This is a genomic window from Flavonifractor sp. An112 (assembly GCF_002161085.1).
Classification (GTDB): Bacteria; Bacillota; Clostridia; order Oscillospirales; family Oscillospiraceae; genus Flavonifractor; species Flavonifractor avicola.
The window spans coordinates 169450-227120 of the sequence record NZ_NFLU01000003.1 but is presented as its reverse complement, the minus strand read 5'-3'; the positions used below and the strand labels follow the sequence as shown (position 1 = coordinate 227120).

Genomic DNA, 57671 nt, shown 5'->3' with positions numbered 1-57671 from the left:
TGCAGCTCCGGTTTGCGGTGCCGCACCGCCTCGGTGATGATGGGATAGAGCACGATGGCCAGCAGGCCGCCGGAAAAGCCGTTGTTGTAGAGGTTGAAGCCCTCCACCGGAGTGCCTGCCCGCAACACCACCGAGGAGTGGAGAAATCCGGCCACGATGCCGAAGGGCCAGCCAAAATACCCCGAGATGGGGGCCAGGGTGGTACCAAAGAGCAGAGCCAGCTGCACACCGCTGTCGTTGATGTGCCAGTGCATACAAAAGCTGCCCAGCACCACGCCCAGCATAATGGGGATGATATTGCGGGCGTGCTTACCAAAGGCAGAGAAGCCCATGATGGTAAAGATGCCGCCCATAGTGGGACCGTTTAAATCGCCGCCGGTGGCCAGGATGAAGGTCATACCGATCAGTCCGTTAACACCTACGTTGATCAAAGTAGGGGCAGCGCCAAACATACGCAGGTAGTCACTGGGGGCCCGGCCAGTGGTGAGCAGCAGCCGGCGGTAGCCGGCCCAGGCTGCCCAGATAGGACGTCCGCTGAAAAACAAGCCCATAATGATGAGGAGCAGGCACAGGCTGCCCAGGCAGATTCCCAGCTGCAGATTGTAGCCGGTGGCCCAATGGTGCGCCACGTTGGGATCAGCCCCCAGGGAGGTCATTACCGGCACCAGAATGGTAGCCAGCAGGCCGCAGGCGAAGCCCATGTTGTACAGGTTCATACCGTTCTGGATCTTGTATGTATAGGCGGACAGAGGGGGCAGCACAAAGCCGATGATGGCGCCGATGAGAATAGCCCACCAGATGTTGCCCCAGCCGTTGTCCAAGGCCACATAGCTGACCACCGGCGACAGGGAGGTGGCCAGCAGGGACACCGAGGCATATTTGCCGAAGTCCTCCCGGCGGACCTTGGCGTACAGGAAGGTGCCGAAGATAATGGGCCAAATGTTGGCGATATTCTTGCCGAACAGGGCAAAGCCCGCCATCAGGCCGATCTCCACCAGGGTATAGCCGTTAAGGGGGTCCTTACTCAAATGGAGGATGCCCAGGCTGATGAGGGTGACCAGGGCGGCGTTGACAAAGGCTGCCCCAATGCCCGCGATCTTCACATAGTCGGTGATGAGGGCATCTTCCGTCTGTATGATCTTCCACAGGCCGGGCAGAATCTGGGTGGGATCACCCAGGATCAGCCCGATGGCAATCAGATAGGCAGCAAAGCAGATGGCAGCAGGGTAAATCTTGTGGTAGCGCATATGGTGTCCCCTTTCGGATGGCAGCCGTCTTACCGACCGTCAAAATAGGCTCGGGTCTGTTCCGCGTTACGCATGACTTCTTGCTTGAGCTCCTCCAGGCTGTCGAACTTCCGCTCGCCCCGCAGGCGCTTATAAAACTCCATCCGGACACTCTGTCCGTACAGGTTGCCGTTGAAATCCAGGATAAATCCTTCCACAGTCACCCGGTCGCCGTCGTCCACCGTGGGGCGCACCCCCACATTGGTCACCGCCAGGCGGCTGTCGCCGTTTTCAAACCACACTTTGGTAGCATATACCCCATAGGCGGGCACCAGCACACCGGGCTGGAACCGCAGATTCACCGTGGGAAAGCCCAGAGTGGACCCCAGCTTCTTGCCGTGGGCCACGGTATCGGTGAGGGTATGGGGATGGCCCAAAAATTCGTTGGCCCGCTCCATCTCGCCCTGGGCTACCAGGGTACGGATATAGGTGGATGACACCGTGATGTCGTCCCGGCACACCTTGGGAATGATATCGCAGCCAATGCCCAGCTCCTGACACAGTGTCTGGAGCCGCTCCGGATTACCCTCTCCCTTATAGCCGAAGTGGAAATCGTGGCCGGCCACCAGATGGACCGCCCCATGCTCCTTCACCAGATAGTCGGTGACAAACTCCCGCCAGGGCTGGTGCATCATCCGCTCGTCAAAGTGGGCCACGATCACATCCCGGATACCGTAGTACCGCCGCATCAGCTCCGCCCGGTCCAGGGGGGAGCTGAGCAGGGGGACCGCCGGGGTCTTGAGGATCAGGTTCTCCGGATGGGTATCAAAGGTGACCGCCGCCGGGACGGCTCCCAGTTCGGCCGCCTTCTCCCCCACCCGGCGCAGCAGGGCGCCGTGGCCCAAGTGAACGCCGTCAAAAAAGCCCAGGGCGATCACACGTCTTGTCTCTGTCCCGTTCACTGTCTCACACCTCGAAAAAACTTTTGATGGTAGCCATTACACCGCCGGCGCACCGGCCCAACAGCAAAAATTCCCCATCGGGGCCGTACACCCTCCATGTACCGTCAGCCACGGCGCAGGCAAAGGGACTGCCGTTTTTGGCCTTCTTCAGTACCTCTGCTCTGATGGTCACCGCCGGGTATTCCCCAAAACAGCCGTCCACCGGGATCAGCAGGGCCGCCGGGTCGGTGGCAGCCTGGAGTTCCTCCAGAGTTACCGCCTGATCCAGAGTATATCCCGCCGCCTCGGTGCGCCGCAGGGCGGACATACAGCCACCGCAGCCCAGCGCCTGCCCAATATCATGGCACAGGGTCCGGACATAAGTGCCCTTGGAGCAGCGCACCCGCAGATACCAGGCATCCTCCTCCTGAGGGAACCCAGCCGGGGCCTCCTCCAGCACCTCCAGCTCATAGATGGTCACCGGCCTGGGGGGCCGCTCCACCTCTTTGCCTGCACGGGCCAGCTCGTAGAGCTTTTTGCCGTCCCGCTTGATGGCGGAATACATGGGTGGGATCTGAAGAATATCCCCACGGAAGGGTTCCAGGGCCGCTTTCAGGGTCTCCCGATCCACCTGGACCGGCCGCTGTTCCAGCACCTGGCCGGTGGTATCCTGGGTATTTGTCATAACACCCAGTTTTAATCCGGCGATATATTCCTTTTTCCCCTCGGTGGCAAACTCCACCGCCCGGGTCGCCCGCCCCACAAAGACAGGCAGCACACCGGTAGCCATGGGGTCCAGGGTGCCGCCGTGGCCAATCCGCTTTTCGTGGAAGATCCCCCGCAGCTTGGCGCAGATATCCATGCTGGTCCACTCCTGGGGCTTGTCGATGATGATGACTCCGTTAGGCATTGCTTTCCACCTGCCGGATAGCGTCCAGGATGGCGGACTCCGCCTGCTCCAACGTACCGTCCACGGTACAACCCGCGGCGGCGGAGTGTCCGCCGCCGCCCAGCAGGGCGCACACGCGGGTTGCGTTCAGTCCGCCGCTGGTGCGGACGGACAGCTTGCAGGCTCCGTCCTCCAGCTCCCGGACGGTGACGGAGGTCTCCACCCCCTCGATCTGGCCCAGGAAGGCGGCAATGTCCTCCATGTCCTCCTCGGTAGCGCCCGCCTCGTCCATCAGAGACAGAGACACGGGGGCCACGGCCACCTTGCCGTCCTCATAGCGGTGCATCCGCTCCACAATGAGCCGTTCCACCTGAAGCCGGGCCCAGGTCTTGGTACGGAAGTGGCGCTTATTCAGGGGGAATACGTCAATGCCGGTATCCATCAGGGCGGCAGCCACCCGGTGGGTGTCCGCCGTGGTGTTGCCGTACTGGAAACAGCCGGTGTCGGTGGAAACCGCCACATAGAGCGGCACGGCGGTTTCCTCATTCACCTGGCCCAGTTCCTTCAGAATGTCGTAAATGATCTCTCCACAGGCGGCCCGCCCGGCGTCCAGGCAGGTCTCCTTGGCAAAAAACTCCTGAGAGGGATGGTGGTCAATGGCCAGATCGATTCCCCGCTCCAGCCAGGGCTGACCAGATTTGGTAAAAAGGCCCCGGGCGGCGATGTCCACGCTGACCACCGTCTCCGGCTCATACCCCTCGGGGGCCAGCAGGCCCTCCAGGTAAGGGGTGAAGAGATGAGTCTCCCCGGTGCCGGGGCAGATATGGGCGGTCTTGCCCAGACCACGCAGTCCCAGGCACAGGGCAGCGGCACAGCCGATGGTGTCCCCGTCGGGGCGCTTGTGGGTCAGGATCAGGTAGCGGTCGTGGTCCTTCAGCCAGGCCGCAGCTTCGGTATAGGTCATGGAGCTCACTCCTCGCTGTCCAGATCGATGTGGGCGTTGGCCGGATTGGCAGGCTTCACTACCTCCGGATTCCGCAGCATACTCAGAATGTGGGCGCCCTGACCGATGGAGTCATCCTCCACAAATTGCAGCTCAGGGGTATAGCGCAGCTTCAGGGCCGCACCCAGCTCCCGCCGCAGATAGCCCCCGGCGGATTTGAGGCCCTTGACCACCTCGCTCACGTCGCTCTTGTCCAGCACGCTGACATAGATCTTGGAATAGCGCAGGTCGGAGGTGGTATCCACACCGGTGATGGACACCAGCCCGTGGACCCGGGGGTCCTTGACCGTGCGGATGAGGGTGGCCAACTCCCGCTGGATCTCCTCGTTGATACGTCCAATGCGATTACTTGCCATATTTTTCTCCTATTACGCAATACAGACCCGCCCCCTCCTCAAATGAATTGGGGACGGAACGGGTCTGATTTCATTTTTTATAATTATACTTCAATTTGCTCCATCAGGAAGGCTTCAATGACGTCGCCCTCCTTGATGTCCTGGAACTTCTCGAATGTGATGCCGCACTCGTATCCGGCGGCCACTTCCTTCACGCTGTCCTTAAAGCGCTGGAGGGAAGCGATGGAGCCGTCGTAGATCACCACGTTGTCACGCAGCAGGCGCATCTGGGCGCCGCGCTGCATCTTGCCGCCCGTGACGTAGCAGCCGGCCACCATGCCCACGCCGGTGATGCGGAACACATTGCGCACCTCGGCCTGGCCCAGCTCCACTTCCTTGAACTTGGGAGCCAGCATACCCTTCATGGCGGTCTCGATCTCGTTGATGCAGTCGTAGATCACGCGGTACATCCGCATATCCACCTTGTTGCGGGCGGCAGTGTCCTTGGCATTGGAGTCGGGACGGACGTTGAAGCCCACGATGATGGCGTTGGAGGTGGTAGCCAGCATGACGTCGCTCTCGTTGATGGCGCCCACCGCGCAGTGGATGACCCGCACCCGGACCTCGTCGTTGGAGATCTTCTCCAGGGAGGCCTTGACGGCCTCGGCGGAGCCCTGAACGTCGGCCTTGACGATGATGTTCAGGTCCTTCATCTCGCCCTGCTTGATCTGGCTGAACAGATCCTCCAGGCTCACCTTGCCCACCGGGCCGGAGGCGGCCATCTTCTGGTCGTGCTTGCGCTGCTCCACCAGCTCACGGGCCATACGCTCGTCGGCCACGGCGTGGAAGTCGTCACCGGCGCCGGGCACTTCGCTCATGCCGATGATCTCCACAGGCACGGAGGGACCAGCCTCGGTGAGCTTCTCGCCCCGGGCGTTGGTCATGGCACGGACACGGCCCACGGCGGTACCGGCAATGATGATGTCGCCCTGATGGAGGGTACCGTTCTGCACCAGCAGAGTGGCCACAGGACCGCGGCCCTTGTCCAGACGGGCCTCGATGACGGCACCATGGGCGGAGCGGTTGGGGTTGGCCTTCAGCTCCTGCATCTCGGCGGTCAGGTTGACCATCTCCAGCAGGTTGTCGATGCCCTCGCCGGTCTTGGCGGAGATGGGGCAGATAATGGTCTCGCCGCCCCACTCCTCAGGCACCAGCTCGTACTTGGTGAGCTGCTCCTTAATGCGCTCGGGGTTGGCCTCCGGCTTATCCATCTTATTGATGGCCACGATCACGGGGATCTTGGCGGCCTTGGCGTGGTTGATGGACTCCACGGTCTGGGGCATGATGCCATCGTCGGCGGCCACCACCAGAATGGCCACGTCGGTGATCATAGCGCCGCGGGCACGCATGGCGGTAAAGGCCTCGTGGCCGGGGGTGTCCAGGAAGGTAATGGGCTTGCCCTGGACCTCCACCTGATAGGCGCCGATGTGCTGGGTGATGCCGCCGGCCTCGCCCGCCGCCACATGGGCGTTGCGGATATAGTCCAGCAGAGAGGTCTTGCCGTGGTCGACGTGGCCCATAACCACCACCACGGGAGCGCGGGGCAGCAGGTCCTCTTCCTTATCCTCAGCAGTATCGATGAGCTTCTCCTCGATGGTGACGATGATCTCCTTCTCCACCTTGCAGCCCAGCTCCTCGGCAATGATAGCGGCGGTGTCGAAGTCGATGACGTCGGACAGGGAGGCCATGACGCCGTTCTTCATCAGGGTCTTGACCACCTCGGCGCCGGTCTTCTTCATGCGGGAAGCCAGCTCGCCCACACCGATCTCGTCGGGGATCTTGACGGTGAGGGGGGTCTTTTTGGCGATCTCCATCTGGAGCCGGCGCATCTTCTCCTGCTCCTCCTGGCGGCGCTTGTTGCCGCCCTGGAAGCCGCCCTTGCGCTGGTTGCGGCCCTGGAACTTCTGCTTGCCGGCCTGCATCTGCTTGGTCTTGCCGGCAGCCAGGTCCTCCAGACGCTGGTCGTACTTCTCCAGGTTCACGTTGCCGCTCTTGCGGGTGTCCACAACCTTCTTCTCAGGCACACGGGTCGTGGGCCGGCTGGGCTGCTGGACGGGCTGAGTCTTGGGCTGCTCCGCCTGAGCGGCGGGCTTATTGACAGGCGCGGTATGTTCCTTCACAGGCTTTCCACCCTTCTGGTTCTGCTGCTGAGCGGGAGCAGTGCGCTGCTCCTCCTTCCCGGCGGCAGGTGTTTCCTTGGCCGCGGCCTTGGGTTCCCGATACACATCGGCGTAGATGCTCTCAATGCTCTCCACCTGATTGTGCTGGGTGAGATACTCGAAAATCAGAGACAGCTCCCGGTCGCCCAGAGGCTGCATATGGTTTTTCGGAGTCGTCGCGTATTTGGTCAGAATGTCGGTGATGTCCTTGGAGTTCTTGTTGAAATCCTTGGCCACCTCATGCACACGATATTTGTTGTTCAGCAAATAAAGCCACCTCCAACTGGTCGGCTTGCGCCAATAGGAAAACGCGGCGGGACCGCTGCGCTTTCTTATTGGAACAAGCCTGCTTGTTCCAATCTGTCCTCAGCCACTTCTTGTTCATGGCTGCTGCTTCTTGATGGTCAGTTTGCCCTTGGGGGCAAACGGTCTTGCCTGCTTTTTGGCCGCGGGCGGATTCTCGGGCGCTTTGGCTGCCTTGGGGGGCGGAGCCCACGGCTTCTTGTTCTTCTTCTGCAGGTTCTTCTCATGGGCCCGCTGTTCCTTCTGCCGCTGAAGGGCCTTACCCGCCTGGACCTTCAGCTGTTCCGCTGCGGCAGAGCAGCCCTCCGGATCAGCGGCGGCCAGCTTGGCGGCAATGGCGGCGGCCAGCCCCACGTCGGTGAGGGCCAGCATGGTGCAGGCAGAACGGCCCACCGCACCGCCCAGGCCGCCCTTGGTGTAGGGCGTAGGCAGGTGGGGCACCTTGCCGATCTCGGCAAAGTGAGCGGCCCGGCGCAGGCTGTTGTCCGCGCCGTCACAGGCGGTGAGGATCAGCTTGGCCTGGTGGGCCCGGGCGGCGGCGCCCACCGGCTCCTCGCCTACCTCCACACGGCCTGCCTTACGGGCGATGCCCAGCAGATGCAGTACGCTATCCATCCTGATCGCCCTCCCGCATCTGCTGTTCCAGCGCCTCATATACCTCGTCGGGCATGGGGGCGGAGAAAGCCCGCTCCAGCGCTTTGGCCTTCCGGGCCCGCTTCAGGCAGGCCTCGTCGGGACATACATAGGCCCCCCGGCCCGGCTTCTTTCCCTTGAAATCCAGGGAGACTTCCCCCTCGGGGCTCTTCACCACCCGGATCAGCTCTTTCTTGGGCTTCATCTCCCGGCAGCCTACGCACTGGCGCATGGGTATTTTCTTGGGCATCCTTCTGCCCCCCTTCCATTTCATTTGATCACTGAGGGCTTACTCCTCGGCCTCGTCCTCCAGGATCACGTCCTCCTCGTCCTCCACTTCCTCGTCGGCGGGGGCGGAGGCGGGCTTGATGTCGATCTTCCAGCCGGTCAGCTTGGCGGCCAGCCGGGCGTTCTGGCCCTCCTTGCCGATGGCCAGGGAGAGCTGATCGTCGGGCACCACCACGCGGCAGGTCTTGCCCTCCTCGTGGATGTCCACGCTGATGACATCGGCGGGGGACAGAGCGGCGGCGATGTACACGGCGGGGTCCTCAGACCACTTGACAATGTCCACCTTCTCGCCGCGGAGCTCCTCCACGATGTTGTTGACACGCTGGCCCCGGGGACCCACGCAGGCGCCGATGGGGTCCACGTTGGGATCGGCAGACCAGACGGCCAGCTTGGTGCGGGAGCCGGCCTCACGGGCAATGGACTTGACCTCCACAGTGCCGTCGTAAATCTCGGGCACCTCCATCTCAAACAGGCGCTTCACCAGGCCGGGATGGGTGCGGGAGATGAGGACCTGGGGACCCTTGGTGGAACGGCGGACCTCCACCACATACACCCGCAGGCGCATCCCCTCCACATACTCCTCGCCCTTGACCTGCTCGCCGGCAGCCAGGAAGGCCTCGGTGGCCTCGCTGCCGGAGCCAATCCGCAGGCTGGCGGCGCCGGAGCGGGGATCGATACGGGTGACCACGCCGGTGAGGATCTCGTGCTCCTTGGAGGAGAACTCGTCGTACACCATACCCCGCTCGGCCTCGCGCATACCCTGGATGATGACCTGACGGGCGGTCTGAGCGGCAATGCGGCCAAAGTCCCGGGTCTTGATCTCAATGCGGATCACGTCCCCCAGCTGGGCCTGGGGCAGCTTGCTGCGGGCCTGTTCCAGACTCATCTCGGTGCAGGGGTTATCTACCTCCTCCACCACGTCCTTCTTGACGAACATCCGGACAGTGCCGGCCTGCTCATCGGCTTCCACCGTCACATTGTCCCCAACGGTCTCATGGTCCCGCTTGTAGGCGGACACCAGGGCCTGGGTGATCTTCTCCAGCATATAGGACTTGGGGATGCCCTTTTCCTTCTCAATCAGGTTGATGGCGGCAAAAAATTCCTTGCCGTCCAGCTCATTGGTCTTCTGCGCTTTGGCATTCTTCTTCGGCATAGTTCTGTCTCCTTATCCTCAACACGGGCGGTTTCTGTCCGCCCCTACATCTTAAAACCGCACGTACAGCCGGGTCTGGGCCACGTCCTTCTTGACGAAGGTTCTGGGGCCGTCCGCCGTCTCAATGGTCACGTCGCCGTTTTCATAGCCGGACAGGGTACCCACATGGTCCTTCCGGCCGTCCACTGCCCGGTAGAGGCGAACCTCCACCTCAGCCCCCATAAAGGCGGCAAAGTGCTCCGGCTTCTTCAGGGGTCGGTCGGCGCCGGCGGAGGAGACCTCCAGCACATAGCTACCCTCAATGGGATCGGCCTCGTCCAGCGCGTCGGACAGGGGGCGGCTCACCGCCTCACAGTCGTTAATGGAGACGCCGCCTTCCTTATCAATATAAATCCGCAGGAACCACTGTCCCGCTTCCCGCACATATTCCACGTCCCACAGGGAGCAGCCGGCAGCCTCCACCAGGGGGGCCGCCAGAGCGGATACCAGTTCCGTTACCTTGGCCATAATCCACCTCCGGCAAGGGGCTGTAAAAAATTTACATACCCCGTTTTTTCAATAAGAAAGAGCGGAGCCGTGACCCCACTCTCACCATACTTCTACTACTAACGTATGTACTATACCACAAACCGGTGTTTTGTGCAAGGGTCTGCCGTGATTTTTTCCAATCCGGTCTTTTTTATGCATTTGAGTTGACATAAGGAAACCCTCTGGTACAATAGGAATCAGATTTATTGTTCTAAGGAGGTCGGAGCATGGAAGGCAACAAGCAGGCCCTGGAAATTTTGGGCGAGGTAAAGAAAGCGGTGGTGGGCAAAGATAACGTGCTCGCCAAAGTGCTGCTTGCCATTCTGGCCCGGGGCCACATCTTGCTGGAGGACATCCCCGGCGTAGGTAAGACCACCATGGCGCTGGCCTTTTCCAAGGCCCTGAGCCTGCAATATAACCGGGTGCAGTTCACCCCCGACGTGATGCCCTCTGACATCACCGGCTTTTCCATCTACAACAAGTCCACCGGCGCCATGGAGTATCAGCCCGGAGCAGTGCTGTGCAACCTGTTTCTGGCGGATGAACTGAACCGGGCCACCAGCCGTACCCAGTCTGCCCTGCTGGAGGCCATGGAGGAGGGGCAGGTCACCGTGGACGGCGTGTCCCATCCGGTGCCTCAGCCCTTCCTGGTCATCGCCACCCAGAACCCGGCGGGAGCCTCGGGCACTCAGCCCCTCCCCGACTCCCAGATGGACCGGTTCATGATCCGGCTTTCCATGGGCTACCCCGCCCCGGCGGACGAGTTTGCCATGGTGCGCCGCAAGCAGGGAAACAACCCGCTGGATCAGGTGCGCCAGGTGCTGGATCTGAACAGTCTGGCCGCCCTCCGTGCCCAGGCCGACCAGGTATTTGTATCCGACCCGGTGCTGGACTATATCATTCGGCTGGTCAATGCCACCCGCAGCCACCCCATGATCGTCCAGGGCGCCAGTCCCCGTGCCTCTCTGGCCCTTACCGCCATGGCCAAGGCGGCCGCCCTGGTCTTTGGTCGGGACTTTGTCAATCCGGAGGACGTATCCATGGTGTTTGCCGACGTGGTGACACACCGGCTCATTCTCTCCCCCCGGGCGGAGGCCAACGGCAACTTCCAGCCGGCGGCGGAGATTCTCCGGCTGGTCCCGCCGCCCAAGATCGGGTAAGGCTATGGCAGGCCGTCGGATTTTATACGCCGTTTTGGTGGGCGCGGCGGTGCTCTTTCAGATCTTTTTCCGCTTTTACCTGTCCACCTTTGTATTGGTACTCATTCTGGTGCTTCCCATTCTCTCCCTGCTGCTGGCTCTGCCCGGATGGATGGGAAGCATGGCATCGGTAGTGCCCCAAGCCCCCCTGATCACAGTAGGCGGCAGCGCCCGGTTTGGCGTGCTCCTGTACCATTCCTCTTTCCTGCCCCTCATCCGCCCCCGGATCAGGCTGCGCTGGACCAATCAGCTCACCGGAGAGTCGGGGGAAAGCAAGATCACGGTAACCGCCCGGAAGCCGGCGGAACTGACGGTGACCGCCACCCACTGCGGCCGTCTGGTCTGCCAGGTGGAGAAAGCGGTCTGCTGCGACCTGCTGGGGCTCTTTCCTCTGCCGGTGCGGAAGGGCCCGGAGCGAGCTGTGCTCATCCTTCCCGCCCAGCTGGAACTTGAGGGGAAGGAGGAGCTGGCTGCCGGTGAGAACGCCGGTACGGTACTCCGCCCCCGGCCCGGCGGCGGTCCCGGCGAGGACTACGACCTGCGGGAGTACCGGGTGGGGGACCCCCTGCGGTCCGTCCACTGGAAGCTGTCCTCTAAAAAGGACGAACTGGTGGTGCGGGAGACCCTGGAACCCCAGCAGGCCGCCATTGTGGTGACCTATGACCACTTCGGTCCGTCCGAGGAACTGGACCGCACCTTTGCCCAGCTGTGGGCTCTCTCCCGCTGGCTGCTGCAGCAGGACCGGCCCCACCACATCCAGTGGGCTTCCCCGGTCACCGGCGTGGCGGAGGACCGGGCTGTGGACAGTCCCAACGCTCTGCTTGCCTGTCTGGAGCTGGTCTTCTCCACCCCTGCGCCTCTGGAGGGCCGCTCCATTCTGGACGGCGCCCTCCGGCTGCCCGGCGGCGGTAAGGTACGCCATCTCCATGTAACGCCGGACGGTGTGGAAGGAGGGGGACGATGAAACAGCATTCCAAACGGCAGCCCCGGCCCCGGCCGGGCTGGCTGGAGCTGCTGACCGGCGGCTTCCTGCTCTTCCTGCTGTTGTCCAGCACCCTCTGGTCCTTCTCCTCTGCGGTGGGACAGTCTCTTGAGCTCACCCTTTTCCTTACAGGCTGTGTGCTTCTGTCAGTCTTGCTCACCGTTCTGTGCGCACTCCCTACCCGCTGGATGCTGGTGAGTATGGCTGCGGTACTCTGCATTGACGGTCTGGTGGTATGGCAGATGTTCACCGCCATGCGGCTGGGAGAGATCACCTTCCGCTGTTCTGTGGTGAATACGGTATGCACCAGTCTGGAGCTGGACGGCTTTATTGAGCCCATCCTCCAGCTGGCCCCCTCCGTCTGGATCAGAGCCGCAACCATTCTGGCCCTGGCCGTGGCCGCTGTTCTGGTGGTTCTGCTGGCCCTGGCGGTGATACGGTTCCCTTCTTTTTCCGCCACCTTCCTGCTCACCGCTCCCTTTGTGCTGGCTCCTCTGTGCATTTCTGTCACACCGGCCTGGCTGCCTCTGATGGTGCTCATTCTGGCCTGGTGCGTGATGGGCCTGGGGTCCCTGGCCCGGCGGTGGGACCGGGCAGGAGCCGCACGGCTCACCCTGGTCTCCTTTCCGGCGGTGGCCCTGCTGCTGCTCCTCCTCAACGCCGCCATGCCCCAATCCACCTATCAGCGGCCCCAGTGGGCAGATGGTGCTCTGGACTCCATCAACAACTGGGCAACTCATCTGAACATCACCCTTTTTAACGGCAAAGGACCCTTCGGCTTTGGCAGCGGCGGCTCCTTTACCAATGCCGACGGCAAGGTGTCCCTGGACGACGCCGGGCCTCTGGACTTCTCCGGCCGGACGGTGCTGGAGGTGGATACCGACCTGCGGGGCCGGATCTATCTGCGGGGCTTTTCCAGCGCAGTGTACGGCAGCGACGGCTGGGGGCCTCTGAAGGAATCGGACTATCAGGACCTGGGTCCCTTCTATTATCCCATCGATGAGGTATCCGGCCAATTCCCCCTTTCCGACCTGTCCAACGCCCTGGACGGCTATCAGCCTATGAACTTCCCCGCCCTGGCTGATCGAAACGCCTTCCCCAGCCATCAATATGCCAAGGTCACGGTCCGCAATGTAGGGGCTGACCCTGGTTATGTGTACGTTCCCTATCACATCCTGTCCCAGCCCAACGAGCTCAGCGGCACCAAGTTCATGTACGACTCCTATCTGGCCCGAGGGGAGGATGTGTGGACCCATACGCTGTACGTCCAGCCCGGCTGCTCCCCCGATTCCGGGGCGGCGCTGCCGGTGGAGGCCCGTCAGGCGGAGGAGCGCTATCAGGCCTTTGTCTACGACAATTATCTGACCATTCCCGACTCTCCCGCGCTGTGGGTTGCCATGGTAGAGGCCACCGACCAATTCTGGCCCCAGGTCATGGAGGCCTGCGACAGCAGGGAAATAACCAGTACCCCCGATTTCTCCTACGGCATTACCTCGGAGAACGGTATTCCTGACCTCACAAAATCGGATATCAACCTGATCCATCTTTGGACCATGGAGAGCGCCCAGGCCATCGCCGATTATCTGGCCTCCATCACTCAGTACGATCCCAACACCCCCGCCACCCCGGAGGGAGAGGATTTCGTCACCTATTTCCTCACCGAGAGTCACCGGGGCTACTGTATGCACTATGCCAGCGCCGCCACCCTCATGCTGCGGGCTATGGGCATCCCCGCCCGGTATGTCACCGGCTATGTGGCCGACGTACCCTCCTCCGGCCATGTGAATGTGCCGGATTCCGCCGCCCACGCCTGGGTGGAGGTCTATATCCCCGGCTACGGCTGGGAGCCGGTGGAGGTCACCCCCGCCTATGCCGGCAGCACCCCCGGCCTGAGCGGTACAGCCACGCCTACTCCTACGCCCACCGCAACGCCTACACCCACGCCCACCCAGACTGCCCAGCCTTCTGCCCGGCCTTCCGCCACCCCCGATGACGGCAAAGAGGACCAGCCGGAGTCCGCCCCCCTGGATCTGAGATTCATTCTGATTCCTCTGGCGGTCGTGCTGGCAGTTCTGGCCTTCCCCGGCCGGCGGGCCATCGGCCGAAGCCGGCGTGAGAAGCGGTTGGGTCAGGCAAACACCAACCAGGCCGTCATCGCCGCTTATCTCTACCTGAAAAAGTTAGAGAAATGGGGCGGGCAGATCTCTGAGGAGATATTTGAACTGGCCAAAAAGGCCAAATTCAGCCCCCACACTCTGACAGAGGAGGAGCGGCGGGCCGCCGTACGGGCCGCCCATACCGTCTCCACTCAGGTGGACAGGGCCCTGCCCTGGTACAAGCGGTTCTGCTGCCGCTATATCCTGGGTCTGTGCTGACCTGATAACAGTAAGAGAGCCCGCCGCAGAATACCGCGGCGGGCTCTCTGATTTAATGTAACTCAGAGCACCTCAAATTCCAGCCAGGTGTACTGCTTACGCACCATCTGCAGCCGCACCCCATCCTGATAGATCTGGTCGGATTCGGCCAGCCCGTAAAGGGACTGGGCCAGGAAGGTCTGGAGGGTCTCCAGGTCGGAGGTGGGCAGGGCTGCGAAGAGCAGCCTGGACACAACCTTTACGAAATCCACCGCGCTGTCTTCGCTGAAGCTGCCGTTGATGCCGAAACAGCACTCGCCGGAGCAATCCTGGTGGATGGACTTGGCATGGAGGGCCAGATGGACGCCGGTAACGTCCTCTCCCCTCACAAGGTTGATCCGGTACTGCTTGTCCTCATTGGGGTCGTCCACCCACTCCTTCTTTTCGCTTTTCCGGCCCTGGAGGGCATCGGTAAGGCCCTGGATGGACTGGGCCAGGTCGTGGGAGGTCTTGCTGTAGTTGACGATGGCCGCCTCGCCCTCCTCCTTGCCCGCCTTGTAACCCTGGGGCAGTATGGCCTGGATCTTGCGGAGGACCTCCATGGGCGAGCCCTTGAAATGTGTACCCTCCAACAAATCCAGCTGCTCGCCATGGGCCATGGGCTGTCTGCCCCGGGAACGGGTCAGCTCCTCGCCGATCTCAGTAGCCCGACTGCGGAGGGGCTGGAGCTTCTGACTGCACGCCTCCTCCATCTGGCTGATGCGGCTGTTCACCTGTCCCAGCTCGCCCTGGATCTGGTCGATCTGCTCCTGGATGGCCTTTTTCTCCTTGCCTTTGAACAAACCCAGCCCCTGCTTCTGCCGGCTGAGGTCATCGATGGCCTCCTGCTTGCGTTTGCGCTCCTCATAGACCGGATCGGCGGCCAGGTCGGCCTCCAGCTCATCGGCCTGGCGGGTGAGGGCCTCCCGCTCCTGCTCCAGGGCCGCCTTCTCCTGGGCGTGCTCGCTCCAGTACTGCTCCCGGGCGGCGTCCTCCTCAAAGCTGGTGCGGGCAGCCTCGCACCGCCCCAGCACCGCCTCCATGTGGGCTTTCCGGTGGGCCGGATCGTACCAGTCCATCCGCTTCTGCCAGGTCTCAATGGCGTTGGTGCGGGACTTCTTAGCCGCCTCGGTAAAGGTGTAGTCCACCTGATAGCTGCCGTCGGTATAGGCGTTGGGCACGAATTTGTAGGAGCAGGAGTCCCGCACAGCGGTGGCGATGACCACATAGTTCTTGCTGATGGTGAAGTTCAGCTCGTCGTCGTAGGACAGCTGGAAAGCCCTGTCCAGCAGTGTGAGACACCGGTCGGAGCTCTGGGTGTAGCGGTTCCACTCGTACTTGCCCCGGTTAAGGTCCTCCGGGCCGAACTCCTCGTCGGCGTTGTTGCTGCCCCCCACGGCGGCCCCGTTAATGATGCGGCCCAGCTGGGTGGAGAAGTCGTTGGTGTAGAACTCCTCCCCGGTCTGCTCCTTCAGCATTTGCAGCTGTTCCTTCACATTTTGGGCAGAATTGAGCACATCCAGCTTATTATCCTCGCTGCGGTAGTCCACAAAGTGATTGCCGTGCATCTGCACGATGGCCGCGCCGATCTGCTGAGCAGATACCATCAGCTCGATGCGCAAATCGCTGCGCTCCTCCTCAGGCACATAGGTCAGGGCCTTGATCCAGGCCACCACGCTCTCTCCGTACCGATTGTTCCGGCCGGTGGTCTGCCAGCCGGCGGCGGTGCCCTTGATGGACCAGGCCTGCCAGTTCTGGGGGTCTATTTCAATGATCTTGTTGGCGTAATTTTCGGCCTCTTCGTTGTTGCTCCCTTCCAGGGCGCTCTTGGCCATGCCCAGATAGTTGTCAATCTGGCTCTGGTTGACCCCCGGTACCGGTGCTGCCGGCGTGGAGACAGGCCCTCCGGTACCTCCATCCTCCATCATCATTTTCCGCGCCTCTTCCACGGAATATTTGCACCCGCAGCCCTGGCAGACAAAGACGCCGTCCTGCTTTAACAAGTCGTTGCTGCCGCACATTTCACAAACCAGTTTTTTCATAATATCCCTCCATTTGATGGATCTCCCGTGAAATCGCCGTTTTCTCTACTGTATTCAATTTATTCCAAAATTTCAATATGCCGCCTGCATACCCTTTGCTGTTTTTTTGATACAACAACACGCCCCCGGAGGAAGTACCTCCGGGGGCGTGTTGCTTATTCCGTCAGGCTGAAGAACTGCTCCAGCCGGTTGGACTTATCAAAGATATTGTTGTACAGCAGTACCTTGTAGGCCTCAATGGTCTCATCCAGCTGGTCGGGCAGCGCTTCGTTCTCCCCGTACCAGTTTCCTTCCGCATCCCGCACCCCCACGGTATTGATGACCGGGGCGGCCTCCCACAGCTGGGACAAAAACTTCTGGTAGCCGGTCATGGGCAGGTTGGCGGTGTCCATCAGCAGGGCGGACAGGTAGTTGAGGGAGAGCTCCACCCCCTGCTCCTCCGGGATGTCGTAGTTGGCCCACAACAGGAAGGGTACCATCTGCTTTTTCTGGGCCAGAGCGGTGTCCGGGTTCTCCCCCAGCACGTCGGTGTAGAAATTGGTGGCCACCTGGGGCTGATGGTCTCCGAAGAGGAGAATCATGGTGGGCTCCTCTACCTGAGAGAAGTAGTTGATCAGGTATTCAAAGGCCTGATCGCTCTGATAGATAAGGGACAGGTACTGGTTCACCGTCTGGAACCTACCCTCCAGGCTGCCGGTAAGCCACACCTCCCGGGGCAGGTTATCCCAGGACATCTGGTAGCCGCTGTGGTTCTGCATGGTGACGTTGAAGAGGAACAGGGGCTCCCCCGCCTCCTTCTCCTCGTACAGCCGAATCAGATTTTCATAGTCACACTGATCGGTGACATATCCGGATTTCTCGTCTCCCCGCATATAGGTACGGTTCTGGAAGTCGCTTTCGAAATACACCTCATCAAAACCGTAATCGCTGTACACCGCAGGCCGGTTCCAACCGGAGGACCGGTAGGGGTGGGCGGCGATGGCGGTATAACCCAAGGCCTTCATCTGGCCCACCAGGGTGGGGTCCCCGTCGGAGACATACATCTGATAGGGCACCGTACCGGCGGGCAGGTATGCGGTGGTGTTGCCGGTGAGGAACTCATACTCCGAGTTGGCGGTGGTGCCGCCGAACACGGAAGAGTAGGCATAGCCCTTGATGGTGTTCTCTGTCAGGGAGCGAATAAAGGGCATGGCGTTCTGGTTGGTCTCCACTCCCGGCAGCACAGACAGGTCGGAAAAGGACTCGTTCATAATGACGATGACGTTCACCGGCCGCACCGTGCCGTCCGGATCCGCCACCGTTACCGACAGATCATCGCTGGCGTTTTCCGTGCCCAGATCGTTCAGAGTCTGCTGGGAGTAGGCATCCGGTTTTTCCACCTTCATGTACTTCATGCATACAGCAAAGTTGAGGAAGAGGCCGTTGCCACGGGTGGTCCACATGGAGGGCTCGATCCCCAGCTTCTCCACCATGCTGGTGCCGAAAAACACCGACAGGAACACCACAGCCGCCCCCGCCGAGGCCCCGAATACCTTCCAGGAGAACTTTTTCCGGGGCTCATTGGGCAGTACCTTCATGGCCAGAATCACCGCGATCATCATGATCAGGGTCACCCACTGCCGCTGGGACAGGGAATAGTCATAGTTGCCCGCCACGTTGGCGGCGGTACCCAAGCTGAGGAAGTCTCCGGGGAACAGGGTACGCCCCCGGAAGGCAATGAGGTAGTGGTTGGCGCAGCCGAAGCCCCAGGCGATGCCCAGGCCCAGCTTTACCGCACCGCTGCGCCGGCCCCGGAGGAAGTAGAAGAACAGCTCTCCAAAGTAGTACCACACCAGATTCAGCAGGATCTGGGCGAGGGTAAAATCCTTCCAGGGGTCGTTATAATTCAGATACTCCACCATAGTGAAGGAGATCAGGGGCACTACGATCAGCAGGACCATGGTGGTCCACCAGTACTGCCGGGGACTCATGGCCAGCTTGGGCCACTTCAGCCGGAACCGCCGCTTTGGGGGCGTCTGGGGCTCCGGTACCTCCTGCACCTCAGGCGTTTCAGTGATGTTGCTCATATCATTACGCTGCCTTTTTCAAAAATTCATGGTTCCCATTTTATCATAAAAGAGCGAAAGCGCAACGCGCTTTCGCTCTTTTTTAGAAAACCTTAGAAAAGCTGAAATGAATCCAGAAGGATCACAGCTGCCTAAGAGGCGGTCCGTCCAGAGGGATCACCCGGTCGCACAGGGTCACCGTCTCCCCCTCGTGGCTGGACAGCACCACCGGCACTCCCAGCGACCGCACCTGCTCCAGAATGCGGGCTGTCCTGGGGGCATCTACCCCGGCAAAGGGCTCGTCCAGCAGAATGAGCCCGCCACCGCAGGCCAGAGCCCGGGCCAGCGCCAGCCGTCTCCCCATGCCGCCGGACAGGGCGGCGGGGTAGTGCTTCTCCTCCCCCTCCAGCTCTGCCAGGGCCAGCCAGCGGGAGGCCTCCCCCCGGCGCTCCCGGGGCAGCACATCGGCAATGTGCTGCTCCACCGTCCGCCAGGGCAGCAGCCGGTTCTCCTGAAAGAGGATCACCGGGTCCGGCGGGGTAATAACTGTCCCCGCCTCCACCGGCTGGAGCCCTGCCAGTACCCGCAGCAGGGTGGTCTTGCCGCAGCCGGAGGGGCCGGAGAGAGCGGTGATCCCTGTCTCCGGCAGATCCAGGGAAAAACGGTCCAACACCGTCTTTTCCCCAAAACGAACGGTAATATCTTTGACGGATATCACGTTTTATCCCCTCCCAGCCGCCGGAACAGGATGCCCAAGGCGTATTCCAGCACAAAGCTCAGCACAATAACCACCGCCGTCCAGGCAAAGAGGTCGGGGGTCTCCAGGGTAATCTTGGCCCGGTAGAGTTGGGTCCCGATGGCCAGTTTGGGCTGGCACAGCACCTCGGCCGCCACCCCCGCCTTCCAGGCCAGGCCCAGGCCGGTGGCGCAGCCGCTGACAAAGTAGGGCCGCACCGAAGGCAGGTACACCAGCCGAAATGTCTTGCCCCGGCCAAAGCGGTAAGCCCGGGCTGCCTCCAGCAGCAGGGGGTCGGTCTGCGCCACCCCCCTGCTCACGTTGCCCCACAGCACCGGCAGCACCATCAGGCCGGACACGATGGCGGGCACCCAGCCGGAGGAGGGGGCCCACAGCAGCACCAGCACAATAAAGGAGGCCACGGGGATGGCCCGGATCACCTTCACCGCCGGGGTGAGCACCCAGTCCGCCCCCCGGAGGGCGGAGGTGGCCGCCGCCACCAGAGCCCCCACCGCCGCGCCGGCGGCAAAGCCCCCGAAGATACGGCCCAGGGTCACCGCCGCCGACTGCCAGAAGGCAGCCTGTCCCGCCAGAGCCCACAGCCGCCCAGCCACCAGCATGGGATAGGGCAGCAGCAGGGCCCCGTGGCCGTCGGTCCTCAGGTCCACCAAAAAGGCCGCAAGCTGCCAAACCCCCAGCCAGAAGGCCAGGGGTATGACAGCTCGCAGTAATTTGCTCCGTTTTACATTACGGGATGTAGTAGAAGGCGTCATCGGGGATGGAACCTCCGATCGAAGTGGGGTCAGCGGCGAAGAGCACCTCATAGTAGCTGGAGATGGACTTCAGGTCCTCACCGGCCGTAAAGATCATGTTGGCCTGGGGGATGGCCGCAGTGGCAATAGCAGCCTTGGGCACGATGCCGTACTGCTCGATAAGCTGGCCGCCCTCCTCCGGGTTGTCCTTGATGTAGTTGATGGAGGCCTCATACTCCTGCAGGAAGGCTTCCACCGCCTCGGGGTGTTCCTGGGCAAATTCGGTGCGCACCACCACGCAGCCCATGGTGAAGGTACCGGAGGCTCCGGACTCGGTCCAGGCGTCGCTCAGGTCGATGGCGTCCCGCACGTCGCTGTTCTGCATCAGCACAGTGGTGGCGGCAGGCACAGGGAGCATACACAGATCGATCTCGCCGGAGGCCATCAGGGCGGTGACCTCCTCGCTGGTTTTCCACTGGATGTCCACATCGGTGTCCGGGTCCAAGCCGTTCTGGGTCAGCAGGTAGTCCAGCACATACTCGGTGTTGGTGCCCTGGTTGATGGCGTAAATGGTCTTGCCGGACAGGTCGGCCAGAGAGTTAACGGTATTGCCGTTCTCCAGGATGTGGAGCACGCCCAGAGTGTTCAGGGCCAGCAGCTGCACATTGCCAGTCTTATTATACAGGTTGGCGGCCACGTTGGTGGGCAGAGCGGCCATGTCCAGCTCCCCGCTGTTCAGCTTGGGCACGATATCGGTGGAGGGATCGGAGCCCATGGTCACATTGTAGTGGTTGACAGTCTCGCCGGCATCGTTGTCAGCGAGCAGCTTGGCGGCGCCCATGCCAGTGGGGCCGTTGAGCAGGCCCAGGTTGATCTCAGTTCCCTCCAGAGCAGGGGTTTCAGACTGTGCGGGAGTGGTCTCCGCCACGGGGGTGGTCTCAGCGGGAGGGGTGCTCTCCGCCGGAGCAGGATTGGAAGCGCAGGCGGTAAGGCCCAGCGCCAGGGCCACGGTCAGGCCCAGTGCAAGCAGTTTCTTCATGGTACCTCGTTCCTTTCTGGACCGCATGAGCGTTTGCTCTTCATACGGTCCAGTTCAGTGTACCATGTCCCCCAAAAATGTCAACGGGCAATTTCCCCAATTCTGCCCGGGACGGACCGGGAAGTGCTCACCGGCATAGGATAAGGGGTGAAAAGGAGGTGTTTTCTATGAACCAACCCAGCTGTCAGAGAGCCCGGGACCAGGAGGCGCGGCAGCGGGCCGCCGCCATTCTAGCTCAGAGCCAGCCCATGGAGCCTGCCATGAAGCGGTATGCCCATCCCATCCCCTGCTGGAGCGCCCCTGTCTGGTCCCCACCCTCCGTCGGAGGAGAGGGCATGGACCGGGTACTGGAGGAGCTGGCCCGGCAGAATCAGCTGCTGATGGATCTGCTGGGGGCGGTCAATTCCCTCACTGCCGCCACTCTCAGCATCCGCAGCCGGTTTGTGGGAGAAGCGTAAGGTTTCCTGTCAAAAAGAGCCGAAAACGCGGAAACTTTTCCTTGTCTTATACCGTCTAATTCGATATAACGCGGTCATTCTAAGGATAAAAGCAATACATAATGTAATATATTACCAAAGAAGGGCGTGATGGCCATGGCCAGGCGGCTGATGAAAAAGAAGAAAGAGAAGATCCCTCTGTCCCCCGGACAGAAGGCAGCCAAAGTCCTGTTTATCATTCTGGCGGTGGTGGCGGCGCTGGTATTGGCCTTCATCGTTACCTTCAAGCTGCTGGCCCAGCCGCCCAAGATTCAGGAGGAGACCCCTCCGCCGGCAGAGGGCGGAGCGGTCTCCCTTCAGTCCCCCGGCCAGGAAGAGAGTGCCCAGCCCACTCGCCAGCGGAAGGAGTACACCTATACTTTCCTGCTGTGCGCCAGCGACCAGGCCAGCGGCAACGTAGACACTATGATCGTGGCCACCTACGACACGGTAAACCAGACCATTGCCATGGTCTCCATCCCCCGGGACACCCTGATCGAGGGCGTCTCCAGCAAGGGAAAGCACTTCTATAAGCTGTGCAGTATGTACCCCTACAACGGTATGGACGCCCTGAAGGAAGAGGTCCAAAATATCGTGGGCTTCCCCATCGACTTCTATGTGAAGGTGAACACCCAGGGCTTTGTGAAGCTGGTGGATGCGGTAGGCGGTGTCAACTTCAATGTGCCGGTGCATATGTCCTACGACGATCCCGACCAGAATCTGCACATCCACTTTGAGCCCGGAATGCAGTATCTCACTGGCTCCGACGCCCTGAAGGTAGCGCGCTGCCGGAAAAATTCCGACGGTCCCGGCGTCTATCCCCACAACATCTACGACGCCTATCCCGACGCCGACATCGGCCGCACCAAGACCCAGCGGGAACTGATCATGGCTGTCCTGAAGAAGGCCATCTCCCAGCCTCTGAATCTGCCCACCTACTACGACATCTTCATGGAGAACGTGGATACCGACCTGAGCGTCACCGACCTGGCCTTCTTCGCCGACAAGGGCCTGTCCTTTGATTTCGACAACGTGACCACTACCTCCCTGCCGGGAGACGGCACGGTTGAATACAAGGGCATAGACTGGTGCTACGAGCTCTACCCCGGAAAGGTACTGGAGATCGTCAACACCTCCGGGCTCAACCCCTACACCACCGATATTACCGCCGATATGCTGCACATTACCCAGAGCGGCACTGTCACGCAGCCCGACTGATCACGCAAAAAAAGGACGCCTTCCGGCGTCCTTTTTTACGTTGCAGGTCTTACACAAACTCGTAGTCCACGAACTTGTCCTCGCCCTGCTTGTTGTCCTTGGTCTCTCCCACAAAGGTGCCCATCACATGGCAGTCGGGGCAGAAGCCGAACTCAGGCTCAGAGGCAAACTCCAGCTCATAGCGGTACTTCTTGCCGCACTGCGGGCACTCATAAAAGAAATAGTAGGTTCCCCAAGTCATTTTTACTTCCTCCTCTTTTTTCCTGTTACTTCCCCAGCAGACCCAGACGCTCCAGAATCAAAGCGGCCTGCTCCCGGGTCAGGGGAGCGCCGGGGGCGGTGCCGTCAAACACGCCGGCATCCTTGGCCTTGTTCCAGGCCTCTTTGGCCCACTCGCTCACCGTCCGGGCGGAAATCTCCCCCTCATGGGCGGTGAAGGCAGCGTCAAACTGCTCCTGCGTCATCTCCGGTTCACCCCCCTTCAGCCGCACTTTCACGTCGGCGCGGAGGGTATCCATGCTCTTGCCGTGCTTGGGGAACCATTGTCCCACATCGCTGTGGTTGGAGGCCACCCCCAGCTTACAGCCTTCCGCATGGTCGATGATGTCCTGCTCCGGGTCCAGGCCGTATTTTTCACACAGATAGGCGCACAGCTCCACCGCCGTGTCGTATACCTGCTGAAAATAGGCCTTGTTTTTTACCGGGTCGTATCCGATCATGGTGCCGCCTTTGTAGGTGTGCCCGGCAGGCTCCAGGATCTCAAAACTAATATGGGTGTTATTGGCCGCGCCGCCGGCGTGCCATCCCCGCCAGTTCCAGGGCAGAGTCTCCGTGACGCCCCCCTGGTGGACGATGGCATGGACACAGGCGTTCACCCCCGGTTTGTCCCAGGCCTTGAGAAAGACGTTGACGTCCGGCTGGGCCACGCCGGTGGAGTGGACCATGATCCCCTTGGGTTTGATGGTGCGCCCTGCCTTGTAGCAGTCGCTGTTGGTGAGAATATGCTCTGTGATGTGCATTGGCAACCCCTCCGGGTTATCCTATGCACTTCACAGATTTGCGGTTATTCTTCCTTGCTTTGGGCCTCCAGCTCCGCCCGGCGGGCGTCTCTGGCCTGGAGGGTCTCCTTCATGCTTCTGGGAGGCCGGGCATTGATGGTCTCCTGCCAGACCAACACCCAGGACCGCAGCTCCTCCAACCCCTCCTCCGTCATGGAGAAGGACTTCGTCTCCTCCACAGTGCTGTCCTGGAGCCGCCAGGGCCCCTCCCACACCTGGGCAGTCAGGGAGGGGGGATTCTCCTCGTCCCCCTTCACCGGGTCCACCCGGTAGCGCATCCGGCCGCCGCTGGCGGTCCAGAAATTCTCGTTTTCAAAGTGGGAAAGCACCGGCAAAAAAATGGCTTCCTCCATGGCGTCAACTCCTTGCAGTGTAAAAGCGTGGTATCCAGATTATGATACCACGCTTTTTGACTCTTTTCAATTCTCGGAATAGCGGGACAAAAACTGACGGGTCCGCTCTTCCCGGGGACTCTCGATGACCTGACGGGCGGGGCCCTGCTCCACGATGATGCCGCCGTCCATGAAGATCACCTGGTCGGCCACATCCCGGGCAAAGGCCATCTCATGGGTGACGATGATCATGGTGGTCTTTTGCTCAGCCAGGGAGCGAATCACCTTGAGCACCTCGCCGGTGAGCTCCGGGTCCAGGGCGGAGGTGGGCTCGTCAAAGCACAGGATGTCGGGCTGGAGGGCCAGAGCGCGGGCGATGGCCACCCGCTGCTGCTGGCCGCCGGAGAGCTGATGGGGATAGTGGCCCGCCCGGTCGGCCAAGCCCATCCGGTCCAGCAGAGCCTGGCCCTGAGTGCGGATCTCTTCCAGGATGGTCTTCTTGTTCTGCTTGAAGTCGGGCCGCTCCTTGGCCAGCAGCTCCCCGGCCAGGGTCACGTTCTCCAGGGCGGTGTACTGAGGGAACAGGTTGAAGGACTGAAACACCAGTCCGAAGTGGAGCCGCTTTTTCCGCACCTCGGCCTCCCGCTGGGTGGCGGGATCGTCGGCGTCAAAGAGGGTCTCCCCGTTGACCAGGATCTTGCCCTGGTTGGGTGTCTCCAGGAAGTTCAGGCAGCGCAGCAGGGTGGTCTTGCCGGAGCCGGAGGAGCCGATGATGGCCAGGGCCTGTCCCTGCTCCAGGGAAAAGCTGATGTCCTCCAGCACCCGGGTGGCCCCGAAATGCTTCTCAATGTGCTGTACGTCCAAAACAGGCATGGTCCGGGCCTCCTTACTTGAAATAGTTCAGCTTCTTCTCAAACCAGCTGAACAGCAGGGTGAGAATACCGTTGGCCACCAGATAGAACACGGCGGTGTAGAACAGGGGCCAGATCATACCTTTCTTGATGTAGGACTCACCCATCCAGATGATTTCATACACCGAGATGACCCGCACCAGTGCGGTATCCTTCACCAGGGTGATGAACTCGTTGCCCATGGGGGGCACGATACGCTTGATGACCTGAAGGAGGGTCACCTTGAAGAAGATCTGGCTGCGGGTCATGCCCAGCACCAGGCCGGCCTCCTGCTGGCCCGCCGGTACACCCTGAATACCGCCCCGGTAGATCTCGGAGAAGTAGCAGGCGTAGTTGATGACGAAGGTCACCACCGCCGCGGTGAACCGGGGCAGCAGGGGCAGGTCGAACATCAGGCCCGGGCCGTAGAACACAACCATGATCTGAAGCATCAGGGGAGTGCCCCGGACGATCCACACCACAGTTTTGACTACCCAGCGCAGGGGAGCGCACCGGCTCATGGAACCGAAGGAGATCACCAGACCCAGGGGCAGGGCAAACAGGAGGGTCAGGAGGAAGAGCTCCAGGGTGACCACAAACCCCTCCAGCAGGGTGAGCGTAACAGACATCAGCATAGCATTTCCCTCTTTTGACCGGGGAAGGGCAGAGAGCGCCCGGCTCTCTGCCCAATTCCCTTAGGCTATGTTATTTTTCGATGACGGACTCCTGGACGCCGTAGGTGGTGGCCGTCTCCATGACGGTACCGGCGTCATAGGCCTCTTTCCAGAAGGTGTTGAAGGCCTCGGTCAGATCGGAGCCCTTCCGGAAGGCCACGCCGTACTCCTCGTCGTTGAGCTGCACGGTGTAGGTCAGATCGGGGTAGCTGGTGCCCTCACCGATCATGGCGCCGGCCATCAGCAGGTCGATGACGCACGCGTCGGAGGCGCCGGAGGCCACCTCCATCAGGGCGTCGGCCTGGGTGGTCTTGGCCACATAGGTCAGGCCCAGTTCATCCAGCTGAGCCGCGCCCTGAGAACCGTTCTCCACGGCGAAGTTCAGGCCGCTGAGGCTCTCCACCGTCTGGTAATCCTCCGCCTTGTCAGCGGGAACCACCACCACCTGACCGTTGCGGCAGTAAGGCTCGGACACGGAGGCACCGGCCTTCACCTCGTCATTGATGGTCATGCCGTTCCAGATGACATCGATGCCCTTGGTATCCAGCTCCATCAGCTTGTTGTCCCAGTTGATCTCGATGAACTCCACTTCCACGCCTAGGCTCTCAGCAAAGGCCTTGGCCATGTCGGCGTCGAAGCCGATCCACTCGCCGTTTTCGTCCTTATAGTCCATGGGCTTAAAGTCAGTCATGCCAACAACGAGGGTGCCCTTCTCCTTCACATAGGCCATATCGCTCTCGGCGGCGGGGGTCTCAGAATTGCCGGCAGGGCTCTCACTGTTATTGGAAGGGGTATTGGCGGTACCGCCGGTGCCGCCACCGCAGGCGGCCAGGGTAAAGGTCAGTCCCAGCGCAAGGGCCAGAGCAGTCAGTCTCCGTTTCATGTACATTCCTCCAAACCATGTATGTCGTGGTTGCTTTCGTATGTTACCACACTAAAGCGTCGTTGTAAAGAGGAATTTTCATTTTTCTTTTTCCGATTCCACCGCACGACGGAACTCCACCCCTGTATTCACATTCCACAGGGCCCGCTCCAGGTCAAACTCCGGCAGTTCTTCCTCCTCCAGCCAGCGGCAGTCCACCCGGTCCAGCAGGGCCTTGACCGCCCGGCGGCCCTCATCCAGGCAGGCGGTCAGGGGCTCCAGACAGCTGCGGCGGTACAGGGCAAACAGGGGTTCAGCCTCCCCGCCCCGCCGCCGGATCACACAGGCGTCCCCATTCCCCACGCCGGCCAACACACGTTCTGCCAGCCCGGAGCAGGCAAAGGGCAGATCCACCGCGGCCAGGAACACCGCCTCCGCTTCGGTGCGGAGAAAGGCGGCCTCCAGCCCCGCCAGGGGGCCCTGGCCCGGTCTCAGATCGGGCAGTTCCCGGCAGCCGGGATAGCGCCCCGGCCGGTCCACCGACACATAGATCCCATCGAACAGCGGGGAGAGTTCCTTCGTCATCCGGTCCAGAAAACTTTGCCCCGCCAGGGACAGGCCCGCCTTGTCACGGCCCATCCGCCGGCTCTGCCCGCCAGACAGGATCACTCCAATGGTGCGCTCCATCCTCCTGCCTCCCTGTGTTTTTCAATGATTTTGCCATTGTACCAGAAAAAATTACCCACGTCAAAAGCCGTATAGAAGCCCTTTTCCCTCCATATCCTCTCCCACAGAGCATTTCAGCATTGGAGGCGTCACACACCATGAAAAAACTGGCCGCGGCCCTGCTGGCCGCCACCCTACTGGCTCTGCCCGTCCAGGCCGCCGAGGCCGATCCATCCGCCGCTGGTACGCCCACCGTAGATGCGGCAGGGGCTGTATTGATGGAAAAGGAGACAGGCACCGTTCTCTACGAGCAAAATGCCCACGACAAACTGGAACCCGCCAGCGTCACCAAAGTCATGACCCTGCTGCTGGTGATGGAGGCCATCGACAGCGGCAGCCTGTCCAAAGACGATCTGGTCACCGTTTCCGCCTACGCCGCCTCCATGGGCGGCTCCCAGGTCTATTTAAAGGAAGGCGAGCAGATGACGGTAAACGATCTGCTCAAGGCCGTGGCGGTGGCCTCGGGCAACGACGCCTCGGTGGCCCTGGCCGAACATCTCTGCGGCAGCGAGGAGGCCTTTGTGGCCAAAATGAACGAGCGGGCCGCCCAGCTGGGCATGACAGACACCTGCTTTGTCAACTGCACCGGCCTGCCGGCGGCGGGCCATCTCACCTCCGCCTATGACATCGCCCTGATGAGCCGGGAGCTCATCCTTAACCACCCCTCCATCCGGGACTACACCACCATCTGGATGGACTCCCTCCGGGACGGCCAGTTCCAGCTGGCCAACACCAACAAACTGATCCGATTCTATGAGGGAGCCACCGGTCTGAAAACCGGCTCCACCGATGCCGCCGGCTACTGCCTGTCTGCCACGGCGGAACGGGACGGCATGGAACTCATTGCCGTTATCCTGAAATCCTCCACCAAGGACACCCGGACGGCAGCCGCCCAGACCCTGCTTAACTATGGCTTTGCCAACTACACCCTGATGGATGTGTATCCTTCCCAGGCCCTACCACCGGTGGATGTACTGCTGGGTGAGCAGGAGACCGTCCAGCCCGTGCTCTCCCAGCCCACCCGAATTCTGGTCAATCGCTCCATGGTCAACCAGGTGGAGACTCAGCTGGAGCTGTGTCAGGATGTAGAGGCCCCGGTGGAGCCGGGACAGACTTTAGGCAGAATGACGGTGACCGCCGGTGATCAGGTCCTGGCCCAGATCACCATTGTGGCCGATCAGGCTGTGGCCCGTCTCTCCGCCCCCGGTATCTTCCTGCGCCTGATGCGCACCCTGCTCATGGCCGGCTGACGCCGGAAACCGAGGCCCGCCGCAGTAAAACTGCGGCGGGCCCTGCGCGTTCTTTACAAAAGATATTGCATATATTACTGGAAATTTTACACCCCAATTGGTAATCCGCGTCTTGACTATCTTGCCATATGGTTGTATACTTTACACAAATAAAATCCGCGTATTTTGGATTTTATTTATTACCAATGACAAGAACCCCCAGTTTACGTCATTCCAGCTATTCTGGGGGGCTGCCAACAAGGAGAGGATACCTATGGCTTCCACCAAACCGAGTACGATCCTCCATGATTTTTCACAGGGCCACGCAGTGCGGGCCCAGGAGTTTATGGGCGCTCACCCTGCTGTGCAGGACGGGCAGGATGGCTGGGTCTTCCGGGTTTGGGCTCCCCACGCCCAATTGGTCGCTGTAATGGGCGATTTCAACAGCTGGAACGACTCCGACCACCCCATGCAGCTGCTCTCCGACGGCGTTTGGGAGGTCTTTATCCCCGGTCTGAAGCAGTTTGACAACTACAAGTACGCGGTCCATACCGCCTCCGGCCGGGTCCTGGCCAAGGCCGACCCCTACGCCTTCCACGCCGAGACCCGTCCCGGCAACGCCTCCAAGCTCTATGACCTGTCCGGTTACGGCTGGGGAGACGGCAGCTGGATGGATTACCGGAAGAACAATCCGATTTACCAGAAGCCACTGAATATTTATGAAGTTCATTTGGGTTCCTGGCGGCGTACCGGCGAGGACGAGATGCTCTCCTACCGGGACATCGGCAAGTATCTGGTGCCCTATGTGAAGGAGATGGGATTCACCCATGTGGAGCTGCTTCCCATCACCGAGCACCCCCTGGACGCCTCCTGGGGCTACCAGTGCACCGGCTACTTTGCCGCCACCAGCCGGTACGGCACCCCCCACGACTTTATGTGGCTGGTGGACCAGCTCCATCAGGCCGGCATCGGCGTGATCCTGGACTGGGTACCCGCCCATTTCCCCAAGGACGCCTTCGGTCTGTATGAGTTTGACGGTGAACCCTGCTATGAGTACGCCGATACCCGCAAGGGCGAGCACGCCGACTGGGGCACCCGTGTCTTCGACTACGCCCGCCACGAGGTCCGCTCCTTCCTGTTCTCCTCCGCCCTCTTCTGGCTGGAGCAGTTCCACATCGACGGCCTGCGGGTGGATGCGGTGGCTTCCATGCTCTACCTGGACTACGGCCGCCAGGGCGGCGAGTGGGTGCCCAACGTGTTCGGCGGCCACGAGAACCTGGAGGCAGTGGACTTCATTCAGGAGCTCAACGGCCATGTGTTCCAGGAACACCCCGACGTGATGATGATCGCCGAGGAATCCACCGCCTGGCCCCGGGTATCCCACCCGGTGGGCGAGGGCGGCCTGGAGGGCGGCCTGGGCTTCAACCTGAAGTGGAACATGGGCTGGATGAACGACATCCTTCACTACATCAAGCTGGACCCCTATTTCCGGCAGTTCAACCACAAGGACATCACCTTCTCCCTGATGTACGCCTTCTCGGAGAACTTCGTGCTCCCCCTGTCCCACGACGAGGTAGTTCACATGAAGGGCTCCCTCATCAACAAGATGCCGGGCACCAACGAGGAGAAGTTTGCCGGCGTCCGGGCCTTCTACACCTATATGCTCACCCATCCCGGCAAAAAGCTGCTGATGATGGGCAGCGAGTTCGGCCAGTGGAACGAGTGGCATTATGAGCACTCCCTGGACTGGCACCTGCTGGACCCGGACCAGGAGTGGGCAAAGCCTCACCGCCAGTTGCAGTACTACTTCAAGCAGGCCAACGCCTTCTACCTGGCCCACCCCGAGCTGTGGGAGCTGGACTTCTCCTGGGAGGGCTTTGAGTGGATCGAGGCCAATGACAATCAGGCCAACACCGTGGCCTTCCTGCGAAAGGACGCCAAGGGAGACGCCCTGGTCATCGTGTGCAACTTCTCCCCGGTGGACCGCACCGGCTATACCGTGGGCGTACCTGTCCCCGGCGTGTACTCCGTTGTGTTCAACTCTGACGATCTCGACTTCGGCGGTAAGGGGGGCGGCGACCACGAACCGGTCCGCAGCCGCTATGTAGAGAGCCAGGGGCGGGAGCAGTCCATTACCATTTCCCTGCCGCCCATGAGTGCGGTGATCTATAAGTGTACCCGTAAGTTCCCCGTCCGCAAGAAGAAGGCGGATAAGGAGGAAGCCCCCAAGCCCGCCGTGCGCAAGAAGGCCGCCACTCCCGCCGTCAAAGCGGAGGCCGCCAAGCCCGCGGTCCGCAAAAAGGCTGCCGCTCCCGCGGTAAAGGAGGCTGCCCCCAAGCCTGCCGTCCGCAAGAAGGCCGCCGCTCCCGCCGTTAAGGCGGAGGCCGCCAAACCCGTGGTCCGCAAAAAGAAGGAAAAGTGACCCCTCTCCGGAGAGCCGGAGTTTATCAGTTAGTTCCAGTTCAAACTCTGAGGTGATAGAATGAAAAAGGAATGTGTTGCCATGTTGCTGGCCGGCGGGCAAGGCAGTCGCCTGCACGCCCTCACCAGCCACGTGGCCAAGCCCGCAGTCCCCTTCGGCGGTAAGTACCGCATCATCGACTTCCCCCTGTCCAACTGCATCAACTCCGGCATCGACACCGTGGGTGTGCTGACCCAGTACCGCCCCATGGAACTCAATGCCTACATCGGCAACGGCGAGCCCTGGGATCTGGACCGCTCCTACGGCGGCGTCCACATCCTGCCCCCCTATATGCGCGAGGGTGAGAAGGGCACCTGGTACAAGGGTACCGCCAACGCCATCTACCAGAACATCAACTTCCTGGATACTTACAATCCGGATTATGTGCTCATTCTGTCTGGCGACCACGTCTACAAGATGGATTATGCCGATATGCTCCGCCGCCACAAGGAGGCTAAGGCCGCCTGCACCATCTCCGTGCTGGAAGTCCCCATGGCGGAGGCTCCCCGCTTCGGCATCATGAACGTCAACGAGAACGACGACATCTATGAGTTCGAGGAGAAGCCCAAGAAGCCCAAGAGCAACCTGGCCTCCATGGGCATCTATATCTTCACCTGGAAGAAGCTGCGGGAGTACCTCATCGCCGACGAGGAGGACGAGAAGAGCGCCAACGACTTCGGCAAGAACATCATCCCTGCCATGCTCAATGCCGGCGAGAAGATGACCGCCTATCGCTTCAAGGGCTACTGGAAGGACGTGGGCACCATTGACTCCCTGTGGGATGCCAACATGGATATGCTCTCTCCCGACAACGGCATCGATCTGTACGACAACGAGTGGCCCATCTTTGCCCGCACCCCCACCAAGCCCCCTCACTTCATGGGTAAGAACGCCAAGGTGGACCATTCCATGGTCACCGGCGGCTGCGAGGTGTACGGCACTGTGGAGAACTCCGTCCTGTTCCACTCCGTCATCGTGGAGGAGGGCGCTGTGGTGCGCTATTCCATCCTGATGCCCGGCACCGTGGTCAAGGCGGGCGCCGTGGTGGAGTATTCCATCATCGCGGAGAACAGCGTCATCGGTGAGCGGGCCCGGGTGGGCTCCTCCCCCGACGGCACTGAGGACTGGGGCGTGGCCGTGGTGGCCCAGAACCTGACTGTGGGCCCCGACGCTGTGGTCTCTCCCAAGGCCATGATTACTCGTAACGTGAAAGGAGGTGGGGTGAAATGATGAACAAACTGCACGGCATCATCTTCTCCTACCTTTCCAACCCCGACCTGCGGGAGCTGACCCAGAACCGCAACACCTGCTCCATCCCCTATGGCGGCCGGTACCGGGTCATTGACTTCATGCTCTCCAACATGGTCAACGCCGGTATCTCCGACGTTGGCATGATCGTGGATGCCAACTATCAGTCCCTGCTGGACCACGTGGGCTCCGGCAAAGACTGGGACCTGTCCCGCAAGCACGGCGGCCTGCGCATCCTGCCCCCCTTCAGCTACTCCGGCAGACGGGAAGGGATGTACCGGGGCCGTATGGACGCCCTGGCGGGCATCCGCTCCTACCTCCAGAACATCCGTCAGGATCACGTGGTGCTGGCCGGCGGCGACCTGGCGGTGAGCCTCCCCCTGCGGGATATCTTTGAGGCCCACATCCGCAACGACGCCGACATCACCGCCGTGTGCACCGGCCATCCCAAGGGCGACCCCAAGGGCTGCGACTACTTCACCATCGGCGCCGGCGGACGGATCACCGACGTGTCGGTCCATCCTCCCATCGCTCAGGGCTGTGAGTCCCTGGAGGTTTACATTCTCTCCAAGGAGCTGCTGCTCTCCCTGGTGGACCATTGTGCCGCCCACAACATCCACTCCTTCAGCATTGGTGTGCTCCAGTCCATGGTGGGCCAGCTGAAGATCGTCCCCTATGTGTTCGACGGTTATGCCGCCCGGCTGCAGTCGGTGGCGGGCTACTTCGCCCGCAGCATGGAGCTGCTGGATCCCGCCGTCCGGGAGCAACTCTTCGTGCCCGACCGTCCCGTCCGCACCAAGGACCGCTCCGATCCCTCCACCTACTATGGACCCGACTCCCGCTCCTACAACTCTCTGGTGGCCGACGGCTGCATCATTGAGGGCGAGGTGGAGAACTCCATCCTCTTCCGGGGCGTCCGGGTGGAAAAGGGCGCCAAGGTCTCCGGCTGTGTGCTGATGCAGGGCACCACCATCCAGGCCGGCGCCGTGCTGAAATATGCCATCACCGACAAGAACGTCCGGGTCAACCCGGGCCGGATGCTGATGGGCCACAGCACCTACCCCCTGGCCATCGCCAAAAACGAGATCGTCTGACCTGTATGCGGGGAGGCGGCGGCAAAACGCCGCCGCCTCCCTTTCCTGCGGCGTCTCCCGGGAGGCGTCCCGCATCCCGGCAAATTTATGGTTGGAGGTAATGTATGAATATCCTGTTTGCCACCTCTGAGTGCGCTCCTTTCATCAAAACCGGCGGACTGGCCGACGTGGCCGGCGCTCTCCCCAAGGCCCTGGCCAAGGACGAGAACAACGACGTCCGGGTGATCCTGCCTCTGTATGAGGGGATCGGCGAAGAATGGCGCAGCCAGATGACCTTTTTGAAATGCTTCCATATCACTGTGGCCTGGCGCACCCCCTACTGCGGTATCTTTGAGCTGAAGCGGGACGGCGTCACCTACTGGTTCGTGGACAACGAATATTACTTCAAGCGCGCCTCCATCTACGGCCACTATGACGACGGCGAGCGCTTCGCCTACTTCTCCCGGGCCGTTGTGGAGTCCATGGGCTGGCTCGACTGGCATCCCGATGTGCTCCACTGCAACGACTGGCAGACCGCCCTGGTGCCCATCTACCTGCTGGAGGAGCGTCACCGCATTCCTCAGCTGTATGACACCAAGAGCGTGTTCACCATCCACAACATCGAGTACCAGGGCCGCTATGGCAGCCAGACCCTGAAGGACCTGTTTGGCCTGAATGCCGGCTACTTTAACGAGCATATGCTGGCCTATCACGGCGACGTGAACCTGATGAAGGGCGCCATCTACGCCGCCGACTATGTCACCACGGTATCTCCCACCTACGCCGATGAGCTGCAGTACAGCTTCTACGCCCACGGCCTGGAGGGTGTCATTGCCGACAACCGCCACAAGCTGCGGGGCATCCTCAACGGCATCGACACCGAGGTATACGATCCCTGGCACGACAAGGGCCTGACCAAACCCTTCTCGGTCAAGCAGATGGGCGGCAAGAAAAACTGCAAGGCCGCTCTCCAGCAGATGTCCGGCCTGCGGGAAAATCCCGACACTCCTATTATTGCCTGTGTCTCCCGCCTGGTGAAGCATAAGGGCTTCGACCTGGTCACCGCCGCCATCCACGATATTATGGGCATGGACGTGCAGATGATCGTACTGGGCACCGGCGACTGGAACTTTGAGGAGGCCTTCCGTCAGGCTCAGAACCAGTATCCCGGCCGCTTCGCCGCCCATATCATGTACTCCCCCAATCTGTCCACCGCCATCTACGGCGGCGCCGATCTCTTCCTCATGCCCTCCGTCGCCGAGCCCTGCGGCCTGAGCCAGATGATCGCCATGCGCTACGGCACCATCCCCGTGGTGCGGGAAACCGGCGGCCTGCGGGACTCCGTGGTCCCCTACAACAAGTTCACCGGCGAGGGTACCGGCTTCTCCTTTGCCAACATCAACGCTCACGAGATGACCGGCGTGCTTGCCGACGCGGTAAACCTCTATCACAACGACCAGAGTGCCTGGAAGGGCCTCCAGAAGAACGCCATGTCCGCCGATTTCTCCTGGACCCGCTCCGCCGCTGCCTACCGGGAGATCTACAGCTGGGTCACCGGGAAGTAATGGGAAGGTTTTCCTTCTCTTGACAAATGGAATCCTGTTGTGATAAAATTCCGCTCCGCAGGGGGATTTTCCCTGCGGAGCGCCTATTTTGTTGCTATCCTAACTGTATAGGAGATGTCTGCATTGCATAAATACACAAAAAAAGAGCTGATGACCCTCATTACCGGCAAATTGCGCCGCAATTTTGGCCGTGACGTGGAGGAGGCCACCAGCCTTCATATGTTCAAGGCCTGCGCCATGGTGCTGCGGGATATCATTTCCGAGCGGCAGATGAAGTCCGAGGACAAGGTGATCGCGGAGCACAAGCGCCAGGTCCACTATCTGTCCCTGGAGTTCCTCATGGGCCGCTCCCTGATGAAGAACGCCTACAACCTGGGCGTGCTGGAGCCTCTGAAGGAGGCCATCGAGGGGCTGGGCTTCTCGGCTCCCGACCTGTTTGAGACCGAGCCCGACGCCGGTCTGGGCAATGGCGGCCTGGGCCGTCTGGCTGCCTGCTATCTGGACTCCATGACCACCCTTGACATCCCCGCCACCGGCTACTCCATCTGCTACGAGCTGGGTATCTTCAAGCAGAAGATCGTGGACGGCCAGCAGGTGGAGCTGCCCGACAACTGGCTGGGTCTGGGCGACGCCTGGCTCATCTCCAAGATGGATGAGGTGGAGGAGGTCCGCTTCGGCGGCAAGGTGGAGGACGAGTGGGATGAACTGGGTCACCACCGCATCAAGCACACCGGCTACGACGTGGTTCTGGCCGTGCCCAAGGACATGGAGATCTCCGGCTACAGCACCGAGCACGCCAACATCCTCCGCCTGTGGGACGCCAAGAGCCCCACGCCGGTGGATATGCACCTGTTCTCCTCCGGCCAGTACCTGAAGGCGGTGGAGCAGCGGGCCATGGCGGAGTCCATCTCCAAGGTGCTCTACCCCGAGGATAACCACTACGAGGGCAAGTCCCTGCGTCTGAAGCAGCAGTATTTCTTCGTGTCCGCCACCATTCAGTCCATCGTGCGCAAGCACCGGGCGGAATACGGCACCCTGCGCAACTTCCACCAGAAGCACGTCATCCAGATCAACGACACCCACCCCACTCTGGCCATCCCCGAGCTGATGCGCATTCTGCTGGACGAGGAGGGCTACGGCTGGGATGAGGCTTGGTATATCGTCACCCACACCATCGCCTACACCAACCACACCGTGCTGGCCGAGGCTCTGGAGCGCTGGCCCCAGCAGCTCATCGAGAACCTGCTGCCCCGGATCTGGCAGATCCTTATTGAGATCTCCAACCGGTACCAGAAGGTGCTCACCGACTATTTCCACGGCGACCTGTCCAAGGTGGCTCCCATGGCCATCATCTGGGGGGGCGAGGTGCGCATGGCCAACCTGTGCGTGTGCGCCTGCTTCAAGATCAACGGCGTGTCCGCCCTCCACTCTGAGATTCTGAAGAAGGACGTCTTCCACGACGCCTATCAGCGCACCCCCGACAAGTTCACCAACGTGACCAACGGCATTGACCACCGCCGCTGGCTGGGCGAGTGCAACCCCCGGCTGGATGAGCTGATCCGGGACTGCTGCGGCAGCGACAAGTACCTGCTCCAGCCCGACGCCCTGAAGGACCTGGAGAAGTTCCAGGACGACGCCGGGGTTCTGTCCCGCCTGGGCGAGATCAAGGCCGCCAACAAGAAGGCCTTCGCCACCTGGGTGGCCCGGGAGCACGGCATCTTCCTCAACACCGACGCCATGTTCGACGTACAGGTGAAGCGACTCCACGAGTACAAGCGTCAGCTGCTCAACGTGCTGCACATCATCTACCTATACCAGCGGATGAAGAACGATTCCCACTTCGACTTCACCCCCCGCACCTACCTGTTCGGCGCCAAGGCGGCCCCCGGCTACGCCGTGGCCAAGCGGATCATCCGCCTCATCAACTCCGTGGCCGACATGATCGCCAAGGACCCCATCTGCAAGGACCGGCTCCAGGTGGTCTTCCTGGAGAACTACCGGGTAAGCCTGGCCGAGAAGCTGATGCCCGCCTCCGAGCTCTCCGAGCAGATCTCTACCGCCGGCAAGGAGGCCAGCGGCACCGGCAACATGAAGTTCATGATCAACGGCGCTGTGACCATTGGCACCCTGGACGGCGCCAACGTGGAGATGCACCAGGTGCTGGGCGACGAGAACATCTTCCTCTTCGGCCTGAAGGCCCACGAGGTTGCCGAGCTCAAGCACAACGGCTACAAGTCCTATGAGTACTATATCCACAACAACGACCTGCGGTCTGTGGTGGAGCAGCTCAACCTGGGCTTTGGCGACGGCATCAACTACGACGACATCGCCCGCCGGCTGCTGTTCGGCGACGGCGGCCCCGCCGACGAGTACCTGCTGCTGGCCGACTTCGAGAGCTACCGGGATGCCCATGCCCGGGCCGGTCAGGCCTATCAGGACCCCAAGCGTTGGAACAAGATGTCTCTCATGAACATCGCCCGCTCCGGCATCTTTGCCGCCGACCGTTCCATCCGGGACTACGCCAAGGATATCTGGAACGTCCCCGTCCGGGAGATCAAGTAAATCACCTGCGATTCCGCGGGCGGCCAAAAGGCCGCCCGCTTTTTTGCCCGGATGCAATCATTTGGCCCGCCGCCGCGCTTTCTAGACAGAAGGACAAGAAGGGAGTGAACGCAATGCCCACCCTCAATGGCAATTCTCTCTCCTGTGAGGAGATCCTGGACCGCTACGGCCCGCTGGTCTACCGTATGGCCATCCAGGGCACCGGCAGCGTGGCTGACGGGGAGGACGTGGCCCAGGAGGTCTTTGTGAGCCTCATCCAGTGCGACCCCCGCTTTGCCGATGAGACCCACCTGAAAGCCTGGCTCATCCGGGCCACCGCCAACCGCTGCAAAAGCTGGGGGCGCTCCCCCTGGCACAGGCGCACCGTTCCTCTGGAGGAGGCCCGTCAGGCCGCCCCGCCGCCGGAGACCGGCGGCACCTGGGAGGCGGTGGCCGCCTTACCTCCCAAATACCGCTGGCCGGTGTACCTCCACTACATCGAGGGCTATACCGCCGCCGAAATCGCCCAACTGCTGGGCTGTCCCCGGAACACGGTGCTCTCCCGGCTGAGCCGGGCCAGAGCCAAGCTGAAAGACGCGCTGAAGGAGGAATGGGCATGAACAGCAAAGATTACCGCAGCACTCTGGGCGGTGTGACCCCCTCCCCCGCCTGGCGGGAGCGCACTCTGGCTGCCATGGAGCAGGCACAGGGACAGAAGCGGCCCTCCCGTAAGCCTCTGGCCATCGCCGCCACGGCGGCGGTCCTGGCTGTAGCAGTCACCGGTGGCGTATGGCTGTCCGGCCGGACCGAAGTGGACCCCGACGGCCCCGGCACCGCCCGCACCCCGGAGCCGGTGGTGACCCCTACGCCTACCATTGATCCCGAATGGATCTATTTTGAAACCTTTTCCATTGTGACCGACCCCAGCCAACTCATGGGCAACAATCCCACCGCCGGACGGCTGGAGGAACTGACCGAGCTGCCCGTCTATGAGAATCCCATCCCCACGGAGGATCAGCAGCGCGTTCTGCTGAATCATCTGGCGGAGGAACTGGGCTGTACCATTGCCGAGACCGATTGGTCCCCCGGCACCGGGGAGGAAACCATGGGCCGGGAGCCCATCCTGGAGGCAGAATGTACCGACGGCACTCAGCTGCGGCTAAGGGGCGTGTACAGCCTGCAAATTTATGATTCTCCCGACCTGGCCGCCGTGACCGAAACCGTCCGCAGCTATCTCATCTACAACGACATGACGCCAGAGGAGATGCTTTCCTCCTCCAACATACCCCCCCAGACCAGCCAGGAGACCCTGGAGGACTATGCCTATACCGGAGAATCCATGCCCACCCAGGCCACCTTCCTGCTGGACCCGGACGCCACCCTGGAGGAGCAGATCTACTCCTACAGTTTTCAGCGCATGGAAGTGCGGAATAATTCTCTGACCCTCTACCTCCAGCCCGGGGCGAGCGTGGGTACCTACCCCCTCCGCTCCCCCGACGACGCCCTGGATTCCTTCCGCTCCTGGGACTACTGGGGCAGCAGCTTTACCTACCACCCTGAAGATGCCCAGATCATCTTTGTCTCCCTGGAGTACGATATCAGTATGGGCCAGCCCTACTTCCAGCCGGTGTACCGTATTCTGTTCACACAGGACTACTGGGACATGGCCGACCGTATGTTTGACGGAGTGGACCCCTCCCCCTTTATGGGCGTAGGGGTAGCCTACGTCCCCGCCATCGATCCAAAGTATCAGGACGAGGTACCCTACCGGCGATATTTCAATGACGGTCTGGCCCACCACATTCCGGAGGAGCTGGCCTGAGAACAGAAAAAATGGCCTGTTGCAGCGCTGCTGCAACAGGCCATTTTCATGTTGAACCGGCTTACTCGGCCTTCTTGAACATATCCTTGTCCACGCCGCACAGGGGGCAGGACCAGGAGGAGGGCACCTGCTCCCAGGGGGTACCGGGGGCCACGCCGTGGGCGGGGTCGCCCTCAGCGGGATCATAGATGTAGCCGCACAGGGCGCACACCCACTTGCCACCCTCGGTCTTGGGGGCGTCCACCGGCACGGTGCACAGGGCGGCCACAGACTTGGCATACTCGGCCATGGCATCCAGGTCGGCCTGGGTGGGAGTGAAGAGCACCCGGAAGGGGGCCTCGGGGGCGGCATAGCGCAGGCCCTTCAGGAAGGTGTGGAGCATGGGGGCAGCCTCGCCGCTCCAGCCGTAGGCACCAAAGGCGCCGGCGGCCTTGCCCTTCAGGTTGATGGGATCAATGGAGGTGAGCACATCCCACACAGCCTTGGGGGCGGCACGGTTGATGGTGGGGGAACCCACCAACAGCACGTCGGCCTCATGGGCCAGCTTCACGCACTCGGCATAGGGCACCACGGTGACGTCGGCGGTGGTGACGGCGTAGCCCTCACCCTCCAGAGCCTTGGCGGCAGCTTCCGCCAGAGTGCGGGTGCAGCCGTAGGCGGAGGCATACACTACAAAGGCGGTGCGCTGGGTCTTGGGAGCGGGGGTGCTCCAGGTGCGGTAGAGCTCCTTGGCCTTGCCGATGGTCTCGGTCAGGCAGGGACCGTGGCTGGGGCAAACCAGCTCCACGTCGGCTGGCATCTTGTCCAGACCGGCCAGCACGCTGGGCTTGAAGGGCCCGAAGATACCGGCGTAGTAGTAGGCAAACTCGCCCTCATAGGCGGCCTTGTCGTGGATGTTCTTATCCAGCATGGTGGGCTCACAGAAATGAGCGCCCAGGAAGTCGCAGGTAAAGAGGGTCTTGCCCGCCTTGTCCCAGGTAAACATGGAGTCGGCCCAGTGGAGCATGGGAGAGGGGATGAACTCCAGCACCCGGTTGCCCAGGTCCAGGGTATCGCCGGCAGCCACGGTGCGGCAGGGCAGATCCAGGTTGGTGATGTCCTGCAGGTGCTTTTTGCCCGCCTTGGTGGCGATGATCTCCAGCTTGGGGCAGATCGCCATCAGCTTGGCCACGCTGCCCGAGTGGTCGGGCTCGTTGTGGTTCATAATCAGGTAATCCACATCCTCCACAGGAATGACCTGGCGGATGTTGTCCAGATATTCATCAAAATAGTCGGTATGTACCGTCTCGATCAGGACGTTCTTCTCTCCCGTCAGCAGGTAGGCATTGTAGGAGGTACCATATTTGGATTCCATTACGATGTCAAAGACCCGCAGCGCAGGGTTGAGGACGCCCACAGACCAGAGATTTTCACGCAGCTTGATGGCGCTCATGGTGGTTCCTTCCTTTCTTATTGTCAAAAATTATTTCCTAGCAGGTCACAGTATATTATCCTCTCTTCCGCTTGTCAAGCGCTATGGGATAAACTGTCACGTCTGTTTTCCACAATTCTGCCGCCTTGACTTTCTTTCTGCACAAGAATACAATGGATAATTGTGAAATCATGATTTTTTTGTCTGAGGTGACCGTCCATGTCCATCTATCTGGATAACGCAGCAACCACCCCGGTCTGTCCGGCAGCGGCCCGGGCCGCCTACGAGGCCATGACGGAGGGCTACGGCAACCCCTCCTCCGGCTACGCCATCGGCCAGGCCGCCGCCGCCAAGGTAAAGGAGTATCGGGCTGTGGTAGCCGGCAAGCTGGGCTGCTTGCCGGAGGAGCTCACCTTCACCTCCTGCGGCACCGAGGGAGACAACTGGTCCATCCGAGCCGCCGTGGACCACGGCAGGCGGACGGGCAAGCACATCATTACCACCGCCATCGAGCATTCCGCCGTGCTGGAACCCATCCGGGCCCTGGCCGCCCAGGGCTATGAGGTCACCTATCTGAAGCCGGACAAGTCCGGCCACGTCTCCATCGACGATCTGAAGGCCGCCCTGCGGCCCGACACAGTGCTGGTGTCCATGATGCTGGTCAACAACGAACTGGGCACCCTCCAGCCGGTCAAGGAGGCCGCCCAGGCCATCAAAGCCGCCCACTGTCCCACCCTGCTCCACTGCGACGCGGTACAGGCCTTCCTGAAGGTCCCCTTTACCCCCAAGGAGCTGGGGGTGGACCTGCTCACCATCAGCGGCCACAAGATCCGGGCACCCAAGGGCATCGGCGCCCAGTACATCCGCAAGGGTCTGGACCTGAAGCCCCTGCTGCTGGGAGGCGGACAGGAAAACGGCCTGCGTTCCGGCACCGAGCCTACCGCTCAGCTGGCCGCCCTGGCCGCTGCCTGTGAGGCCTGGGACACCGACGCGCCCGCTCGCATCGCAGCTGTAAAGGCCCACGCCCTGGAGGTTCTCTCCTCTGTTCCCGGCCTGGAGGTGGTCAGCCCCGGCGACGCTCCCCACATCTGTGCCATTTCTCTGCCTGGCTATCCCAGCGAAATGCTGGTGCGGGATCTGTCCGACCGGGGGATCTACGTCTCCTCCGGCTCGGCCTGCCACAAGGGCAAGCCCAGCCACGTCTTTGCCGCTCTGGGCCTGCCCAAACGCACCCTGATGGGTGTACTGCGCATCTCCTTCTCCCCCGACAGCACCTGTGAGGATGCCGACGCTCTGGCCGCCGCCCTCACGGAGATCACACAGACTCGGATCGCAATGAGGTGAGGATTTGTTTTCCTACATGAACCGGGGACGGGCTTTTTACCGCAATGTAGTATCATTGGCCCTGCCCATCCTGCTGCAAAATCTGTGCACCACCCTGCTGGGTCTGGTGGATACGTTTATGGTAGGCAGCCTGGGAGAGGCCCCTCTGGCCGCCGTATCCCAGGCCAACCTGCCGGTATTTGTGATCCAGCTGGTGATCTTCGGACTGCAAAGCGGTTCCTCAGTACTCATCAGCCAGTTCTGGGGCAAGAAGGACACCGACACCATCAACCGGGTCATCGGCATCGGCTGCTATGTGGCGGGAGCCATTGCCGCTCTGTTTGCCATCATCATGTGCTTTTTCCCCACCCAGCTTATGGGCCTGCTCACCGATAATGAAGAGCTGATCCCTCTGGCTGCCAGCTACGCCCGCATCGTAGGCCCCTCCTACCTCTTTAACAGCCTCACCGGTGTGTATGTGGGCGCCCACCGCTCTATGGAGAACCCCAAACTGGGCATGATCGTCTTTGCCACCTCCATGGCCGCCAACACCTTCCTGAACTGGGTGTTCATTTTCGGTAATCTGGGCGCCCCCGCTCTGGGGGTGGAGGGCGCGGCCTTTGCCACCCTGCTCTCCCGTATCCTGGAGTTCGGTATCACCATGACCTACGCTCTCACCAACAAGCGGTTCAAGCTCAAGCCCACCCTCATGTTCCGGCCGGGACGGCCCCTGATCCAGAAGTTCTTCCGCTACTCCGGTCCGGTAGTCCTCAATGAGACTCTGTGGGGCCTGGGTACCTCCATGCACAAGGTGGTCATGGGCCATATGGAAAACTCCACCGAGATTCTGGCCGCCCGGGCTCTGGCAGGCAATCTGGAGGATTTGTGTACCGTGGCCATCTTCGCCGTGGGCGGTACCACCGCCATCATCATCGGCCGGGAGATCGGAGCCGGGCGGCGGGAGCACATCTATGAGATCGGAGCCACCCTGGACACGTTGGCTATGGGCTGCGGCCTGGTGATCGGCGGACTGCTGGTCACCTTTACCCACACCTTCTTCCCCACCCTGGTCTATCCCTTCTTCCATCTGTCCCCCATGGCGGGAGAGATTGCCACCATGATGCTCACCATGATCGGCGTCTGCCTCCCCCTGCGGGCCTTCAACTCGGTAAACACCGTGGGCGTGCTCCGGGGCGGCGGCGACGTGCGGGCGGCCTCCCTCATCGACGTGTGCCCCCTGTGGCTGGTGGCCCTCCCCCTGTCCGCCCTCTTCGGTCTGGTGCTGAAGTGGGGTGTCTTCTGGGTGTATGTGGGGGTCATCATGGAGCAGATCACCAAGTTTATCGTGGGCGTGCCCCGGTTCCGCTCCAAGGCATGGATCAATGACGTGACCCAATATGTGAAGAAAGAGGAGGTCTCCCCATGAAGATCACCGTTCTGATGGAAAACTCCGCCCGGGATGGGCTGATCCCCGAGCACGGCCTGTCCTTTTATATGGAATACCGGGGCGGGCGCTACCTGCTGGACGCCGGAGAGTGCGGCGCGGTGGTGTACAACGCCGCCAGGCTGGGGGTGGATCTGTCCAAGGTGGACAAAGCCGCTCTGTCCCACGGACACTATGACCACGCCGACGGCTTCAACGCCTTTTTTGCCGTTAATCCTTCCGCCTCCGTCTACGCCCGTCCCCGGATTACCGACCCGGAGATCTGGGCGGAGAAGGAGTACATCGGTGTCAACATGGGGATGTTCTGCCGCCACGAGAAGCGCTTTGACCTGGCCGACGGCCCCCGGGACCTGGCGGAGGGCCTCCACCTGATCCCCGACCAGGTGAAGCACGAGCAATCCCTGGTGGCTGAGACCGCCGAAGGTCTGGTGGTCCTCAACTCCTGCTGCCACGCTGGAGTGGTGAAGATTCTCACCCAGCTCTCCGAACAGTTCCCCGGCACCCCCATCCGTGCGGTATTGGGCGGCTTCCACCTGATGGGCAAGGAGGGTGTTACCACCCTGGGCCCTACCCCGGAGAAGGTACGATCCATCGCCGCCGCCCTGCGGGATGATTTAAAGGTACAGGATATCTACACCGGCCACTGCACCGGAGATCCCGCCTACGCCCTGCTGGAGGAGGAGCTGGGCCACAGGCTCCACCACCTCACCGCCGGAGCTGTATACGAATTTGCCGACTGAATCAAAAAGGACGCGCCTGCGGCGCGTCCTTTTTTTATAATTCCCGTTCCATTCTAATATCAGACAGTTGAAACCACTTATCAGAATACGTGACGTATTCAAATCCCAGCTTCTCATAGATCCGCAGGGCAGCCTTCAGCTTGTGGTTGGAGGTGATCACGATGGTCTTTTGTCCCGCGTCCCGGGCGGCCTGGATCACCGCCTCCATCAAAGCGGTGCCGATGCCCCGCTCCCGGTATTCCTCTTTGACGCCGAACTTCAATGCCTCGCACACACCATCGCCCTGAAGCTCCAGCATGACCATGCCCACGATCTCCTGCCCCCAGCGGGCCAGCAGCACACGGCCGCCCCCGGCGATAAAGCGGTGGGGATCGGCCAGCATCTCCAGGTCTACCGGCTCCAGCAGGTCATACTCCAGCAGCCAGGGCAGAGAGATGTCCTCCAGATCCTGTTTGTAGCGCTCCTCGTAGTCAATGATCTCCACGGGCACCGTTCCGTCCACAGAGACACCCCTCCTGTTTGCAAATATTGTTCCTTATTGGATAGAATACCATTGAACGGCTCCCGCGTCAACCGCTCTGATTTGCATTCAGAGTGCCCGTCTGCTATCTTTTCTTCGTTCACATTTAATTTACAACCCTGCCTATTGACTTTTCCGGCGGACGGTGCTACATTATCTTTAGCACTCAGGTAGTATGAGTGCTAAATCAAAAGTGAGGTGGCCGCTATGGATTTAACCGAACGCAAAAAACGAATCCTGCGCGCCATCATCGAAAGTTACATCCAGTCGGCGGAGCCGGTGGGTTCCAAGGCCATTGCCTCTTCCATCGGTATGGAGATCTCCTCCGCCACCATCCGAAACGAGATGGCGGATCTGGAATCTCTGGGACTGCTGGAAAAGCCCCACACCTCCGCCGGACGCATCCCCTCTCCCAAGGGGTATCGGTTCTACGTCAACGAACTGATGGAGGAGCACAAGCTCTCCCTTCAGGAGACCGAGCGCATTAACCAGGCCCTGCGGATGAAGATGCAGGAGCTGGACCGGGTGCTGGACCAGGCCGGCCGGGTGGTGTCTCAGTTGACCAACTACCCCGCCTTTGCTCTGTCCTCCGGCATGAGCCGGGTGACGATCCGCCGGTTTGACCTTCTGATGGTGGAGCACAACGCCTTTATCATCGTGGTAATGACCGACACCAATGTGGTGCGCAACCGGCTGATCCGGCTGCCCTCCGATTTGACGGAAGCTCAGCTGCAGATGCTCAACACCCTGCTCAACGCCACCTTTACCGGCCTGCCTCTGGATGAGATCACGCCGGAGCTGATGCGGGTGGCCCAGCACGCCGCCGGAGAGGCCTACGGGCTCATCTCCCTGGTTGTCTCCTTCGCGATGGAGGTGCTGGAGAGCCTGGAGCAACGCACCGTCCACACCTCGGGCATCGCCCATCTGCTGGAGCTGCCTGAGTACCGCTCTTTGGAGCGGGCCCAGCCTCTGCTGAGCTACCTCTCCGAGGACGCCGACCCCGCCCGTTTCCCCGTTCCCAAGGACGCCGCCATGAAGATCCTCATTGGCCCGGAAAATGTGGCCGACGCATTGAAGGACACCAGCGTAGTGGTGGCCAGCTACGATATCGGCGAAGGGATGCGGGGCGTCATCGGCGTGGTTGGTCCCACCCGTATGGATTACGCCAAAATCACCGCCCGCCTTTCCTATCTGGCCGAGGGTTTATCCCGGCTGTTCGGACACGGCGAGCTGCCGGGCGGCAGCGACGATCATAAATAGGAGATGAGTGCATCCCATGAGTAAGAAAGAGAAACAGCCCGAAGAGGTCACCCCTGAGGAGCAGACTGCACAGGCCGCCGCCCCCGAGGCTGCGGAAGAAGCCCCCAATCCCCTGCTGGAGGAGTTGGAGGCTCTGAAGCAGAATCTCACCGACCAGGAGGACAAGTTCCTCCGCCTGGCCGCCGAGTACGACAACTACCGCCGCCGCAGCCAGAAGGAAAAGGAGTCGGCCTGGGCCGATTCCAAGGCGGAGACCGCTGCCGCCTTCCTGCCGGTGTACGATAACCTGGAGCGGGCCCTCAAGCAGGACACCGCTGACGAGGCCTATAAGAAGGGCGTGGAGATGACCATGACCCAGCTGAAGGAGGTCCTCTCCAAGCTGGGCATCGAAGAGATCCCCGCCCTGGGCCAGACCTTTGACCCCAACCTCCACAACGCAGTGATGCACGTGGAGGATGAGAACGCCGGTGAGAACACCATTGTCGAGGTATTCCAGTCCGGCTTCCGCAGCGGAGACAAAGTGATCCGCTTCGCCATGGTCAAGGTTGCCAACTGACTGTTCAGGCACACAATGTGCGCTGACATTCCAAAGTTAAAAAACAATTTACGATATATTGGAGGAATTGATTATGTCTAAGATTATCGGTATCGACCTCGGTACGACCAACTCTTGTGTTGCTGTTATGGAGGGCGGCGAGGCCGTCGTCATCGCCAACGCCGAAGGCAACCGCACCACCCCCTCTGTGGTGGCCTTCTCCAAGGACGGCGAGCGTATGGTGGGCCAGGTGGCCAAGCGCCAGGCCATCACCAACCCCGACCGCACCATCTCTTCCATCAAGCGTGAGATGGGCTCCAACTACAAGGTGAACGTGGACGGCAAGGCCTACACTCCGCAGGAGATCTCCGCCATGATCCTGCAGAAGCTGAAGGCGGACGCCGAGGCCTATCTGGGCCAGCCTGTGACCGAGGCCGTCATCACCGTTCCCGCTTACTTCACCGACGCTCAGCGTCAGGCCACCAAGGACGCCGGCCGCATCGCCGGTCTGGACGTGAAGCGTATCATCAATGAGCCCACCGCCGCGGCTCTGGCCTACGGCGTGGATAAGGAGACCGATCAGAAGATCATGGTCTACGACCTGGGCGGCGGCACCTTCGATGTGTCCGTGCTGGAGGTCGGCGACGGCGTCATCGAGGTGCTGGCTACCGCCGGTAACAACCGTCTGGGCGGCGATGACTTCGATAAGGCCGTCATGGACTGGATGGCTGCTGAGTTCAAGAAGGACTCCGGTATCGACCTGACCGGCGATAAGGTCGCCATGCAGCGCCTGAAGGAGGCTGCCGAGAAGGCCAAGATCGAGCTGTCCGGCGTCACCTCCACCAACATCAACCTGCCCTATATCACCGCTGACGCCACCGGCCCCAAGCACCTGGATCTGACTCTGACCCGGGCCAAGTTCGATCAGCTAACCGCTCACCTGGTTGAGGCCACTGCCGGCCCCGTACGTCAGGCCATGAGCGACGCCGGCCTCAGCTCCGGCGACATCTCCAAGGTGCTGCTGGTGGGCGGCTCCAGCCGTATCCCCGCCGTGCAGGACATGGTCAAGAAGCTGACCGGCAAGGAAGGCTTCAAGGGCATTAACCCCGACGAGTGCGTGGCTATCGGCGCTGCCCTGCAGGGCGGCGTGCTGGTGGGCGACGTGAAGGGCCTGCTGCTGCTGGACGTGACTCCTCTGTCCCTGGGCATTGAGACCATGGGCGGCGTCATGACCAAGCTCATCGAGCGCAACACCACCATCCCCGCCAAGAAGAGCCAGGTGTTCACCACCGCCGCCGACAACCAGACCTCCGTTGAGGTCCACGTGCTGCAGGGCGAGCGTGAGATGGCTCAGTACAACAAGACCCTGGGCCGCTTCAACCTGGACGGCATTGCTCCCGCCCGCCGCGGCGTGCCTCAGATCGAGGTTACCTTCGACATCGACGCCAACGGCATCGTGAATGTGTCCGCCAAGGATCTGGGCACCGGCAAGGAGCAGCACATCACCATCACCTCCTCCACCAATATGTCCAAGGAGGACATCGACAAGGCCGTCAAGGAGGCCGAGCAGTTTGCCGCCGAGGACGCCAAGCGTAAGGAAGAGGTGGATGTCCGCAACCAGGCCGACCAGGTGATCTACCAGACCGAGAAGGCTCTGGAGGACGCCAAGGACAAGATCGACGCCAACGACAAGGCCACTGTGGAGGCCGCCATCAACAAGCTGAAGGACGCCATGAAGGGCACCGACATCGAGGCCATCAAGTCCGCCACCGAGGAGGCCTCCAAGGCTTTCTACCCCATCGCTGAGAAGATGTATCAGCAGGCCAATCCCCAGGGCGGTCAGGCCGGCCCCGACATGGGCGGCGCCAACTTCGGCGGCCAGGCCGGCGGCACCAACACCGACCCCAACGTGGTGGACGCCGACTATCAGGTCGTGGACGACGATCAGAAGTAATTAAACAGGAAAACACCGCGGGCGGGGGCTTGTCCCCCGCCTGTGTGGCGTTCCGTTTTCTCCCAAACGGTGGATCGTGGAGAGCTGCTTTCACACTTCACTTTCCACGCTCCACTCTGAAACAGAGGTGAACACCAATGCCTGAACAGAAACGAGATTATTACGAAGTCCTGGGCGTAGCCAAAACCGCCAGCGAGGACGAGCTGAAAAAGGCCTACCGCAAGCTGGCCAAGAAGTACCACCCCGACCTGAACCCCGGCGACAAGGACGCCGAGGCCAAGTTCAAGGAGGTCAATGAGGCCTATGAGGTCCTCTCCGACAAAGAGAAGCGGGCCAAGTACGACCAGTTCGGCCACGCCGGCGTAGACCCCAACTTCGGGGCCGGCGGCTTCAACGGCGGCGGCTTCGGCGGCTTCGATATGGGCGATATCGACCTGGGCGATATTTTCGGCTCCTTCTTCGGCGGCGGCTTCGGCGGAGGCAGTTCCAGCCGCCGGAACAACGGGCCCATGAAGGGCGAGACCCTGCGGGCCTCGGTCACCATCAGCTTTGAGGAGGCCGCCTTCGGCTGCGAGAAGGAGATCACCCTCAACCGCACCGAGAGCTGCGACACCTGTAAGGGGACCGGCTGCGCCCCCGGCACCACGGCGGAGGTCTGTCCCGACTGCCACGGCAGCGGCACCATCCGCATCCAGCGGGGCGGCGGCGCCTTTACCTTCGCCACCACCACCACCTGCCCCAAGTGCGGCGGCAAGGGCAAGATCATCCATCAGCCCTGTAAGGACTGCGGCGGTACCGGCAATGTGCGCAAGCAGCGCAAGCTGACCGTCAGCATCCCCGCCGGCATCGACAACGGCCAGGCCGTCTCCCTCCGGGGCCAGGGCGGCGCGGGCCGCAACGGCGGTCCCGCCGGCGATCTGCTCATCAGCGTCACCGTCCGTCCCCACGCCTTCTTCAAGCGGGACGGCACCTCGGTGTTCCTGGAGCACCCGGTCACCTTCCTGCAGGCCACCCTGGGCGCCGAGCTGGAAATTCCCACCATCGACGGCAAGGTGAAGTGGAACCTGCCCGCCGGGACCCAGCCGGGCACCACCTTCCGCCTGCGGGGCAAGGGCATTCCCTCGGTCAACGGACGGGGCCGGGGCGATCAGTACGTCACTGTCAGTGTGCAGGTTCCCACCAACCTGACCCGTGAACAGAAGGAGGCGTTGCGTGCCTATGGCGAAGCCATGGGCGAGATTCCACCCAGTCCGGCGGACGGCGTGAAATCTTTCTTTGACAAACGCAAGAAGAAGAAATAAAATAGGAGGACGAGTACACCATACTCGTCCTCTTATTTTGTCTGTGAGGTGCTCCTATGGGACCCGTTCAATACCTTGTATATCTTTTTCCCATTCTGACCATCGCGGCGCTGCTGGGTTTCTTTCTGTGGTACGCCCAGACCATGCGGGCCCCTCTGGCCCAGCAGCTGGCCCCTCTGCCGGAAAAGCGGCCCTTTACCTTTGCCGGACGGCGGCATCCCCTGGTGAAACGGGATGCTATCCCCATGGTGCTCATCACCATCGCCTATGCCGTTACCGCCTTCTTCAATCTGGGCTCCACCACCGGCCCCCAGAACCCCTGGGACTTCGGCAGCGGCAAGGCGGAGACCTTCCTGATCCAGGAGGACGAGGTGATGGTCTCCAAGCTGTGGTACTTCTGCGGGCTTGGTACCGGCAAGTACCAGGTGGAGATCTCCACCGACGGGGTGAACTGGCTCTCCCTGTGGCAGCGCAAGGACAACGCCGACGACCCCGACGAGGTTACCGGCTACTACTGGGCCGACGGTACCGGTTTCGGCGCCAGCTACGCCATGACCCAGAACTACAACCAGCTGTTCAAGTGGAACGAAATCACCTTTGACAACCCTCAGTATATCCGCTACCTGCGCATTACTGGCCAGGCCAACAAGGGCCTGCTGGAGTTGGACGAGCTGGCCCTCTTCGATGAAAACGGAGACCGTATCTGGCTCAGCGACAGCACCAACCCCCTCTTTGACGAGGCGGACACGGTGCCGGAGACCATCTCCTTCGAGAATTCCGCCTATTTTGATGAGATCTACCACCCCCGCACCGCCTACGAGCACCTGCGGGGTATCGAGCCCTATGAAATCTCCCACCCGCCCCTGGGCAAGCTCATCATGAGCGTGGGCATCGCCCTGTTCGGCATGGTGCCCTTCGGCTGGCGGTTCATGGGCACCCTCTTCGGGGTGGCCATGGTGCCTCTGCTCTATCTGTTTTTGAAGAATCTCTTCGGCCGCACCTCCATTGCCACCTGCGGCACCATTTTGCTGGCAGTGGACTTTATGCACCTGACTCAGACCAGGCTGGCCACCATCGATACCTACGCTTTCTTCTTCATCCTTTTGATGTACTACTTTATGTACCGGTATCTGACCCTGCCTGACGGTGCCTCCTTCAAGCAGTGCGCCCTGCCCCTCTTCCTGTCGGGGCTGTTCTGGGGCATCGGTGCTGCCTCCAAATGGACGGTAATCTACGGCTGCACCGGACTGGTGGCTCTCTATTTCATCGGTCTGGTGGTCAAACTGCGCCGCTGGCCGGAAGAATCCCGCCAGGAGCGGACAGGCTGGACGGTGAAAATCCTGGCCTTCTCTGTGCTGGTCTTTGCGGTCATTCCCGCCATCATCTATGTTCTGTCCTACCTGCCCTACGCCGCGGCCTCCGGGGACCTGTCCCTGGGGAACCTGCTCAGCGAGATGTGGGAGAACCAGAAGTATATGCTCTCCTACCACAACGGTGTTACCTCTTCCCACCCCTACTCCTCCCGGTGGTACGAGTGGCTGGTCAATGCCCGGCCCATCCTGTACTACATGGACAACTCCGTGGCCGGAGTCACCACCCGCTTTGCCGCCTTCCTCAATCCTGTGGTCTGTTGGGGCGGCCTGGTGGCCATGCTGGTGTGCGCCGCCCAGGCTTTCCGCCCCCTGTGGGCCAAGCTGACCTTCTTTGGCCTCTCCGGACTGGGGGGAGCAGCCTCTGCAGCCTGGGTCACCGGTGTTTTTGACTCGGAGACCGATACCCAGACCCGCCTGCTCTGTCTGGTGCTTATTGTAGCCCTGCTGGCCCTCTATCTGGTCCTGGGCTGGTTTGTCAGCCGCACCTTCCGGCAATCCTCTCCCATTGCATTGTTTATTCTCATCGGTTATCTGGCCCAGCTGGTGCCCTGGTTCTTCATTGGCCGTATCACCTTCGCCTACCACTACTTCCCCTCGGTGCTCTTCCTCATCCTGGCCCTGTGCTATGTATTCTACACCCTGTCCAAGAAGGAAGAGATGGTCCGTTGGAAACCGGCCATGTACGCCGTCACCGGCGGCGCAGCGGCGCTGTATGCGCTGTTTTACCCAGCGCTGGTGGGCATCACTTATCCCAGCTGGTATGGAACCTGCATTCTGAAGTGGTTCCCCGCCTGGCCCTTCTAAATGCCAGTCCAGGGGGTATCCCATACCCCCTGGATACAAATCCGCCGCGCCGCAAGCGGCACAGCGGATTTGATACCCCCGGTTTCGCGCCCTGTGGCGCGGGTCGTGGTATGTTTGGGAGAAATGAATTCCCCCAAACATGGATTTTCACATTGCTGCTCTGGAGGCAATTCAATTATGTACCTGACCGACTATCACACCCACACCAAGCTTTCCCCCGACGGCAGCGTGCCCCTGGCCGATATGGCCGATGCCGCTGTGGCTGCGGGGCTGAATGAGCTGTGCGTCACCGACCACTGCGACCTGCTGGAGCTCTACGGAGAGCCGGTAGACCACTACGACTGGCCCCCCGCCTTGGAGCAGTACGCCGCCGTAGCTCCCCGTTACGCCGGTAAGCTGACCATCCGCCTGGGCCTGGAGTTCGGCATGGCCCACTTGAATCCGGAAGTCAGCCGCGCCATCCTGGACCGTCCCGAGTTGGATTTCGTACTGGGTTCCATCCATAATCTCTGCCCTGAAAAGGGTGGCACCGATTTCTACTATGTGGACTACCCCGATCCCGCTGCCTGCTACGCCGCCCTGGATGACTACTTCTCTTCCATGGCAAAGCTGGCAGTCACCGATTTCTACGACGTGCTCAGCCACATCATCTACCCCCTGCGCTACATGGATCACCCCATCTCCCTGGACCGCTACCACGATGTGCTGGACGGTATCTTCCGTGCGGCGGCGGAGCGTGGCCGGGGCATTGAGATCAACACTTGGCGGGGCCGCACTCTGAAGGAGTGGCTGCCGGTACTCAAGCAGTTCAAGGCCTGCGGCGGCGAGATCGTCACCATCGGCTCTGACGCACACACCACTGACGGGGTGGGCAAGGGCTGTGAGCAGGCCTGCCAGTTGCTGGCGGAGGCGGGCTTCCGCTATCTGGCCACCTACGAGAAGCGCAAACCTGTGTTCCACACACTGTAAGGAGGATGTTATTATGATCGCACTGGGTTCTGACCACGGAGGACTGGCCCTCAAGCGCCACGTCATGGACTATCTGGACCAGCACCAGCTGGCCTACAAGGATTACGGCTGCTACACATCCGACAGCTGCGACTATCCCGACTTCGGCCGGGCGGCGGCTGAGGCGGTGGCCTCCGGCGAATGTGACCGGGGCATCGTCATCTGCACCACCGGTATCGGCATCTCCATCGCCGCCAACAAGGTGAAGGGCATTCGCTGCGCCCTGTGCAGCGAGCCTCTGTCCGCCGAGATGACCCGCCGGCACAACAACGCCAATATGCTGGCTATGGGCGGCGGTCTTATTGGCAACAACATGGCCGACAAGATTTTGGATGCCTTCCTCAATACTGAGTTTGAGGGCGGCCGCCACCAGCGCCGGGTGGACAAGCTGGAGCCCTGACCATTACCGCAAAAAAGGCGCGCCCTGCGGCGCGCCTTTTTGCTGCTTATTTGACCTGTTTTCCCTCCAGGAACACGGCCTGGACCTTACCATTCCAGTCAAAGGGATGGCCCTGGGTGACCACGATATCAGCGTCCTTGCCGGGGGTCAGGGTACCCACCCGATGGCCGATGCCGGCGATCTCAGCCGGGTTGCGGGTGATGGCCGCCAGAGCCTCCTCCTCCGCCATGCCACCTCGCACCGCCATGGCGGCGCACAGGGGCAGGTACTGGATGGGGGTCTCCGGGTGGTCGGTACAGATGGCCACCCGTACCCCAGCTTTGGCCAGCAGGGCCGGGTTGGCCAGGGTCTGGCCCACCAGCTCCGGCTTGGAGCGGTCGGTGAGGCAGGGGCCGGTAATCACCGCAGCCCCCTCAGCGGCCAGCAGGTCGGAGATCTTGTAGCCCTCGGTACCGTGGACAATGACGTACTTCAGGCCGAACTCCCGGCTGAGCCGTACCGCCGTGGCGATATCATCCGCACGGTGGGCGTGGAAGTGGGCGGGCACCTCCCCCTTCAGCACCGGCAGCAGAGCCTCCAGCTTGGCGTCATAGTCAGGCATATCGGTATCCGGGTCCTCCGAGGCCTTGTCCTGCTTGTCCTGATATTCCATGGCCTTGGACAGCTCCTCCCGAATCAGGGCGGCTGTGGCCATGCGGGTCACCGGGGTCTCCTTCCGGTCGTTGTATACCGACTTCGGGTTCTCCCCCAGAGCAAATTTCATAGCCGCCGGGGCTTTCACCACCATCTCATCCACCCAACGGCCGTCGGTTTTCAGGGCCAGGAACTGTCCGGCGATGGGATTGGCGGAACCGGGGCCGGTGAGCACCGTGGTGACGCCCCCCTCCCTGGCCTCCTGAAAGCACCGGTCCAGAGGATTCACCCCGTCGATGGCCCGCAGTTGGGGGGTGCAGGGGTCGGTGGACTCGTTGCCGTCGTCCGCTTCAAACCCCAGGGAGTCTCCAAACAGGCCCAGGTGGCAGTGGACGTCAATAAAGCCGGGCAGGATGTGCCCTCCCCGGGCATCCATCGCCCCCTCTGCGACGGCGGTCAGCTCCTCCATGGGTCCCACCGCCGTGATCTTTCCATCCTCAAAGGCCACATAACCCCGCTGGATCACCGGCCCATCCATGGGGTGGACCACCCCGTTGACAATCATCATCTTCTTTCCGACCCCTTTCGTCAAATCTTTTGTTTGACATTTTTGGTAATTTATAGTATATTGTATTCACAGCTCACAGGAAGGACAAGTGCGATCCACGTCACCATTCAATCCATTCTTCTGTGTAATATTGGGCGTCTCCTAACGGAGACGCCCGTTTTTTCTGTCTTTGTTCAGGGAACATACTGTTCCATCAGGGTCACATCCCGCTCCAGGTATCCGCCGCTGCGCCACAGGCGGAAGTGGATCACATCGCCCGCTTCCATGCCTTCCTTCAATGCCAGCAGCTCCTCAATGGTGGTGATGCTCTGTCCATTGGCCTCCACGATCACGTCGCCGGGAAAAACACCCTGCTTTTTGGCGTCGGAGTTCTGCTGTACACTTTTCACATAGACCCCCAGCGGCAGGTCATATTCCTCCGCCATCTCTTCGGTAACTGTGTAGCAGGTGATACCGATGGAAGGCTCCCCGCTGACGTAGCCCTGGCGGATGAGATCGTCCACCACCGTCTTGACGGTAGTAGTGGGGATGGCAAAGCCCAGACCCTCCACCGTATCGTCATAGGCGGACATCTTCATATTGGTGATCCCCACCACCTGGCCGTATTCATTGATGAGGGCGCCTCCCGAATTGCCCGAGTTGAGGGCGGCGGTGGTCTGGATGAGCACCATACTGTACCCGTCCACATCCACATCCCGGTTGATGGCGGAGATGATGCCGTCGGTCATGGTGCCCCGCAGCTCCTGGCCCAGGGGATTGCCGATGGCAACCACCGTATCCCCCACCTGCAGCTCGTCGGAATTGCCGAACACAGCAGGATGCAGGTTCTGCGCGTCGATCTTGAGCACGGCCAGATCGGTGGGCACATCCATCCCCACCAGCAGAGCCTCATAGCTGCTGTCGTCCTGGAGAACCACTTCCACGGAACTGCAGCCCTCGATGACGTGGGTATTGGTAATAATGTAGCCGTCGGCAGACAGCACCACACCGGTGCCGAAGGAGTAGGACGTCCCCGCGTCGCCCCAGATGGACACGATGGACTGGATGTTTTCCTGGTAGATGGTCTGGAGCGTATGGGCCTGCGTCTGAGGCTGGGGCGTCAACGTCAGGGTCACATCGTCCCCCAAGGGGGCCCGCTCCACGGTGGTCTCTCCGGCCTCCTCGTCCTCCCAATCCCAGGTATCGCCCCAGTCATAGGGGGTGTTTTCGGGGGATTTATCACCAGAGTGGAATAAATCCTCCCGGGGGGACAGGGAATCACCCACCCAGCGCAGCACTACCGCCGCGACCAGCAGCAGAGCCAGGGCGCAGCAGAAGAGCACCACAGCCTTCCCCGGCCCTCTCCGGCCCGGACGCCGCCGGCGGCCCTGGTCCTCCGGCGGATAGACCCGGTTCTGGTCGTAATAGTAGCCGTGCATGGCTCCCTCCTGTCCTTATGCCAGGGTCAACGTAAAGTTGAACTCGGTCACACCGTCCTGGCTGGTCACTGTAATATTTTCCTTGTGGTTGTTCAGAATGGTCTTGACGATATACAGGCCCAGGCCCACGCCTTCCCGGTCCACACTGCGGGATTTATCGCTCTTGTGGAACCGGTCGAAAATCATGGCCAGCTCATCCGGCGGGATGGTCTGCCCGGTGTTGCGTACCGCCACATGGGCCTTTCCGCCTTTGGTGGTGATGGAGATGCCCATGGTGCTCCCTTCATTGGAGAACTTGATGGCGTTATCCAGCAGGTTATAGCACACCTGAGTGATGGCGTCCGGATCGCCCCACACCATCACCGCCCCGTCGGGCAGCTGGGTGTCCACATCCAGATGCCGGGCATTGATCTTGGTCTCCAGGCTCACCAGCACCCGCAGCATGATCTCGGAGACGTCAAACTGCTCCTGGGCAGTGACATTTTCCGCCGACTGGAGCCGGGACAGGTCCAGCATTCGCCGCACCAGCCGGGACAGGCGCCGGGTCTCGGAGGAGATGGTCTGGAGGGCAGCCCGCTCCCGCTCCGGCGGGATGGTGCCATCCAGAATGCCGTCGGAAAAGCCGGCGATGGTAGTCATGGGGGTCTTTAACTCATGGGAGATGTTGGCCACAAACTCGGACCGCCGCTCCTCACTCTTGGAGATGGAGTCGGCCATGGCATTAAAGGCCTCGGCCAGCTCTCCCACCTCGTCCCGCCGGTCCTCATAGCCCTTGACCCGCAGCTCATACTCGCCGTGGCCAAACTTTCTGGCGATCTCGGCGATCTCCTTCAACGGTTTGGTCTGCTTGAGAGAGGTCACAGAGCTGGTCAGGAAGGCAATGCACAGCACCACCACCGCGGTAAAGAAGAAGATGGTGGTAAACGCCCGCCACAGTTCGGTGAGGCTGGAGGCCTCCGCCGCCACATAGGCCACACCCACCATGGTCTTGACCACCTGGCCGCTGCTGCGGTCCAGTGTCTCCACCACAATGGGCGTACCGGCCACATAGCGCTTTTCAGAGAAGAACCCGCCCAGGGTGCTCATGCCGGTATATCCCCCAGACTGGGTCACCTGCTCCACTATGGTGCGGGGCAGATAGCGCCCGCCCAGGGTGTTGTAGCCCTGAACCGTTACGCCGTCGGTGGATACCACCATCTCGCCATCCGCCTCCGTGATGAGTACCACGGCGTCGGAGATCTGGGCGATGGTGGCGATCATGGTAATGTAGACGTCATCCTCCACACCCAGCCCCAGAGCCCGGGACTTGGACGTGAAGTTGGCCACATAGTCGGCGTTGCGCTCCATGGATTCTTTGGTCTGACGGATGGTGTACTGATAGGACAGGGTAAAGAACGCCACACCCAACAGAGCAAAGGACACCAGGATCATACCGGCTGTCAGGATAAACTGCCGCTTATACAGGCTTCTCATGAGGCCGTCACAACCTCGAATTTATATCCTACGCCCCACACGGTCTTGAGGCTCCACTGGCTGCTGACGCCCTCCAGCTTCTCCCGCAGGCGCTTGATGTGTACGTCCACGGTGCGGGAGTCTCCGAAGTAATCGAAGCCCCACACCTCATCCAGCAGCTGGTTGCGGGTAAACACCCGGTTGGGGGAGGCAGCCAGATGGTACAAAAGCTCCAGCTCCTTGGGGGGCGTGTCCACCCGCTTGCCGTCCACCAGCAGCTCATAGGAATCCAGGTTGATGACCAGCTTGTCAAAGGAGAGTTTCTTCTCTCCCCCTCCGTTTTCGTCACCGCCGAACCGGCGCATCACCGCGTGGATGCGGGCCAGCACTTCCTTCATCTCAAAGGGCTTGACAATGTAATCGTCGGCGCCCCCCTCCAGGCCCGCCACCTTGTCCTGGGTCTCGCCCTTGGCGGTGAGCATGATCACGGGGGTCTTGTCATTCTCCCGGATCTTTTTCAGCACCGACCAGCCGTCCATAACGGGCAGCATAATGTCCAGCAGAACCAGGTCAGGCCGGAAGGAGCGGAACAGTTCCACACCCTTGCCGCCGTCGCCGGCTACCGCTGTTTCGAACCCCTCCTTCT

General features: G+C 61.2%; 51 protein-coding genes (2 of these 51 only partly in view). 23 read left to right on the top strand and 28 right to left on the bottom strand.

Going from position 1 to position 57671, the window contains the following annotated elements; all coding sequences use genetic code 11:
• The 10 genes from B5E56_RS04145 to rimP form a co-directional block, all read right to left on the bottom strand.
• Positions 1-1247: the 5' portion of a DUF1576 domain-containing protein gene (locus tag B5E56_RS04145; protein ID WP_087388765.1), read on the bottom strand. Its footprint begins 70 nt before the window's first position; only the first 1247 of its 1317 coding nucleotides appear in the window; it begins with the start codon at positions 1245-1247; its stop codon lies off the left edge, out of view.
• A 29-nt stretch (positions 1248-1276) separates the two neighbouring features.
• Positions 1277-2188 (bottom strand): riboflavin biosynthesis protein RibF, encoded by a 912-nt coding sequence (gene ribF / locus B5E56_RS04140; protein ID WP_087188582.1) that lies wholly within the window; start codon positions 2186-2188, stop codon positions 1277-1279.
• A 4-nt stretch (positions 2189-2192) separates the two neighbouring features.
• Entirely contained in the window at positions 2193-3077 is an 885-nt protein-coding gene (gene truB, locus B5E56_RS04135; protein ID WP_087388764.1) for a tRNA pseudouridine(55) synthase TruB, read from the bottom strand.
• Positions 3070-4020: a DHH family phosphoesterase gene (locus B5E56_RS04130; RefSeq protein WP_087388763.1), complete on the bottom strand. Its 951-nt coding sequence runs from the start codon at positions 4018-4020 to the stop codon at positions 3070-3072. The genes truB and B5E56_RS04130 overlap by 8 nt, the downstream gene beginning before the upstream one ends.
• Positions 4021-4025: 5 nt before the next feature.
• Positions 4026-4415: a 30S ribosome-binding factor RbfA gene (gene rbfA, locus B5E56_RS04125; RefSeq protein ID WP_087188579.1), complete on the bottom strand. Its 390-nt coding sequence runs from the start codon at positions 4413-4415 to the stop codon at positions 4026-4028.
• A gap of 83 nt (positions 4416-4498) precedes the next feature.
• On the bottom strand, positions 4499-6877 hold the full coding sequence (gene infB, locus B5E56_RS04120) for a translation initiation factor IF-2 (protein WP_164496871.1): 2379 nt from the start codon (positions 6875-6877) through the stop codon (positions 4499-4501).
• A 117-nt stretch (positions 6878-6994) separates the two neighbouring features.
• A complete protein-coding gene (locus tag B5E56_RS04115; RefSeq protein ID WP_087388761.1) occupies positions 6995-7531 on the bottom strand; it encodes a L7Ae/L30e/S12e/Gadd45 family ribosomal protein in 537 nt (178 codons plus the stop codon).
• Positions 7524-7799 carry an RNase P modulator RnpM gene (locus B5E56_RS04110; protein ID WP_087188576.1) on the bottom strand — a complete coding sequence of 92 codons (276 nt, stop codon included), beginning with the start codon at positions 7797-7799 and terminating at the stop codon, positions 7524-7526. The genes B5E56_RS04115 and B5E56_RS04110 overlap by 8 nt, the downstream gene beginning before the upstream one ends.
• Positions 7800-7838: 39 nt before the next feature.
• Positions 7839-8990 carry a transcription termination factor NusA gene (gene nusA, locus B5E56_RS04105; protein ID WP_087388760.1) on the bottom strand — a complete coding sequence of 384 codons (1152 nt, stop codon included), beginning with the start codon at positions 8988-8990 and terminating at the stop codon, positions 7839-7841.
• Positions 8991-9041: 51 nt separating this feature from the next.
• Complete coding sequence (gene rimP, locus B5E56_RS04100) at positions 9042-9497, bottom strand: ribosome maturation factor RimP (RefSeq protein WP_087188574.1); 456 nt, start codon at positions 9495-9497, stop codon at positions 9042-9044.
• A 248-nt stretch (positions 9498-9745) separates the two neighbouring features.
• Here rimP and B5E56_RS04095 point away from each other — a divergent pair, with 248 nt between their 5' ends.
• From B5E56_RS04095 to B5E56_RS04085, 3 genes are read left to right on the top strand one after another with little or no spacing between them, the layout of a single operon-like run.
• Complete coding sequence (locus tag B5E56_RS04095) at positions 9746-10678, top strand: AAA family ATPase (RefSeq protein ID WP_087188573.1); 933 nt, start codon at positions 9746-9748, stop codon at positions 10676-10678.
• A gap of 4 nt (positions 10679-10682) precedes the next feature.
• Positions 10683-11681 carry a DUF58 domain-containing protein gene (locus tag B5E56_RS04090; protein WP_087388759.1) on the top strand — a complete coding sequence of 333 codons (999 nt, stop codon included), beginning with the start codon at positions 10683-10685 and terminating at the stop codon, positions 11679-11681.
• Complete coding sequence (locus B5E56_RS04085) at positions 11678-14074, top strand: transglutaminase-like domain-containing protein (protein WP_087388758.1); 2397 nt, start codon at positions 11678-11680, stop codon at positions 14072-14074. Before B5E56_RS04090 ends, B5E56_RS04085 begins: the two co-directional genes overlap by 4 nt.
• A 62-nt stretch (positions 14075-14136) precedes the next feature.
• On the opposite strand, the gene B5E56_RS04080 is transcribed toward B5E56_RS04085, so the two are convergent.
• The 5 genes from B5E56_RS04080 to B5E56_RS04060 form a co-directional block, all read right to left on the bottom strand.
• The gene (locus B5E56_RS04080; protein WP_087388757.1) at positions 14137-16134 is read right to left on the bottom strand and encodes a hypothetical protein; all 1998 of its coding nucleotides are present in this window, start codon (positions 16132-16134) and stop codon (positions 14137-14139) included.
• Positions 16135-16289: 155 nt separating this feature from the next.
• Positions 16290-18200, bottom strand: coding sequence for an LTA synthase family protein (locus B5E56_RS04075; protein WP_242958758.1), 1911 nt, complete (start codon positions 18198-18200; stop codon positions 16290-16292).
• A 121-nt stretch (positions 18201-18321) separates the two neighbouring features.
• Positions 18322-18897: an ATP-binding cassette domain-containing protein gene (locus tag B5E56_RS04070; protein WP_087388756.1), complete on the bottom strand. Its 576-nt coding sequence runs from the start codon at positions 18895-18897 to the stop codon at positions 18322-18324.
• Complete coding sequence (locus B5E56_RS04065; RefSeq protein WP_087388755.1) at positions 18894-19688, bottom strand: ABC transporter permease; 795 nt, start codon at positions 19686-19688, stop codon at positions 18894-18896. Before B5E56_RS04065 ends, B5E56_RS04070 begins: the two co-directional genes overlap by 4 nt.
• Positions 19663-20706, bottom strand: coding sequence for an ABC transporter substrate-binding protein (locus tag B5E56_RS04060; RefSeq protein WP_087388754.1), 1044 nt, complete (start codon positions 20704-20706; stop codon positions 19663-19665). Before B5E56_RS04060 ends, B5E56_RS04065 begins: the two co-directional genes overlap by 26 nt.
• Before the next feature lie 167 nt (positions 20707-20873).
• Between B5E56_RS04060 and B5E56_RS04055 the strand changes: the two genes are divergently transcribed.
• Positions 20874-21164 carry a hypothetical protein gene (locus tag B5E56_RS04055; RefSeq protein ID WP_087388753.1) on the top strand — a complete coding sequence of 97 codons (291 nt, stop codon included), beginning with the start codon at positions 20874-20876 and terminating at the stop codon, positions 21162-21164.
• 129 nt (positions 21165-21293) lie between these two features.
• Positions 21294-22400, top strand: a complete 1107-nt coding sequence (locus B5E56_RS04050; RefSeq protein WP_087388752.1) for an LCP family protein — start codon at positions 21294-21296, stop codon at positions 22398-22400.
• 49 nt (positions 22401-22449) lie between these two features.
• Here the strand turns inward: B5E56_RS04050 and B5E56_RS04045 are convergent, their stop codons facing one another.
• The 7 genes from B5E56_RS04045 to B5E56_RS04015 all read right to left on the bottom strand — a co-directional run bounded on the left by B5E56_RS04045 (position 22450) and on the right by B5E56_RS04015 (position 26903).
• Positions 22450-22641 carry a hypothetical protein gene (locus B5E56_RS04045; RefSeq protein ID WP_087189476.1) on the bottom strand — a complete coding sequence of 64 codons (192 nt, stop codon included), beginning with the start codon at positions 22639-22641 and terminating at the stop codon, positions 22450-22452.
• A gap of 25 nt (positions 22642-22666) precedes the next feature.
• On the bottom strand, positions 22667-23419 hold the full coding sequence (locus B5E56_RS04040; protein WP_087388751.1) for a peptidoglycan recognition protein family protein: 753 nt from the start codon (positions 23417-23419) through the stop codon (positions 22667-22669).
• A gap of 44 nt (positions 23420-23463) precedes the next feature.
• On the bottom strand, positions 23464-23811 hold the full coding sequence (locus B5E56_RS04035; protein WP_087388750.1) for a hypothetical protein: 348 nt from the start codon (positions 23809-23811) through the stop codon (positions 23464-23466).
• A gap of 66 nt (positions 23812-23877) precedes the next feature.
• Positions 23878-24663, bottom strand: coding sequence for an amino acid ABC transporter ATP-binding protein (locus tag B5E56_RS04030; RefSeq protein ID WP_087388749.1), 786 nt, complete (start codon positions 24661-24663; stop codon positions 23878-23880).
• A gap of 13 nt (positions 24664-24676) precedes the next feature.
• A complete protein-coding gene (locus B5E56_RS04025) occupies positions 24677-25315 on the bottom strand; it encodes an amino acid ABC transporter permease (RefSeq protein ID WP_087189480.1) in 639 nt (212 codons plus the stop codon).
• A 70-nt stretch (positions 25316-25385) separates the two neighbouring features.
• Positions 25386-26237: a transporter substrate-binding domain-containing protein gene (locus B5E56_RS04020; RefSeq protein ID WP_087388748.1), complete on the bottom strand. Its 852-nt coding sequence runs from the start codon at positions 26235-26237 to the stop codon at positions 25386-25388.
• 78 nt (positions 26238-26315) lie between these two features.
• A complete protein-coding gene (locus B5E56_RS04015; RefSeq protein ID WP_087189482.1) occupies positions 26316-26903 on the bottom strand; it encodes a molybdenum cofactor guanylyltransferase in 588 nt (195 codons plus the stop codon).
• Between the two features lie 137 nt (positions 26904-27040).
• On the opposite strand from B5E56_RS04015, the gene B5E56_RS04010 reads away from it, so the two are divergent.
• The 8 genes from B5E56_RS04010 (at position 27041) to B5E56_RS03975 (ending at position 38881) form a co-directional block, all read left to right on the top strand.
• Positions 27041-28192, top strand: coding sequence for a D-alanyl-D-alanine carboxypeptidase family protein (locus B5E56_RS04010; RefSeq protein WP_087388747.1), 1152 nt, complete (start codon positions 27041-27043; stop codon positions 28190-28192).
• A gap of 253 nt (positions 28193-28445) precedes the next feature.
• On the top strand, positions 28446-30593 hold the full coding sequence (gene glgB / locus B5E56_RS04005) for a 1,4-alpha-glucan branching protein GlgB (protein WP_087388746.1): 2148 nt from the start codon (positions 28446-28448) through the stop codon (positions 30591-30593).
• A gap of 60 nt (positions 30594-30653) precedes the next feature.
• Positions 30654-31862 carry a glucose-1-phosphate adenylyltransferase gene (locus tag B5E56_RS04000; RefSeq protein WP_087269779.1) on the top strand — a complete coding sequence of 403 codons (1209 nt, stop codon included), beginning with the start codon at positions 30654-30656 and terminating at the stop codon, positions 31860-31862.
• Positions 31859-32974: a glucose-1-phosphate adenylyltransferase subunit GlgD gene (gene glgD / locus B5E56_RS03995; RefSeq protein WP_087189529.1), complete on the top strand. Its 1116-nt coding sequence runs from the start codon at positions 31859-31861 to the stop codon at positions 32972-32974. The genes B5E56_RS04000 and glgD overlap by 4 nt, the downstream gene beginning before the upstream one ends.
• Before the next feature lie 104 nt (positions 32975-33078).
• The gene (gene glgA, locus B5E56_RS03990) at positions 33079-34518 is read left to right on the top strand and encodes a glycogen synthase GlgA (RefSeq protein ID WP_087388745.1); all 1440 of its coding nucleotides are present in this window, start codon (positions 33079-33081) and stop codon (positions 34516-34518) included.
• Positions 34519-34632: 114 nt separating this feature from the next.
• On the top strand, positions 34633-37080 hold the full coding sequence (locus B5E56_RS03985; protein ID WP_087388744.1) for a glycogen/starch/alpha-glucan phosphorylase: 2448 nt from the start codon (positions 34633-34635) through the stop codon (positions 37078-37080).
• Positions 37081-37193: 113 nt separating this feature from the next.
• Complete coding sequence (locus B5E56_RS03980; RefSeq protein WP_087388743.1) at positions 37194-37679, top strand: RNA polymerase sigma factor; 486 nt, start codon at positions 37194-37196, stop codon at positions 37677-37679.
• A complete protein-coding gene (locus B5E56_RS03975) occupies positions 37676-38881 on the top strand; it encodes a hypothetical protein (protein ID WP_087388742.1) in 1206 nt (401 codons plus the stop codon). The genes B5E56_RS03980 and B5E56_RS03975 overlap by 4 nt, the downstream gene beginning before the upstream one ends.
• 61 nt (positions 38882-38942) lie before the next feature.
• On the opposite strand, the gene B5E56_RS03970 is transcribed toward B5E56_RS03975, so the two are convergent.
• On the bottom strand, positions 38943-40313 hold the full coding sequence (locus B5E56_RS03970; protein WP_158098662.1) for a rubredoxin: 1371 nt from the start codon (positions 40311-40313) through the stop codon (positions 38943-38945).
• A 198-nt stretch (positions 40314-40511) separates the two neighbouring features.
• Here B5E56_RS03970 and B5E56_RS03965 point away from each other — a divergent pair, with 198 nt between their 5' ends.
• Genes B5E56_RS03965 through B5E56_RS03955 form a run of 3 tightly spaced genes read left to right on the top strand, consistent with a single transcriptional unit; the run spans position 40512 to position 43799 of the window.
• Positions 40512-41636, top strand: a complete 1125-nt coding sequence (locus tag B5E56_RS03965) for a cysteine desulfurase family protein (protein WP_087388741.1) — start codon at positions 40512-40514, stop codon at positions 41634-41636.
• Between the two features lie 4 nt (positions 41637-41640).
• The gene (locus B5E56_RS03960) at positions 41641-43041 is read left to right on the top strand and encodes an MATE family efflux transporter (protein WP_242958757.1); all 1401 of its coding nucleotides are present in this window, start codon (positions 41641-41643) and stop codon (positions 43039-43041) included.
• Positions 43038-43799: an MBL fold metallo-hydrolase gene (locus B5E56_RS03955; protein ID WP_087388740.1), complete on the top strand. Its 762-nt coding sequence runs from the start codon at positions 43038-43040 to the stop codon at positions 43797-43799. The genes B5E56_RS03960 and B5E56_RS03955 overlap by 4 nt, the downstream gene beginning before the upstream one ends.
• Before the next feature lie 34 nt (positions 43800-43833).
• Here the strand turns inward: B5E56_RS03955 and B5E56_RS03950 are convergent, their stop codons facing one another.
• Positions 43834-44301, bottom strand: a complete 468-nt coding sequence (locus tag B5E56_RS03950; protein WP_087388739.1) for a GNAT family N-acetyltransferase — start codon at positions 44299-44301, stop codon at positions 43834-43836.
• Between the two features lie 225 nt (positions 44302-44526).
• Here B5E56_RS03950 and hrcA point away from each other — a divergent pair, with 225 nt between their 5' ends.
• From hrcA to rpiB, 7 genes are all read left to right on the top strand, one after another.
• The gene (gene hrcA, locus B5E56_RS03945) at positions 44527-45579 is read left to right on the top strand and encodes a heat-inducible transcriptional repressor HrcA (protein WP_087388738.1); all 1053 of its coding nucleotides are present in this window, start codon (positions 44527-44529) and stop codon (positions 45577-45579) included.
• A gap of 16 nt (positions 45580-45595) precedes the next feature.
• Positions 45596-46135 carry a nucleotide exchange factor GrpE gene (gene grpE / locus B5E56_RS03940; RefSeq protein ID WP_206404954.1) on the top strand — a complete coding sequence of 180 codons (540 nt, stop codon included), beginning with the start codon at positions 45596-45598 and terminating at the stop codon, positions 46133-46135.
• Positions 46136-46208: 73 nt separating this feature from the next.
• On the top strand, positions 46209-48068 hold the full coding sequence (gene dnaK / locus B5E56_RS03935; RefSeq protein ID WP_087388736.1) for a molecular chaperone DnaK: 1860 nt from the start codon (positions 46209-46211) through the stop codon (positions 48066-48068).
• A gap of 137 nt (positions 48069-48205) precedes the next feature.
• The gene (gene dnaJ / locus B5E56_RS03930) at positions 48206-49369 is read left to right on the top strand and encodes a molecular chaperone DnaJ (protein ID WP_087388735.1); all 1164 of its coding nucleotides are present in this window, start codon (positions 48206-48208) and stop codon (positions 49367-49369) included.
• A gap of 56 nt (positions 49370-49425) precedes the next feature.
• Complete coding sequence (locus B5E56_RS03925) at positions 49426-51546, top strand: phospholipid carrier-dependent glycosyltransferase (RefSeq protein WP_087388734.1); 2121 nt, start codon at positions 49426-49428, stop codon at positions 51544-51546.
• Positions 51547-51723: 177 nt separating this feature from the next.
• Positions 51724-52515 carry a histidinol-phosphatase HisJ family protein gene (locus B5E56_RS03920; RefSeq protein ID WP_087388733.1) on the top strand — a complete coding sequence of 264 codons (792 nt, stop codon included), beginning with the start codon at positions 51724-51726 and terminating at the stop codon, positions 52513-52515.
• A 13-nt stretch (positions 52516-52528) separates the two neighbouring features.
• Positions 52529-52954: a ribose 5-phosphate isomerase B gene (rpiB, locus tag B5E56_RS03915; protein ID WP_087188855.1), complete on the top strand. Its 426-nt coding sequence runs from the start codon at positions 52529-52531 to the stop codon at positions 52952-52954.
• Between the two features lie 46 nt (positions 52955-53000).
• Here the strand turns inward: rpiB and B5E56_RS03910 are convergent, their stop codons facing one another.
• From B5E56_RS03910 to B5E56_RS03895, 4 genes are all read right to left on the bottom strand, one after another.
• Positions 53001-54155 carry an amidohydrolase gene (locus B5E56_RS03910; RefSeq protein ID WP_087388732.1) on the bottom strand — a complete coding sequence of 385 codons (1155 nt, stop codon included), beginning with the start codon at positions 54153-54155 and terminating at the stop codon, positions 53001-53003.
• Between the two features lie 173 nt (positions 54156-54328).
• On the bottom strand, positions 54329-55573 hold the full coding sequence (locus B5E56_RS03905) for a S1C family serine protease (protein ID WP_087388731.1): 1245 nt from the start codon (positions 55571-55573) through the stop codon (positions 54329-54331).
• A gap of 15 nt (positions 55574-55588) precedes the next feature.
• A complete protein-coding gene (locus B5E56_RS03900) occupies positions 55589-57046 on the bottom strand; it encodes a sensor histidine kinase (protein WP_087388730.1) in 1458 nt (485 codons plus the stop codon).
• A protein-coding gene (locus B5E56_RS03895; RefSeq protein ID WP_087188851.1) for a response regulator transcription factor crosses the window boundary here: on the bottom strand, positions 57043-57671 show its 3' portion. 67 nt of this gene lie beyond the right edge of the window; 629 of the gene's 696 nt are visible here — the last part of the coding sequence; its start codon lies beyond the right edge, outside the window; the stop codon is at positions 57043-57045. The genes B5E56_RS03900 and B5E56_RS03895 overlap by 4 nt, the downstream gene beginning before the upstream one ends.

What these genes read in the sequence shown, in the direction of transcription:
- truB (WP_087388764.1), bottom strand. Translation starts at nt 3,077, where the DNA reads ATGCCTAACGGAGTCATCATCATCGACAAGCCCCAGGAGTGGACCAGC.
- B5E56_RS04130 (WP_087388763.1), bottom strand. Translation starts at nt 4,020, where the DNA reads ATGACCTATACCGAAGCTGCGGCCTGGCTGAAGGACCACGACCGCTAC.
- rbfA (WP_087188579.1), bottom strand. Translation starts at nt 4,415, where the DNA reads ATGGCAAGTAATCGCATTGGACGTATCAACGAGGAGATCCAGCGGGAG.
- B5E56_RS04115 (WP_087388761.1), bottom strand. Translation starts at nt 7,531, where the DNA reads ATGGATAGCGTACTGCATCTGCTGGGCATCGCCCGTAAGGCAGGCCGT.
- B5E56_RS04110 (WP_087188576.1), bottom strand. Translation starts at nt 7,799, where the DNA reads ATGCCCAAGAAAATACCCATGCGCCAGTGCGTAGGCTGCCGGGAGATG.
- nusA (WP_087388760.1), bottom strand. Translation starts at nt 8,990, where the DNA reads ATGCCGAAGAAGAATGCCAAAGCGCAGAAGACCAATGAGCTGGACGGC.
- rimP (WP_087188574.1), bottom strand. Translation starts at nt 9,497, where the DNA reads ATGGCCAAGGTAACGGAACTGGTATCCGCTCTGGCGGCCCCCCTGGTG.
- B5E56_RS04095 (WP_087188573.1), top strand. Translation starts at nt 9,746, where the DNA reads ATGGAAGGCAACAAGCAGGCCCTGGAAATTTTGGGCGAGGTAAAGAAA.
- B5E56_RS04090 (WP_087388759.1), top strand. Translation starts at nt 10,683, where the DNA reads ATGGCAGGCCGTCGGATTTTATACGCCGTTTTGGTGGGCGCGGCGGTG.
- B5E56_RS04085 (WP_087388758.1), top strand. Translation starts at nt 11,678, where the DNA reads ATGAAACAGCATTCCAAACGGCAGCCCCGGCCCCGGCCGGGCTGGCTG.
- B5E56_RS04080 (WP_087388757.1), bottom strand. Translation starts at nt 16,134, where the DNA reads ATGAAAAAACTGGTTTGTGAAATGTGCGGCAGCAACGACTTGTTAAAG.
- B5E56_RS04075 (WP_242958758.1), bottom strand. Translation starts at nt 18,200, where the DNA reads ATGAGCAACATCACTGAAACGCCTGAGGTGCAGGAGGTACCGGAGCCC.
- B5E56_RS04065 (WP_087388755.1), bottom strand. Translation starts at nt 19,688, where the DNA reads ATGACGCCTTCTACTACATCCCGTAATGTAAAACGGAGCAAATTACTG.
- B5E56_RS04060 (WP_087388754.1), bottom strand. Translation starts at nt 20,706, where the DNA reads ATGAAGAAACTGCTTGCACTGGGCCTGACCGTGGCCCTGGCGCTGGGC.
- B5E56_RS04055 (WP_087388753.1), top strand. Translation starts at nt 20,874, where the DNA reads ATGAACCAACCCAGCTGTCAGAGAGCCCGGGACCAGGAGGCGCGGCAG.
- B5E56_RS04050 (WP_087388752.1), top strand. Translation starts at nt 21,294, where the DNA reads ATGGCCATGGCCAGGCGGCTGATGAAAAAGAAGAAAGAGAAGATCCCT.
- B5E56_RS04045 (WP_087189476.1), bottom strand. Translation starts at nt 22,641, where the DNA reads ATGACTTGGGGAACCTACTATTTCTTTTATGAGTGCCCGCAGTGCGGC.
- B5E56_RS04040 (WP_087388751.1), bottom strand. Translation starts at nt 23,419, where the DNA reads ATGCACATCACAGAGCATATTCTCACCAACAGCGACTGCTACAAGGCA.
- B5E56_RS04035 (WP_087388750.1), bottom strand. Translation starts at nt 23,811, where the DNA reads ATGGAGGAAGCCATTTTTTTGCCGGTGCTTTCCCACTTTGAAAACGAG.
- B5E56_RS04030 (WP_087388749.1), bottom strand. Translation starts at nt 24,663, where the DNA reads ATGCCTGTTTTGGACGTACAGCACATTGAGAAGCATTTCGGGGCCACC.
- B5E56_RS04025 (WP_087189480.1), bottom strand. Translation starts at nt 25,315, where the DNA reads ATGCTGATGTCTGTTACGCTCACCCTGCTGGAGGGGTTTGTGGTCACC.
- B5E56_RS04020 (WP_087388748.1), bottom strand. Translation starts at nt 26,237, where the DNA reads ATGAAACGGAGACTGACTGCTCTGGCCCTTGCGCTGGGACTGACCTTT.
- B5E56_RS04015 (WP_087189482.1), bottom strand. Translation starts at nt 26,903, where the DNA reads ATGGAGCGCACCATTGGAGTGATCCTGTCTGGCGGGCAGAGCCGGCGG.
- B5E56_RS04010 (WP_087388747.1), top strand. Translation starts at nt 27,041, where the DNA reads ATGAAAAAACTGGCCGCGGCCCTGCTGGCCGCCACCCTACTGGCTCTG.
- glgB (WP_087388746.1), top strand. Translation starts at nt 28,446, where the DNA reads ATGGCTTCCACCAAACCGAGTACGATCCTCCATGATTTTTCACAGGGC.
- B5E56_RS04000 (WP_087269779.1), top strand. Translation starts at nt 30,654, where the DNA reads ATGAAAAAGGAATGTGTTGCCATGTTGCTGGCCGGCGGGCAAGGCAGT.
- glgD (WP_087189529.1), top strand. Translation starts at nt 31,859, where the DNA reads ATGATGAACAAACTGCACGGCATCATCTTCTCCTACCTTTCCAACCCC.
- glgA (WP_087388745.1), top strand. Translation starts at nt 33,079, where the DNA reads ATGAATATCCTGTTTGCCACCTCTGAGTGCGCTCCTTTCATCAAAACC.
- B5E56_RS03985 (WP_087388744.1), top strand. Translation starts at nt 34,633, where the DNA reads ATGTCTGCATTGCATAAATACACAAAAAAAGAGCTGATGACCCTCATT.
- B5E56_RS03980 (WP_087388743.1), top strand. Translation starts at nt 37,194, where the DNA reads ATGCCCACCCTCAATGGCAATTCTCTCTCCTGTGAGGAGATCCTGGAC.
- B5E56_RS03975 (WP_087388742.1), top strand. Translation starts at nt 37,676, where the DNA reads ATGAACAGCAAAGATTACCGCAGCACTCTGGGCGGTGTGACCCCCTCC.
- B5E56_RS03970 (WP_158098662.1), bottom strand. Translation starts at nt 40,313, where the DNA reads ATGAGCGCCATCAAGCTGCGTGAAAATCTCTGGTCTGTGGGCGTCCTC.
- B5E56_RS03965 (WP_087388741.1), top strand. Translation starts at nt 40,512, where the DNA reads ATGTCCATCTATCTGGATAACGCAGCAACCACCCCGGTCTGTCCGGCA.
- B5E56_RS03955 (WP_087388740.1), top strand. Translation starts at nt 43,038, where the DNA reads ATGAAGATCACCGTTCTGATGGAAAACTCCGCCCGGGATGGGCTGATC.
- hrcA (WP_087388738.1), top strand. Translation starts at nt 44,527, where the DNA reads ATGGATTTAACCGAACGCAAAAAACGAATCCTGCGCGCCATCATCGAA.
- grpE (WP_206404954.1), top strand. Translation starts at nt 45,596, where the DNA reads ATGAGTAAGAAAGAGAAACAGCCCGAAGAGGTCACCCCTGAGGAGCAG.
- dnaK (WP_087388736.1), top strand. Translation starts at nt 46,209, where the DNA reads ATGTCTAAGATTATCGGTATCGACCTCGGTACGACCAACTCTTGTGTT.
- dnaJ (WP_087388735.1), top strand. Translation starts at nt 48,206, where the DNA reads ATGCCTGAACAGAAACGAGATTATTACGAAGTCCTGGGCGTAGCCAAA.
- B5E56_RS03925 (WP_087388734.1), top strand. Translation starts at nt 49,426, where the DNA reads ATGGGACCCGTTCAATACCTTGTATATCTTTTTCCCATTCTGACCATC.
- B5E56_RS03920 (WP_087388733.1), top strand. Translation starts at nt 51,724, where the DNA reads ATGTACCTGACCGACTATCACACCCACACCAAGCTTTCCCCCGACGGC.
- rpiB (WP_087188855.1), top strand. Translation starts at nt 52,529, where the DNA reads ATGATCGCACTGGGTTCTGACCACGGAGGACTGGCCCTCAAGCGCCAC.
- B5E56_RS03910 (WP_087388732.1), bottom strand. Translation starts at nt 54,155, where the DNA reads ATGATGATTGTCAACGGGGTGGTCCACCCCATGGATGGGCCGGTGATC.
- B5E56_RS03905 (WP_087388731.1), bottom strand. Translation starts at nt 55,573, where the DNA reads ATGCACGGCTACTATTACGACCAGAACCGGGTCTATCCGCCGGAGGAC.
- B5E56_RS03900 (WP_087388730.1), bottom strand. Translation starts at nt 57,046, where the DNA reads ATGAGAAGCCTGTATAAGCGGCAGTTTATCCTGACAGCCGGTATGATC.